The following is a 57671-nucleotide window of genomic DNA, read 5'->3' on the forward strand; positions in this document are numbered from 1 at the left end:
AAGCTTACCTCGTAAAATCTGAACTTCCTCTTCCATTGCTCCGATGATTGCTACCTTCATTACCATGTCACCGCTTTCTATAGTTTGACAGCTTCCATAACCCAGACAAAATCATTACATCGAGAGAATGTAACAGAGAATCCATTTTGCATAAATATTTTTTCCAATACTTCAATTGTCGTATAATATTCTCTCAGTAAATCTTCAGCTAAGTTATGAAAGCCTCGTTCTCTTGATTTGTCTACCATTTCTAGGTGTGCTTGTTTTGACTCAAAAACAGTATCTGCAAAGACTATTTTATCACCTTTTTGAAGATAATTTCCATACTTAGCAACAGCAGTCCCTTTTTCTTCATCTGTTAAGTGATGAAACGCATACGTACTCACAATTGTGTTGATTTTTTCTTTTGGCCAAGAAAAATCAAGGAAGTCCCCGTCCGTAATCGAAATAGTGGATGGAAGCTTTTCTATTGCTTGTTCTCTCATGGGTATCGAAGGCTCAATTCCGATAACAGTTATACCTTTTTCAACGAATGTATTTGTAAGATTTCCTGTTCCTACCCCAAATTCTAAAACAGTACCTACGGAAAGCTCCACGACCGTTTCTAAGATTTGATCATAGTATTTAAATACATCTCTATATTCTTCATCATGCCCACTCACGGAGTCATCATAATTATCTGCCCAGCTTTCAAATAATTCAAGAAATTCTCTTCCCATGTTAGTTCACTCTCCAATTTACTTAATTCCTATATGTATACTATGAATAAAAGAAATAAGTGTTATAAATTTATCATATTTTATAGCCTCTTTCAATGGATATCCATTAGAAAAGAGCGAGCACACCGTTTTGCTAAGACATAGCAAATGAACTCATGCAATAGTGGCGCTCCTAGATGCTAAAAAGTAGGATTCAATTATACATCTCAAATAACTTTTAAAACATAACAAAAGGCTGCCAAGATATTTCGGCAGCCTTTTGTTATTATTCTGAGCTATCTTCAGTTTCTGTTGTTTCATTCGTATCAGAATCTCCTGTATACTCAAGTGGAACTTCATTTAATTGCTCTAGTCTTGATGGCTTCCAGCCTTCATTTTGGACCCATTCAATATAAACACGGTATACGGTTTTTTTATCCTTTGTGGACACTACTCCTTTTGCACTTTGTGCACTTCCATCATTGCCAACTCGCCACAAAATCCAATCTTGTTCATTAAGACCTGTTGCATACTGGAAGGCTTCAATCATTTCTTTCCAGTCCGCTGACTCAGCATCATAAACTGCTACATGAGGCTCAAGCTGCTCCGTTCCGACAGGCTTCCAAGATTCATTAACAATGGTTTGTTTCACATTAGGATCATTACTATTGTTTTCTACTGTTTCATTATCCTCTTCTGATGTTTCCCCGTTTTCATCTTCAACAACTTCTTTTGTATCTTCGTTACTTTCTTCATCGGCTGCTTCTTCTTTGGCTATTTCATCATCAGCTGCTGTAGTTTCTTCACTACCACCCTCAGAAGTTTCTCCCGCTAATTCAGATGAGGCGGGTTCGCTCTTTCCACCGAAAAATAGATTGTATGTAAAAAATGAAATGAATATAAATAGTAGAACAATACTTATATTTATAAGTTTATTAAATCTACGATTTTTTGCCCGTTTTTCAAAACGTGGTCCTTCATATAGATCTTTAAAATCAACCTGCATAGAAAAGTCCTCCTAAAAAAAACGATTTGCTTCTATTCTAGCATTGTTCTGATTTTACATGAAGGACTAATTTTATGAAAAATTCAAAGAGGGACTTTTTATCTACTTATTCATTACATCAACCATTTGATAATAAATATCATTTGTCATTGATTCGCTACCTGGGACATCTAATTCTACAACAACGAGGGCGTATTTAGGCTTTTTGGCAGGAAAGTAGCCAGTAAACCATTTATTTACTAATGATTGCCCCAATTCATTCTCTCTTCCTGTTTCTGCAGTACCTGACTTACCAGCCACTTCAGTCTCAAGTGCTTGAAATCTTCGACCTGTTCCTTTTTCATCTGTTACCACTCTTTGAAGTAATTGCTGTAGCTTCATTGCCGTATAAGGCGCAATGGAGTCACCCTCAATTTTCTGATCATTAAAAGAAAATAAGGTAGATCCGTTTTTATATAGAATCTTTGAAACTGCTTTTACTTGCTGCTTGTCTCCACCTCTAGCGATGGTTGCCATCATATTTGCAACAGCTAACGGAGTAACTCTTACTTCTTTTTGACCAATTGCCGTTTGACTTATCGCCTTATCTACTGACTTATCATTAGGATCACCCCAAATTTGTCCACTATTGTTTAAGGGAAGTTGGTCGAGTTCTTGAAAATGAAAGACATTTCCCTTCCATCCTACTGGTTGTATCAATCCTAGTTTTTCAGCAAATAGCTCAATAGACTCTGGCTTCACTTCTGTTAGCTCATTTGCTAATGTTGCAAAGGTATAATTACAGCTCTGTGCAAAGCTACTTTCAAAGTTTAGCTTTCCAAGCTGATGCAATTCATCGGTATCTCCATAAAGATCTAAATCACAATCAAACTGCCGCTCTGGTTCTATCATATTGTTTTCAATTGCAGCTGCTGCGATAACTGTTTTAAAAACTGAACCTGGAATTTGGGATTCTAGCATATAATTATGACCCCCACCATCCGTTGAGAAGGGATTACTGTGATTTAGGTTCGGCATACTGACCATTGAGAGAATCTCATTCGTTTCAATATCTAGAAGAACGAGGCCTCCTTTTTTCATTCCTGATTTTTCTATGATCTGTTCAGCCGTCTCTTGAATGGATTTATCAAGTGTTGTTTGAATAGAAATCGGATAATAGGGATTAGCAGGTGCTGTATATTTTACATCAATTCCAAATAATGGACCGCCTCGGTTGTCCACATGATACAGTAGCTTAGATTCTCCTTCTGGCAGCAAGAACTCATCAAAAACTCTTTGTAGCCCGATAATCCCTATAGGAGTATGAACGGAAAGCTTCCCTTCCTCTACTTTGTTTGCATATCTTTCAATCACTTGATCCTTATCCTGTCGAATGATTCCGATGAGATGCTCAGCGACTAATTCCTCCACCTTTGATTGCCGATAAACAGCAAACACTCCTGGTATTTTTAGTTCATTTATTTTTTCCATTTGGTTTATTGTCAAGGCAAGTGGCTTAGGAATACCAAAAACCACTGGTTCCTCTATTTCCTCAATCGTGTTTCTTACATCGTTTGATGGCACACCCAAAATAGATGCTAGCTCTTCCATTGGCCAATCCATATGCTTCAAAAAAGGAAAGAGTATGAGACTTGGGAAGTAGTCATGTGTTAATGGAGCTCCATTTCGATCAACAAACCGTCCTCTTCCTTGATCCAATACCATAACTTGTGTTCGTTGCCTCACACTTTCTTCAATTAGATTAACTTTACTTGAAGAAAAAGATTCCGTATGAAGCAATTGAATATCTGCTAAACGATAAATGAGCGCAACTAAAATTAAAAATGTGACTATGGCAAATGTAACAGCTCTCTTTTTTATAATCATAAAAAACACCTCGTCAACATTGTCGACGAGGTGAAGGAATTTTATAAGTTTTACATTATTTTATTGAAACAATTTTAACCTGCATATCCCCACCTGGAGTTTGCACTGTCACTTTGTCCCCTACTTGCTTACCAATTAAGCTTCTAGCAATTGGTGAATCATTCGAAATTTTCCCTTCAAACGGGTCAGCTTCTGCACTTCCTACAATGGTGTATGTTTCTTCATCGCCATTAGGTAATTCGGCAAATGTTACTGTTTTACCTAATGTTACTGTATTTGTATTATCATAGACTTCTTCAATAATCACTGCTTTGCGGATCATATTTTCAAGCAATAGTATACGTCCTTCAACAAATGCCTGCTCATCCTTTGCCGCATCATACTCCGAGTTTTCAGATAAATCTCCAAATCCACGCGCAGTTTTGATTCGCTCAACGATTTCTTTACGTTTAACCATTTTTAAATGTTCTAGCTCTTGTTCAATTTTTTCTTTACCCGCTTTTGTCATTGGGTATGTTTTATCTACTGCCATTGTTTTCACTCCTTCAATTGTTCAAAGCATCCTTATTTCTCAAGGTTTACTATGTAGTCCTTCAAACTAAAAAATTAATAATTGCCTCTAACTTCTACTTGGCTTTCTATCATATGAATACAACAGTAAGAGAATTCTTCTATATACTTTTATTTCACAAATGATGGTAGTTAGAGTCAGGATAAAGCCCACTCTACACCATCTTTTGTGAAAAAAACTTCATTACTTCAGCTTACTTTTTATCCATCATCATCTATGCTATTACAAAATGGCTTTTTCTTCAAGAATTGTTTGAATTTTTGTCACCATTAAATCAATTGCAACATAATTTTGTCCGCCCTCTGGAACAATAAGATCAGCATATCGCTTGGTTGGCTCAATAAATTGGTTATGCATAGGCCTCACAACCGAAACATATTGCTCTACAACAGAATCTAATGAACGTCCTCTTTCCTTAATATCCCGTAACATACGTCTAATAATTCGTATGTCAGCATCTGTGTCCACAAACAACTTGATGTCCATTAAGTTTCTTAGTCGTTCATCCTCTAAGACTAAAATACCTTCTAATATCACAACATCCTTTGGTTCGACATGGATGGTATCATTTGAACGAGTATGAAGCTTATAGTCGTAAACAGGTTTCTCAATAGGATTATATTGGAGAAGCTGCTGTATATGATCTAATAGCAGGTCATTATCAAATGCTAGTGGATGGTCATAATTCGTTTGAAGACGCTGCTTCATTGGCAAATGAGTTTGATCTTTATAATAATAATCCTGCTCAAGTAATAAAATAGAATGTCCTCTAAATTGTTCATAAATCGCTTTTGTTACACTCGTTTTTCCCGAGCCTGAACCACCAGCGATACCAATGACAATGGGCTTTCTCCCCATTTTCATTTCCCCTTTCGCATCATATTGTTAGGGAAAACGGGGCGATCAAGCTTTAATTTAACCACTTGTAACGGATGTCTTGCTGCATCAATTTCAATTCCGTCTTCATCCCAGATTGTTCCAACGACTTGCTTGAAATTCTCGATTTCTGGTCCGAAAAATTCTATTTCGTCCCCTGGTTTGAAGTAATTTCGTTGTTGTAAAGTTACAACATTGGACTCGATGTCAAAGTCAATGACAAGTCCTGCGAAGTCATAGGTTGTTTTCTTGCTATGATTTCCATACATTTGCTCTTTATACCCTGGTTCACTTTCGAAGAAGGCTGTAGCTGTTTCACGATTCGCACATTTATCAAGTTCTTCAATCCAACTTTGCTTTAATTCAAAGTTATCTGGGTCCGCACAATAAGCATCAATTACTTTACGATAGACACTAACTACAGTCGCAACATAATGAATGGACTTCATTCGGCCTTCAATTTTTAAGCTATCAATACCTACTTCAATCATTTTAGGAATGGATAAAAGCAAGTTTAAATCCTTAGGACTCATCGCAAAAGGTGCATCTTGTTCTAGGAAAAGGGGACTTTCTTCGTTTGAGTCTGTCATTGAATATAAATCATAGTCCCAGCGACATGATTGACAGCATCCACCGCGGTTCGAATCTCGTGCTGTCATATGATTACTTAATGTACAACGCCCTGAATAAGCAATACACATGGCACCATGGATAAACGTTTCAATCTCAATATCCACTTTTTCTTTCATTTCTTTAATTTCTTCATAGCTTGTTTCACGAGCAAGAACAACACGTTCTAAGCCTTCTTCTTTCCAAAATTGTACGGCCTTCCAGTTCGATAGAGATTGCTGAGTACTTAAATGGATTTCAAGTTTCGGCGCAGCACTTTTACAAGTCTCGATAATTAAAGGATCTGCCACAATAATACCGTGAACCCCAGCTTCTTGGATGCCCTTTAAATATTCATCGAGTCCACCAATATTTTCATTATGTGCATATATATTTGTTGTTACATAAATTTTGGCTCCATACTCACTAGCAAAGCGAACTCCCTCTGCCATTTCTTCAAAGGAGAAGTTGTCTGCATTTGAGCGTAACCCATATTCTTGACCGCCAATAAAAACAGCATCTGCACCATAACGGACTGCAATTTTCAGCTTCTCCAAGTTCCCTGCAGGTGCAAGAAGTTCGGGCTTTTTTGTGATTACACGTTTTCCATTTATGATCTTTGATAGTTGTCCAATTGCCATACTCTCTCCTCCTTTTCATTTACCTTGTATTTACGGTATTTAAAATGAACTTTTGGTGACTTTCTACCAATCCTTTACTTAATAAACTGTTTCTTTAAAAAAGAAACCTGTGTCTAAAGGACGATTGGATGGCTGAATATTTTCTATCGCTTCAAGAAATGCACCCTTCTGATCCTCATATGCGTCTCTGTCTTTGGCACACAAATCAATAGCAAGTCGATACATCCTCGTAACCTCTATTAAATACTCAGAGCTTTTTAGAATTCCGTCTATTTTTAAAGATTCAATGCCTGCATCAATCATTTCTTCTAGTTCATCAATAATGCAAATATCATTCGGACTCATAATGTGTGTTCCGTTTTCATCTTCAAAAATAGGGTACTTATTTTCTCTTTCTTTGTCATGTATGAACAAGCTTTTGTCTAGTTTTCTTTCTTCAATTTCCAAAGTTTTACCTTGGTATTCTAAATAGTTACCCACTAGAGAACGTTTTGATTGAAACATACAGGTCATACCATGAACTTGAACCTCTAATTCAACTTTTGCATGTTCATTCATTTCTAGGATTGCATCCATATTTATTTCTCTAGCAAGTACAGCCCTTTTCGCACCTTTTTCACCCCAATAGTTACAAGTAAACCAGTTAGTCGCTGTTGTTTCTGTGTTCCAATGTAGACGCATATGTGGAGCAGTCTCCTTCACTGCCATCAATACGGCGGGGTCTCCAAAAACAATGGCATCAGCCTTTACTTCGGCTAAAAAAGATATATAGTTTGAAAGTTCTTCTATCTTCTCATTATGAAAAACAGCATTCATTGCCACGTAGACTTTTTTACCTCTATTGTGAGCAAGTTCAATTGTTTGGGCTACTTCAGTACGTGAGAACTCACCAGCTAATCGCAAACCAAACCGCTGACTTCCAATCATTAGGCTATCAGCTCCAGCATCTAATAATGGAACTACATCCCAAACCGATGTCGGAGTAACTAATAATTCAGGCTTATTCATTCTGTTTCACCTCTTTGCTTACTTATCGCAATTCCATCTCCTATTGGCAAAATCGTAGTATCATAGGAAGTATTTTGCATGAGCCAATCGTTATAGCCTTGTATCCTTTTCACAAGGTTTTTCGTCCGTTTATTGTCACTTGTGTTTACAGCAACAAGACCTTTAAATAAGACGTTATCTGAAATAACCACGCCGTTTTTTTGAAGCAATGGCTCAAATTTCTCAAAAAACTTAGTATACTGACCTTTTGCCGCATCAATAAAAATAACATCAAAGGATTGCTGAAGATTTACCTCTAATGCGTCTCCTAAGATGACTTCTACTTGATCTTTGATATTAGCTCTTTCAATATAATAAAGCGCTTTTTGATAGCGCTCTTCATCACGTTCTATCGTCACTACCTTAACATTAGGAATGGCTTTCACCATTCGAATGGAAGAGTAGCCTATGGCTGTACCAATTTCTAGTATACTTACCGGCTGAATCAGCCTTAATAGCTGCAATAATGCTTCTATTCCAATCAATTCCATAATGGGTACACTATGTTCTTTCGCATAATTCTCCATTTCCATAATCAACGGTTCACGTTCTGGTATTAAAGAGTGTAAATAATCTTGAATTTCAGATGGTACCATCGCTTTATGCCTCCACCTCTATACAACTCGATATATTTTACCACAAAGGTTAAGGGAATGCGAGTACAATCGCATTCCCTACTTTATGTGTAATTTAATTAATATGCTTTGCTTTTTCTCGATTATGCTGTTCCAACGTTTCTGTAAAGATTACTTCTCCGTCCTTTGCTGCTAAGAAATAGAGGAAATTCGTTTCAGCTGGCGCAAGAGCAGCTTTAATCGACATTTCACCAGCATTTGCGATTGGCCCGACAGGCAACCCTTGGATTACATACGTATTATAAGGCGATTCAATCTCTAAATCCTCATATAAAACTCGATCTTTATGCTCACCAAGTGCATATAGAACAGTTGGATCTGTTTGAAGTGGCATATTAGCCTTTATTCGATTATAGAAAACGCTTGATATCTTTTCACGGTCCGTTTTTTCAGTAGCCTCTTCTTCAATTAAGGATGCGAATGTTAACAGCTCGTGAGGTGTTTGAGGAGCAATTTCCGTTCCACCAATCCCTTCCTGATAAGAAAGGAGTACTTTGTCTGTTTTATCTAACATCGTTTCTATGATTTCTTCAATAGATGGCTTTTCAGTATAAAATGAATAGGTAGCTGGGAATAAATATCCCTCAAGTGGATAACGAATCTCACTGTTTAAGACCTCATCCGTAATCAATGAAGGGTACTTCATCATCAATTCTTCAATATATACCTTGTCATTTATTTTGTTTAAAAGTTCTTCTTCTGTATAGCCGGTTTTACCAGAAATAATCTTAACCATTTCTACCAATTGCTTCCCCTCTGGAATGGTCAAGGAAAAAATAGCATCTTGAAGAATTTTACCTGTTTTCAAGCTTGCGATAATTTCTTCAAATGTCATAGATTGGTTTAGTACGTAGTCACCCGCCATGAAACCGGATTCATTCTTGAATTTTACAAAATAACGAAATACTTTTCCATCTTTGATCACTTTATTCTCTTGAAGTATGGATGCTATCTTCGTTGTAGATGATCCGATAGGAACAGTAATCTCAATTGGTTTCTTATTAGTAAGATCAACTGGCTGTAAAGCAGACTTTATATAGGAATACCCAAAAGCAGCTCCAGCACCTAGTGAAATAAAAATAATAAGAGACGTAATAAGTACTATTCTTCGAACTAGTTTTGCTTCCTTATGCTTCTCAAGAAGCTTTTCTTTAAATTCATCTATATTTGATTCTGAACCGATGGAAGTCATCGGGTGTCCCCTCCCCTCAACGGAACTATTATACTACATTTTCCACCTTATTCGTCAAATAATAACAAAAATTATAAAGTGGAAGCGCCCGTTTAGCCATGGCATAGCTAATGTTCTCAAGTCATAAAGGCGCTTTTTTGGCTTGAGGTTATTTGACCTCAGGCGGGCCAGCGCTGGAACTGGTTTCAAAAACTAAATACAGCGAACTAATTATTTTAGTTAGTTGCAATAAAAAAAACGAGCAGATACGCTCGTTTATTACTTTTACTCTTCGCCTTCTTCTTCTTCTTCTTCATCAAGGAATGTATTTAGCATTTCTTCAATTAAATCCCATTCTTCTTCTGTTTCGATTGGAGATAAATCTCCTTCTTCTGTTTCACCTTGTTCGAAGCTTGATGCATGAATTTCAATTTCTTCCTCATCGTCTTCGTCTGCCCCGACTGGATAATATAGAACATAAGATTTTTTGAATTGGTCAGAATCGAAAGTAAAGAGAACCTCACATAATTGTTCATTTCCTTCTTCGTCAATCACTGTAATTTGCTTTTCATCGTGTGTCATTTACGTTCACCTCATAAGTTTATTAGTATTTACTATCTAAATAGCCTTGTAGAATAACGGATGCAGCCAGCTTATCGATGACTTTTTTCCGTTTCTTCCGGCTTACATCAGCTGAAATTAGGATACGCTCTGCAGCCATTGTTGATAAACGCTCATCCCATAATTGAACAGGCAGTTGAAAGGTTTCTGCTGCTAACTCTGCAAATTTTTGACAAGCAACAGCACGAGGTCCAATGGTTGCGTTCATATTTTTCGGTAGTCCGACAACAATGGTATCAACACCATATTCGTCAATTATTTCTTTAAGACGCTTAAAACCTAATTCATTTCTTTCTTCGTCTATCTTGATTGTCTCTAGCCCTTGGGCAGTCCAACCCATTTCGTCACTAATTGCAACGCCAACTGTCTTTGTACCAACATCTAACCCTAGAATTCTCATATGATACTCCATGTCGTCTTTTTTTTAGCTTTTGCAAAAAGAGAAAACTAACCTTTTCTATTAGCAAGATAAGACTTCACAAGTTCTTCAATTAACTCATCTCGTTCTAGCTTTCTAATAATGTTGCGGGCATCGTTGTGTCTTGGAATATAAGCAGGATCACCGGATAATAAATACCCAACAATTTGATTAATGGGATTATATCCTTTCTCTTGGAGAGCTTCGTACACTTTAAAGAGTACGTCATCCACTTTTATATCCAATTGCTCCTCTTGAAAATTAAATTTCATCGTTTTATCAAAAGAGCTCATGTTTACACCTCACTCTCACGCAAATGCTTGTCAACATTTACCTACATTGTACACTAAAGCATAGTGATAATAAAGTAATCCATAAAAAATATGTATAACTATGTCTTACAGTAAGAAACACCATGAGGAATGATAAGCATTCCTCATGGCTAAAAGAGTAGTATATCCTAAATTGAACGTACCCATTCATCAACATAGGATAGAGCTTCTTCTAACTGGTTCGGATTTTTCCCACCAGCCTGTGCCATATCAGGACGCCCTCCACCTGAACCACCACAACGAGTAGCCACTTCTTTAATCAGTTTGCCAGCATGGTATCCTTTTGAAAGTAAATCCTCAGTGACTCCAGCTAATATATTCACCTTATCTTCACCCGAAATGGAGCCAAGGATAATGACACCAGAACCGATTTTAGCCTTCAGCTCATCAACCATTGATCGTAAATTATTCATATCTGTTGCATTTACTTTACTTGCTAACACCTTTATCCCGTTAATCTCTTTTACCTGGTTCATTAAACTAGATGCCTCAATATTGCCTAGTTTAGCTGATAACGACTCATTTTCACGTTGAAGTTGTCTTAGCTCAAGTTGAATGGATTCTATTCGGTTTAAGATGTCTTTTGGATTGGCTTTAAGTTTTACTGAAGCAGCTTGCAAAAGATTGATTTGATCATACATCACTGTGTATGCCCCTTGACCCGTTACAGCTTCAATTCGTCTCGTTCCTGCTCCAATTCCTGATTCTGATAAGATCTTGAATAATCCAATTACTGCCGTATTTGGAACGTGGCAGCCTCCACATAGTTCTAAGCTGAAATCTCCTACCTTAACAACACGGACGATGTCTCCATATTTTTCTCCGAAAAGAGCCATTGCCCCCATTTTCTTAGCTTCATCAATGGACCGACTCATACTATCAACTTGAATACTCTCCCAAATCTTCCCGTTCACTATAGCCTCGATTTTCTCTAACTCTTCTTCTTTCACCTGTCCGAAGTGAGAAAAGTCGAAACGCAATCGATCTTGTGTAACTAAAGAGCCTGCTTGGTTCACATGACTTCCTAGTACGTCTTTTAGAGCCTGGTGTAAAAGATGTGTCGCTGTATGATTCTTGATAATTTGTGTTCTTAAATCATGATCAATAAGAGCATTTACTTCCATCCCTTTTTGGAGTATTCCCTCTTCAACATACACATGATGCAAATGCTGGCCATTAGGAGCCTTTTGGACATCCTTAACTAGTACCTTAACTCCGTTGCCTAGTAGATAGCCAGAGTCTGCAATTTGTCCGCCGCTCTCTGCGTAAAAAGGTGTGGAGCTTACTACAATCTGCCCTTCTTCACCAGCAGTTAGCTCGCTCACAAATTCATTCCCTTTTACTAAAACAAGAATTTCTGTCTTGTTTTCAGGCCGATTATATCCGATAAATTCACTCTCTACCTTAATATCTCCTAGCACACCACCTTGTACTTGCATAGAGCCTGTATCCTGTCTTGCTGCTCTTGCACGATCACGCTGGTTTTTCATTTCCGCTTCAAATCCATCATGATCCACTTTCATACCTTCATCCTCAGCATATTCCTCTGTTAGTTCAACTGGGAACCCGAATGTGTCATAAAGGCGGAATACATCTATTCCAGGAATGGTTGATGAATTTTGTTCCTTTTGAGACTTTATTACTGAAGAAAGTATAGCTAGACCATCATTTAATGTTTCATGAAAGCGTTCTTCTTCATTCTTCATGACCTTCTGAATAAAGTCTGTTTTTTCTTTTACTTGTGGGTAGAAATCGACCATAATGTCCGCAACAACTGGAACGAGTTCAACCATAAATGGACGATGAATATTTAGCTGTTTAGCATAACGGACAGCTCTTCTTAGTAACCGACGTAATACATATCCTCTTCCTTCATTTGAAGGGAGTGCGCCATCACCAACAGCAAACGTAACCGTCCGAACATGATCAGCAATGACCTTAAAAGCGATATCCTTTTCCGATGATTCTCCATACTCTTGACCCGAAATTCTTTCTGTCGCTTCAATGATGGGTATAAATAAATCGGTATCAAAATTAGTTGGAACATTCTGAATCACGGAACACATTCGCTCGAGTCCCATTCCTGTATCAATATTCTTCTTTGGCAGTGGTGTATAAGTTCCATCAGGATTATGATTAAATTCCGAAAACACGAGATTCCATACCTCTAGATAGCGCTCATTTTCTCCACCCGGATACAATTCAGTATCAGAGGGGTCTTTCCCGTATGATTCACCGCGATCATAGAAAATCTCAGTGTTTGGACCACTCGGCCCCTCTCCAATATCCCAATAGTTCCCCTCTAAACGTATAATACGTTCTTTAGGAACACCGATATCTTCTACCCAAATTTTATACGCCTCTTCATCTTCAGGATGAATCGTAACAGATAGCTTTTCTGGATCAAATCCAATCCAATCTTCGCTAGTGAGGAACTCCCAAGCCCAATGTATAGCTTCCTTTTTAAAATAATCACCTATGGAGAAGTTACCAAGCATTTCAAAAAATGTATGGTGACGTGCTGTTTTACCTACGTTTTCAATATCATTAGTTCTAATCGATTTCTGCGCATTACAAATTCGTGGATTTTCAGGGATTACCCGGCCATCAAAGTATTTCTTCAAGGTAGCCACTCCACTATTTATCCAAAGTAAGGATGGATCTTCATGTGGCACTAAAGGTCTACTAGGTTCTACTGCATGACCCTTTTCTTTAAAAAAGTCTAAAAATAATTGTCTTACTTGAGCTGACGTCAGGCTTTTCATCATTTTCTTCCTCCTACCATTCTCTTAAAAAACAAAAAACTCCCGTCACTGTATAAATACAGGGACGAGAGTAAACTCGCGGTACCACCCTAATTATGACCACGATAAACGTGAATCATCACCTCAGACTCCTGTAACGTAGAAGATACGGCAGGCTTTAACCTGCACTCTGGATTAGCGTTCAATTACTCTTCACCCTAGAATTCCTTTCAGCTAAGGGAATTCCTCTCTTATAGGTGGGCTGCAATTTACTCATTCCTTCATGGATTTTCCAATTATTTTATCATGCAACAATTATAGACAAGGAATTTCCTTTTGTCAATGCTTTGAGAAATGTGCCTTAGCATGTAGTAAGGTAACTTTTACAATGGCTAAGGTTGGAACAGCAAAAATTAATCCAACGATTCCACTTAATTCACCACCAGCAAGTAATGCAAACATAATAAAGACTGGATGCATATGTAAACTCCTACCCACAATAAGGGGAGAAAGCAAGTTTCCTTCAATAAACTGCAAGGTGAAAATCAAGACAACCACCCATAAAACCATTTTCCCTGGCATGGTTATGGCGATTAATACAGCAGGCACTGCCCCTATGACAGGTCCAAAATACGGGATAACATTAGTTATACCAATGATTGTGCCGAGAAGTAGAGGATAGTTCATCTTCATAAACCAAAAGCCGATGCTTGCAAGCAATCCAATAATTGAACAGACTAAGAGTTGTCCTCTTATATAACCCCCAAGTGATTGGTCGATATCCTTTAAGAATCGAATTCCTGATCGTCTAAACCGTCTCGGTGTCAAATACCATGCGGTCTTTTTTATCAATTCATAGTCTTTAAGCATATAAAACACAATAAACGGAATCAGAGCTATTATTAAAATATAATTAATAATTCCTTTTAGCGTATTGATTACACTAGCAAGAGAAGCGGCTATTCCCTCTTCTACTGAGATTAGTGACTGTTCAATTCTTTCGTGCAATCCATCTGGTAATTGTTGTGATTGCTCATGAATCATATGTGACCAGCCTCGGTATTTTTCAAATAAAAAAGGTACAGTATTACCGAACTCCTTAATTTGAATTAAGATTTGAGGAATCCCTTTATAAATAGCGAAGGCTAGTCCACCAAAAAACAAGGAATATATGATTAAAATAGCCACTAGCCTTGGAATTCTTTTCGAATGGATTTTTTCAACGAGAGGATGCAGTAAATAAGTGATAAAGGTTGCAATTAAGAAAGGTATTAGAATAGCTATGATCACGTGTAATATCGGACTCCAAAGTGGTTCTAACTTGCTAAATACGTATATGCACAATAGAGCAATTAATATAGCTAGTAATCGAAATAGCCAATTAGAATTGATTTTCTTCACAAATTTAGCCTCCCTTGCTTAATTTGGTACGTATTAGAAGGAATTATTCATTTTTTTGTTTTACTTAAAGGGAGGAGGATTTCAGTATGTTTCATTCGTACGAAGTGATTTACTTGTGCCGAACATTTTCGCACATTTATTTTGGTTTTCGATCATAAATCTTGATTTTCGATCATAAATCTTGGTTTTGCCAAAACCACTAAAATTGAGCAATGTAAAAGTGGAAAATTACTTATTTGACCCTAAAAAAAGAATCCCCCAAAGGAGGATTCTTGGACGATTACATCATTTTCGAAACTCTTTTTCGGAGCTTTTTCATGGTTCTACTCGACATCATGTCATTTTGCTGTGCCATGCGATAGGCATATGCACCCACACCTAAAGCGATAAGTGATGTCATTGCTTTATTCATGCTAAATCACTCCTAAGTTGTAGTTACATTCCAATAATTCGTTCTTCTTCACCGAATAAATCATCTAACGAACTTAACGTACCATCTTCTTCAACTTGATGAACATTCATCATCCCATTTGAGATGGAAAGTTCTATAAAGCAATTCCAGCAGTAGTATTGATTTACTCCGATTTTGCCAATATCTTTACTCTTACAATTTGGGCATTGCACGATTTAAGGGCCTCCTAAGTCACTAATCAAGATCGATTAGAATAATATCTTCGCCATATTGAAGGGGAGTGTTTGACTTGATCACTCGCTTTCCTTCTGATAGATCAGCAAAGAAACCAACTGATACTTCATACCCTAAAATCGTGCCCAAATTTTCGTCAAAATATACGTCTTCTACTATTCCTAATTTCTCACCTTCGGCTGTATAGATGAGCTGTCCTAACAAACCATGCTGATGACATAGGTAATGACTAGATTTATCAAATCCTGTATGTTGAACTTGAAAATCATTAATCATAACCCCATCTTGACCAAAGGAAAGCACATTTTGAACGGGTATGTGGCGATCTCGTCCGAAAAGGCCTTTTACATCTACAACAATTGCTTGTATCATTCCATCACTTGAGAGTTGTAAGTCATCAATAACCCCTAAAGCTTTTCCTGTTTTCGAGTTATACACTGGTAATCCCTTTAATAGAGTAAACGTCCGCAAAAGCACCCCACCTTTTTCGAACATTTATATGTTTTGTTTTAATCCATAAAGTCATACGGAGAAACGTTTTCCATTGCCATTCGTTCAGCATTTACAGACATTTCTCCGACTGACGCTTCTTGATGTTGATCAGAGGAGTTCCCCTGTGACCCTGTCATACGCTCTGTTAAAGTCGTTTGGCGTTTGTTATCTTCAGTCCTCTGAATTCCTTGTAACAAAGTATCTTCTTCTCCGCACAAAATGAGAAAATCCTTACTCCTTGTGATTGCCGTATAAATCAAATTTCGTCGTAGCATACGATAATAGCTTTTAACCACTGGGAAAATGACAATTGGAAATTCACTACCTTGTGACTTATGGACTGAACAACAGTATGCATGGGTAATTTGTGTTAAATCTTGTTTTTTATAGGTAACTTCTGTATTCTCAAAACGTAGAACGAGCTGGTCTTCCTTTTCGGTATTTTCCTTAGCGAAAAATATGGAAACAATCTCACCCATATCACCATTAAACACATTTTTCTCTGGCTGATTGACTAACTGCAGCACTTTATCTCCAACTCTGTAGACCTTGTCACCAAATGCCATCTCTCTTTTCTGATCAGACTTTGGATTAAACAAGGATTGGAGTTCTAAGTTAAGATTATCAATTCCAGCAGGACCACGGTACATTGGTGCTAGCACTTGAATATCTTTGGCTACGAAGCCCTTTTTCATAGCGTTCGCACAAACCTTTTTCACTACATCAATTACTTGGAATTGGTTACACTTTAGAAAAGAGCGGTCTGCTTTGGGAGAAATTAGGTCTTTGGGTAAGGTACCTTTTTTTATTTCATGTGCCAGTTCAATTATAGTCGAGTCCTCAGATTGCCTAAAAATATCAATTAAACGAACAGTTGGAATAGTATCGGAATCCAGTAGATCCTTCAGCACTTGCCCTGGTCCAACAGAAGGGAGCTGATCCTCGTCTCCAACAAAAATAACTTGAATACCCGATGGTAAAGATTTAAACAGTTGATTGGCTAACCAAATATCAACCATAGAAACCTCGTCCACAATGAGCAGCTTTCCTTCAACTGGATTATCTTCATCGTGTTCAAATCCATCGGATCCATTCCAACCGAGTAACCGGTGGATCGTAACAGCAGGTAGTCCTGTTGATTCATGCATTCTCTTTGCTGCTCTTCCAGTTGGAGCAACTAATAAAAATGGAAATGGTTCTTCTTTTTTATAATCACCCGGTTCTAGTGAGCAACCGTGAAGTTCAGCATATAGTTCAACAATCCCTTTGATGACAGTCGTTTTACCCGTACCAGGTCCACCTGTTAGCAGCAACATAGGTGAAGAAAGTGCTTTTTGTATTGCATCCTGTTGAGAAGGTGCATATTGCACTTTTAACCGTTCTTCGAGAGCTCCGAGTGCAAGTAGAAATTCTGATTCCGGAAACTGATCCGTGTATTCATCCTGATCTATAATCTTTTTTATACTCCTAACAAAACCCTTTTCAGCAAAGTAGAGGGATGGTAGGTAGTACCCATCGTTCTCCATAACTAATTTACTTTCCTCAACTAATTCTTTTAATCCATCTGTAATTTCCATTATGTCAATAATGGTAGATTGATGAGTTTCCAACAGTTGCTTCACTTGATCAACTAGCTGCTCGTCTTTGACATACACATGACCTTCTTGCATACAAAACTGTTCTATTATGTATAAACAACCTGCTTTTATTCGGTCAGGGTGACTTCCCGTGATTCCAATTACTTTTCCTAAATCATCTGCTTTTGAAAAACCGATCCCTTCAACCTCTGCGATAAGTTGGTACGGGTTTTTTTTAAGGATTTCTAATGTTTGATCACGGTATTTTTGGTAGATCTTCATTGAAAGTTGGGGACCAAATCCGTATTGATTTAGGTGGATCATTACTTGTTCTAATCCTTGATGCTGCAGTAGCGTTTGTGAAAGTTCTCGTGCTTTCTCAACAGATAGCTGAGGAATATTCTTTAGTACATCAGGATTATTCATGATTTTGGTTATGGCACCTTCTCCAAGTGCTTCAACAATTTTCTCAGCTGTCTTTTTTCCGATTCCTTTAAATAAATCGCTCGATAAATATTGAATAACACCCTGCTCTGTTTTAGGCATTTCCTTCCTAAAGTGATTCACATGATACTGAACACCAAACTTAGGATGGTCCTTAAACATTCCAAAAAACGTATACGTTTCATGCTCTTGAAGGGCAGGGAAGTAGCCTGTTACAATAGCCTCTTTATCTTCATAATTTTCATTTGTTTCTTCAATCTTTATCCTGATCACAGTATATAAATTAGTTACGTTATGAAAAATAGTCACAATTGGATAGCCTTTTAAATATTTTTCAGGCTCAGTTGTCAAGTTCTTCCCTCCCCTCATCACCTTTTTATTCTAATTATCTAACTCTTGCTCCAATAGTTGTTTTCCGTGGATCGCCATATCATGGTTGGGACTGAGCTCAAGTGTTTTAGTAAACATGTCTAAGGCGCTTTTTGCATCATCCTTGTAGACATAGGCAACACCTAAATTAAAGTAAACGTCTGCATTATCAACATTTCTCTCTGTTAATTCTTCAAATTGTTGAATGGCTTCATCAACTAATTCCAGCTGTGCTAAGCATAATCCATACTGAAACTTAGCCTCGTCGTCCTCACCATTAAGCTCCACAGACCTCTGTAGATAAGGCAAAGCATGCTTAAATAAGTCTTGCTCTAAATATGTAACTCCTAGCATAAAAAAGACATCTGCATTGTCTAAGCCTTTTTCTACCGCCTTAGAAAAATGGTCGGCTGCTGCTGGGAAATCCTGAAGCTCAAAATAAATATTGGCCGCACTGTAGTAGGCAGTTGCCAGGTCTTCGTCAAGTTCCATTGCTCTTTTATAAAACGCTAACGCTTTCTCCGTTTCACCAATAGCCGCCAATAAGTTACCAAAATTAACATTCACGATTGGATCCTTAGGGTTTTCCTCTAAAGCCTCTGTAAACACTTTCGCTGCCTCTTCTAGTTTTCCTTCTTGCATAAGTTGAATGCCTAGTTTATTTTGATCTGTCATCATATTCACCCTTTCTTCTTAAGTAAGAAGACCTCAAGCCAATACGGCTGAGGTTTCATTACACATACCAAATTAGTTCAGAATTCCTAAATACATCATCAATGGTGCCGCCACCTAAGCATTCATCCCCTTGATAAAAGACAACTGCTTGTCCAGGTGTCACTGCTCGAACAGGTTGATCAAAAACGATTCGAACTGTATTTTCATTTACATATTTCACAGTAACCCCATGATCTTCTTGGCGATATCTGAATTTTGCTGTGCATTTTAAATCTGCCATAGAGTGGGTATTCGAAACCCAGCTAATATTTGTTGCCGTAATTTCATCGGAATATAATAATTCATTGTGAAAGCCTTGCTCCACATAAAGAATATTTTTGTCTAAATCTTTACCAACAACAAACCATGGATCACCACTACCGCCAATTCCAAGGCCTTGACGCTGTCCAATTGTGTAATACATTAAGCCATCATGTTTCCCTTTCACTTCACCTGATAAAGATTGCATGACACCAGGTTGTGCAGGTAAATATTGACCTAAGAACTCCTTGAAGTTTCGTTCACCGATAAAACAAATACCTGTACTATCCTTTTTATGAGCTGTGGCTAATCCCGCCCTTTTGGCAATTTCTCGGACCTCTGGCTTTGGTAAATCACCTAACGGAAACATAACCTTAGATAATTGATCTTGTCCCAATTGATTTAAAAAATAGGTTTGGTCTTTATTTTGATCGAGTGCACGGAGCATCTTATACTCTCCATCTTGAAAACACACCTTGGCATAATGACCCGTCGCCAAATAATCAGCACCTAAATCTAGTGCATGCTCTAGAAATGCCTTAAATTTAATTTCCTTGTTACACATAACATCTGGATTTGGTGTGCGACCACCTTTGTATTCATCTAAAAAGTAAGTAAATACCTTTTCCCAGTATTGTTTTTCAAAGTTCACTGCATAGTAAGGAATACCAATTTGATTACATACCCGGATAACATCATCGTAATCTTCTGTAGCCGTACACACGCCGAAGTCATCCGTGTCATCCCAGTTTTTCATGAAAATACCGATTACATCATATCCTTGCTCTTTTAAAAGAAGAGCTGCAACACTCGAATCGACTCCACCTGACATACCGACGATTACTCTTGTTTCACTTGGTGTCTTAGCTGTCACGCTAGTCACCTCCTTGTTATTCGTTGGACAATTTTCACTGTCTCCATTGCCACTGTTTGTATTTGTTCGTGTGTATTCCCTAACCCAAAGCTATATCGAATGGATGATTTACTTCTGTCTGATTGGCTACCATACATCGCACAAAGTACGTGAGAAGGTTCAATCGATCCTGCTGTACATGCTGACCCGCTCGAAGCAGCAATTCCTGCTATATCTAGATTGGCAAGAAAGGATTCTACGTTAATTCCTGGGAAATGAATATTAAGGATGTGCGGAAGACACCTATTTGGATTTCCATTTACGGAATACTCAATGTCATTTTCGGAAAATGTTTTAAAGAAGATTTGTTTGTACTGATCATACTGGTTGCTTCGCGATTCCATCTCCAATTGTGAGATTTGACTGGCATGCATTAGACCAACAATCGCAGGAACATTCTCTGTTCCTGCACGCCTTTTTCGTTCTTGCTCTCCACCAAATGTAACAGAGGAGATCCTTGTGCCTTCTCTTACATATAAGAAACCAATACCCTTTGGTCCATTAATTTTATGACCAGAGATGGATAGCGAATCCACCTTTACTACATTAACGTCTATAGGAATAGCCCCAAAAGCCTGGACTGCATCCGTGTGAAGGTAAGCTTGATGGTTTTCTATCATTTCAGCAATCTCTATAAGGGGTTGTACGGATCCAACTTCATTATTGCCAAGCATAATCGTAGCCAAGATTGTATCCTCTTTAAGAGCATTTTGAAAATCTTGTGTATTGATGACACCATTTTCATTAACAGGCAAATAGGTTACCTCAAATCCAATCCTTTCAAGGTAACGGCATGTGTGCAATACAGCATGATGCTCAATTTCTGTTGTAATAATATGTTTTCCCTTGTCTTTATTGGTCATTGCAATACCTAAAATGGCTAGATTATCTGCCTCAGTTCCCCCGCTAGTAAAGATGATTTCGCTTTCCTTTGCTCCTATCGAGCCAGCAATGGTTGCTCTTGCTGCGTCAATTACTTGTCTACTTTTCCGCCCGAAGGAGTGAATACTAGATGGATTTCCAAAGATCGATGTCATGGTGACAATCATTTGCTCCGCAACGGCCGGATGAACAGGTGAGGTTGCAGCATGATCTACGTATATGGACTGTTTCATTGTTTCACTCCTTCCATTTTTATTACGATTCATTGTTACTTAAATATAAAACATGTAACCATCTTGATCATCATCCGTGTAGTTAGCTAGGTCCTCTAATGTCGTGTTATCCAACACTTCTTTTACAGCATCTCGAATTCGAATCCATAACGCCCGCTTTGCAGGTTCTTCATCATCCATCACTTCGACCACGCTAATTGGCCCCTCTAATACTCGGATGACATCACCAGAAGTGATAGCAGAAGGTTCTTTTGCGAGTAAATATCCCCCATATGCCCCCCTTATACTTTTGACAAGTCCCGCATTTCGTAAAGGTGAAATTAGCTGCTCTAAATAATGCTCCGATAAATCATGAGTCTGGGCAATTGATTTTAGGGAAATAGGCCCCTCCCCATTTTGTTTAGCCAACTCAATCATTATGGTTAAACCGTATCTTCCCTTAGTAGAAATTTTCAATTCATACACTCCTCCCTTCATGTAACTAAAAGACTACAAGATATTCAAAATTGGTGACTGAGCAAATCATTATTCTCCCATTTGAATTTCAGGTGTTATGGAAGTTTCAATATGTTTAGGTGTCATTAATTTGTTAGCTAATTTTTCGCATTGCGGCAAAGTAAACCCAACGATAGGGCCAATTGAGAAACAGAAAATAAAGGTTCCTATAAACACAGGTCCATCTAATAAAAATCCAATCGATAATACGACAACCTCCATCGCACCACGAATATGTTGCACTTTCCAACCTGTTTTTTTTGTTAGCACGAGCATCAATGTGTCCCGAGGTCCTGCTCCACATTTTGCTGAGATATATAACCCAATCCCATAGCCAATAATTATAATTCCGACGATAAGCATGACAATTTTCTCAAAGTTGCTTTGAGGAGTTTGGATGAAGGATAGCATCATAAATAAATCAATAAAGACTCCCACTAATACCATATTGAAAAAAGCACCGAGCTGAGGCCATTCTTTAGCCAGAATACTTGTTGCAAAAAGGACAAAGAAGCCAGCGATAATGGACCAGGTACCAATTGAGAGACCTAACTGTTTATAGAGACCAATATGAAGAACATCCCACGGGGCACTGCCAATATCTGCTTTGATCATTAACACAATACCAAACGCCATTACGACTAAACCCACTAAGAAAATGGACCATTTGGTGACTAAAAAGGGGACACGGTTTCTCAACTCATATTTCATCCTCTGAACCTTCTCTCATCTCGTCTTGGATGTTTTCTCTATTTGTTTCAATAAATGGATTGGTCATATAACATAAAGAATTATAGCATAATTCTTTAGTTGTTAACATTTTTACAGCTTGAAAAACAATGGTATGATGATGAATATTACGACTAGGAGAGATTTCATGAATTTGCAACCACTTGCATTTAGGATGCGCCCAACGACCATTGAAGAGGTTATAGGTCAAGAACATTTAGTAGGAGAAGGAAAAATCATTCAGAGGATGGTTAAAGCAGAGCATATCACCTCCATGATTCTTTATGGACCACCAGGTGTTGGTAAAACGTCAATAGCAAGAGCCATTGCAGGTAGCACAAAAACTCCCTTTAGAATGCTAAATGCTGTTGTCAATAATAAAAAAGATATGGAAATTGCTGTTGAAGAAGCAAAAATGTCTGGTAAGTTGATTTTAATATTAGACGAAGTTCATCGTTTAGATAAAGCAAAACAAGACTTCTTATTACCACACTTAGAGCGAGGACTCATTACTTTAATTGGTGCAACGACAAGCAATCCATTTCATAGCATAAACCCTGCGATTAGAAGTAGAAGCCAATTATTCGAACTAAAGCCACTTACTCCTGAACATATTTCTCAACTAATCCTTCGGGCATTGTCAAATCGGGAGAAAGGATTAGGTGCTCATCAAGTAACTCTCACAGATGAAGCCTTACAACATTTAGCTTTTTCCTCAAATGGTGATACAAGGGCTGCTTTAAATGCACTTGAATTAGCTGTCCTATCAACAGAAGTAATTGGAGAAAATCAGGTACATATTAATTTACCCATTATTGAAGAGTGCTTGCAATCGAAGAGATTCCAATATGATAAAGACGGTGACGGCCATTATGACGTTTTATCAGCTTTTCAAAAATCCATTCGAGGTAGTGATGTGAATGCTGATATCTTAAAGTTAAATTTGATAAAAAATATCTATTTCCCTAAAGAATAGGATTATCTTAATTTTTATCACTTTAAAATGATAAAAAATCCGTTCATTTATATAATAGAAGGAATTTACTACATCAATTATTACTTTTGTAGTAGAAGGATGTTGTTAATGTTGTTGTACCAAATTTTCCGAGTATTGTTACAAGTAAAATAAAAAACACGATAAACAAGTTAGGAAAACAGGTTCATCGTGTCTGCTATAGTGTTAAAATATTACTTTTGTTTTTTCTTTAAACTCTTTCTTAAAGCTCTTTCTTGTTCTCTACGATCCCTACGCCCAATCCTATTTCTCCCTGAAGTCGGTTCCCTTATTAATTCGTATTCACTTGGCCCTACTTGACTAAATCGGTTTGCAGGAACATTATCAGGTTCCATTTCTATCCCATGCAATATGACCTTCTTATCATCTGGAATAGATAAATCATAAGATGTATCTAAAAATTAATTACCACTTTTATGGCTCTTTTAATTATGTTGATGATTTTACCAAGCAATTCATTTGCATCCCATAATCATGAACATGAAGTCGAAAGCACTGACTAGTAGTGATAAAGATAAAGATAAAATTAAAGATAAAGATAAAGATAATATTGTCGAAGCTCTATACATACCTTGTCCTTGGGGCGGGAGACACACTATGTCTGGAAGAGGATCCTCTGGTAAAATAGTTCGAGATGGGCAAGTTGTGCTTAATTATGCACATATATTTCAATGTAGTAAATGTAAAGAACTCAACTTTCGCACCTTAATTATTCACTTCGAAGAAGTACCGCTAAAGCTTTATACCGTCTAAACTACATAGCTTGACAACTAGTTAAGACATGAAAAAACACCTCATTCTTTGGTATAATGGAATTTGCTGAAATACCAATACCACAAAGAAGAGGTGCTTTCTCTATGATAAAGGATTAAGTGGAAAAGAATCAACTACCAGAAGAAATTTCAACTGTATTTCGAGAACTTAAAATAACAAAACATCTTCGCAATGCAGGGATTCATAAGAATTTTGGTTTTTCATCTACCTATTTATTCACCCTTGTTTTTAGTTTGATTTTCTATCACAAAAATTGGTTTACTCTTGTTACATCGAAAAGAAGCGATTGTTTTCCTGGTAAAGATGCTGTCTACCGTTTCTTAAATCAATCTACTTTTGCTTGGAGACGTTTCCTCTTGTCTATCAGTTCAACTACCATTCAAAGAGTTAGTATGTTGACTACTCATGATCGACCAAAGGTGTTCATCATCGATGACTCTACCTATGATCGGAACCGTAGTAAAAAAGTAGAGTATTTGATTCTGGATATCTAACAAATCCGATTTGTAAAGGTCTATCTGATCGGAATATTTTTGGTGTCATAGCTCATAGAAGATTCCAGCCCACAAAGGGCTTATTTCCAAAATCGAAATTTACATACGATAAAGATCGCGATTTATATATTTGCCCAAACAATCAAGAGTTACCATACAGAACTACTTGCCGAGACGGATATAAAGAGTATAAGTCCGATTCAAAGATATGTGAGAGTTGTCCATTCCTTTCGGAATGTACTAGGTCCAAAAATAAAGTAAAGGTAGTAACAACAAGGCATGTCTGGGAGGAACACAAAGAAAAGGTAAGAGAAAACCGCCTCTCAAAATCAGGGAAGATGCTTTACAAACTAAGAAAAGAAAAAGTGGAGCGAAGCTTAGCAGACTCAAAAGAGCTGCATGGGCTTCGCTACTGCAGGTTAAGGGGATTGAATAACGCTAGTGAGCAGGTCCTCCTAACCGCTACTTGTCAGAACATGAAAAAGATTGCCACACACTTATCTAGGCTGGGATAAGTGTGCGGCAATCTTCTTAAAGCAATAAAATCTAATTTATTTGGGAGTAGATCATCAAATTAGAAAAAGCTTGCTGAGAAAAAGGACCCCTTTCTCAACAAGCTGAAGACAAGGATTCTCTTTTTTGTTTTTTATTGGAACTTTTTTTTGTAATTACTTTTTTATTTTTCATTAATGGGTTAGAAATATATCCTTATTTTCACAGCATTACAACTATGAATAAATATTACTATCCATAACATCAACGAAACCTAATAAAACAGTTTTCAAAATCGGTGAGGTTTTTTTAAAGAATTCAATTTTTGATAAATTTGACTCAAACGCTTTTCAGTACCCGCTTCTTTTGGCTCGTAGTATACCCTATCTTTTATTTCCACTGGTAGATATTCCTGGTTAACCCAACTATTTGGATAATCGTGAGGATACAGATATTCGACACCGTGACCCAATTTTTCTGCACCTCTGTAATGGGCATCTCTCAGGTGCGTTGGTATTTCTCCAGTTCTTCCATCTCTAACATCGGCAATGGCTTTGTCTAAGGCTTTATATGCTGTGTTACTTTTAGCTGAGAGGCATAATTCAATAGTAACTATTGAAAGTGGGATACGTCCCTCTGGTAGACCAAGACGCTCCACTGATTGTATAGATGGGAGTATTCTTGCACAGAGTTCGGGATTTGCTAATCCAATATCTTCGTATGCTATTACAAGGAGCCTCCTGCAAATGGAGATTAGATCTCCTCCTTCTAATAACCTTGCTAAATAATGCAGTGCCGCATTAGTATCGCTGCCTCTTATGCTTTTTTGCAAACTTGAAAGTAGGTTATAGAATATATCGCCCTTTTTGTCATGTATGAAACCTTTATTCTGAATACACTCTTTCACTGTGTCCTCAGTCACGAAAATATTTTCTTTTTCATCTTTCACAGAAGCCCACACAATGTTCTCTAAAAGAGTAAGTGCAGAACGACCATCGCCAGTTGCATTAGCAATTCGTGTCAATAATTCATCAGAAATGTTTATTCTTATCTTACCAAGTCCATCACTTTCATCCTTTAAAGCCCGTTTAAGGAGTTCTAATATTGATGAGGGTGATAGCTGCCTAAGCTGTTTGATTTGTCCTATTCTGGACAATATGGCCCCTCTGACACTGTGAAATGGGTTTTCAGTAGTTGCACCAATAAGTGTAAAGACTCCCTCCTCCAAAGACTTGAGAAGAAAATCTTGTTGAGTTTTGTTCAATAAATGTATCTCGTCAATGAAAAGAATTGCATTTCGTGTTAACCTTACTTCGTCAATAACTTTCTCTATGTCCTTTTTGCCAGCAGTAGTAGCATTTAGAGGATAAAACTCTTTCTTGGTAGAACCTGCTATTGCAAAAGCAAGCGATGTTTTCCCTGTCCCAGGAGGACCATATAAGAGTAAAGAAGGAACATGTCCATTTTGGATCATACGAAATAAAGCAGAACTCGGTCCGATTACATCTTCTTGTCCGATAACATCATCTATGGTTTTAGGTCGCATTCGATGCGACAAAGGTTCAGTCTGAAACATAGTAACTCCCCTTTCTAAAAACAAAAAGGTCCCTATTAAACCATTTGTTCGAGAGTAAAAAAGATAAGTGCTTTCATAGGCATTCCAGTTTAACTCGATTAATTAATGTCCTATCGGGATTAATATAATTATTTTAACACAATAGAATAAATAAAGATTTTAATAACTAATTTATTTGCTTTACTTCCAACAGAGAATAAGCAAATATATTTCAAACACCATCAATAATCTAGATGACAAAATTACTATAAAAATTCCAATTATCTTTTTCTGCTACATGCAACAACATTCCTGCCACATAGTAATTATGTTGTTGTGGTAACGGTGTTACAAGAGGTCTAATTATTAATATCAATCTTTATTTAAAGGATAAAAACTATAAACCAGTATTCATACGGTTTAAAAAGACCTTTTTTATCACCATCTGAGTTTTTATCCCACATTTTAAGATAAATGCTGCTCTTCATTATTTAGGTAGATTAATTATAGCAGGTGACATAGTAAGCATTAGCAGAAGGCTTCTAGTCATAGCTTATGAAGATATCGGACTAGCAAACCCTCAGGCTGGACCACGCACGCTTGCTGCGATCGAAACGGCCGAACGCATTGGATTCCCTGAAGCTAGAATCCCCTTAGCGGCTGTCATTATTGAGCTTTGTTTATCACCAAAATCGAATTCAGCCATAGCAGCCATAGATGGTGCACTGGCTGACATTTATAAAGGAAACATTGGGGACACTCCCCTTCATTTAAAAGATGCACACTATAGTGGTGCTAAGTCTCTTGGAAGAGGTATCAACTATAAATTTCCCCATTATTATGAAACAGGCTGGGTGGAACAACAGTATCTACCGAATCCTCTGTCACAAAAAGTATATTATCAACCAAAAAAGACAGGTAAATTTGAGCTTGCCTTATCGGCAATCTATGAAAAACTAACAATGAAAAAGTGATAGGGTTCATACCCTAAGTCTAGTATTGTTATAAGGCCACACCCACCTAGAAGAAGTGAAAACTATCAAAACGTATAAAAACCTATTTTTCGGTAAATGCTAGATAAAAAATGAGCAAGATAGCTACGATAATAGGAGTGATACGATGAAAGTACGTTCTGATGCTTGGACACATGAAGATGATTTATTGCTAGCGGAGACTGTCCTTCGCTATATTCGTGAAGGTGGAACTCAATTACAAGCTTTTGAAGAAGTCGGTGATCAGCTAAACCGTACATCTGCAGCATGTGGATTTAGATGGAATGCAGAGGTCAGAAGGCTTTATGAGCCAGCTATCTCGATTGCTAAAAAACAAAGAAAAGAACGAAAACGAGCAATTGCCAATTCGACACCTGCTGCAATTAGTAAGGAAGTGCCATTTAAAGTCTCACAAACTGTCGCCTCTCATCCTAGAGAAGCAGTTATACAGCAAGAGGCTCCAATATATAAGGAAGAAGTGGCACGAGAGTTTGTTCCACCTATTCCTGTACAGAGAGTAATCCCACCTAACAATCACAATCTATCAATCGAACAGGTAATATCCTTTTTAACCACTCTCAAGCACCAAGGTACACAAGGCAATCAGCTTAAAATGGAAAATGAAAGAATTAAATCCGAAAATATTGATTTAAAGAAAAAAAATGAAGAGTTACAACGAAAAGTCCAACAACTCTCAGAACAACATACAATGATTCAAGAGGATTACCAGGCTCTAGTTCAAATTATGGATCGTGCTCGAAGAATGGTAATGTTTGAGGAAACTGAAGAAAGACAATCTCCTGTCTTTAGAATGGATAAAAACGGGAATTTAGAGAAGGTAGCGAAATAAAATTGAAGCCAAGCTCAAATTGAGCTTGGCTTTTCTAATCTTGCACGCGTTGAATTTTAATATCTTTTGTAATCTCAGTAATTACATGCCCCGCCATGATGAGTCCAGCAACAGACGGAACAAAAGCATTGGAGGAAGGTGGCATTTTTGCCTTTCTTATTTTTGCTCCCTGTGGGGCAATTTCTGCTCGAATATCTTCCCTGATCACGATAGGGCTTTCATCAGAAAATACAACCTTAACTCCTTTGTTTATTCCTTCTTTACGTAATTTTTTTCTAATTACTTTCGCTAAAGGATCTGTGTGAGTTTTAGAAATATCAGCTACTTGAAATCGTGTTGGGTCTGTTTTATTGGCTGCACCCATGCTCGAAATAATTGGAATATTTCGCTCTAAACATTCCTTTATACAATGGATTTTATATGAAATCGTGTCTGATGCGTCAATAACCCAATCAAGTCCATAAGAGAAAAACTGCTCGTACGTTTCTTCTGTGTAAAACATTTTTAGGGCAATAACTTCGCAATCTGGATTAATATCTGCAATTCGATTTTTCATTAAATCAACCTTTTGTTGTCCAACAGTGGATAGTAAAGCATGAATCTGTCGATTGACATTCGTTATATCCACATCATCTTTATCCACCAATAATATTCTACCTACACCTGAGCGAGCTAGAGCCTCAGCTGAAAAGCTCCCCACTCCCCCAACTCCTAAAACAGCCACTGTACTGTTTTTTAATAATTGGAGCCCTTCTTTTCCTAAAGCCAGTTCATTTCTTGAAAATTGATGTAACATGTATCGCACCACTTTCTATTGTCTACTATTATGGTTGTTTTTCCCGAATTCAACGATATCATACTACACATTAATGTCTAGTATTTCAATAGGTTTTTCTGATTTTTGTCCAGGACATCCATAATACCAGCTATGCTTCAGAATTTTTTGTATGTAAAAACCCTATGCACATCGCATAGGGTGAAGTAATGAAGTTAGAAAGTCCCAATTGTGCCGCCTAGGCCTTCGTTTTGAACCCGCACTCTGCAGGTGGGTGCCCTGTTCCAAAGGTTGTAAGTCCTCATGAGTTAAGGCATGTACGCAGTTTGGAAACTTGGGCTCCCGGATAACTTATTGTTCGGTCAAAACAATAGGTTATGTGGCGAACACATCAGGACTTTATGTGAATTTATCTTATCATACTTAGAAACCGTTTTCAAGGTTACATGTTGGTCTAAAGTTTAGACAATTTGTCTTATTTTTCGACAGATACATTGCTCTTTTCTTTCAGACTAAGCAACAAATGAAGATCATCCAACTGAATGTTAGACACAGCACTTGGTGCATGTGTTAAGATGTCGCTCGCACTTGCTGTTTTTGGAAAGGCGATCGTGTCTCGTAGGTTTGTTTTACCTGCGAGTAGCATCACAACACGGTCTAAACCAAGAGCAATCCCACCGTGAGGAGGTGTACCGTATTCAAATGCTTCCAGTAAGAATCCAAATTGCTCTTTGGCCTCCTCTGGTGAGAAGCCTAAAACTTCAAACATTTTTTCTTGAATGTCTCTTTCATATATACGAAGCGATCCTCCACCTAGCTCATATCCATTTAATACTAGGTCATAGGCCTCGGCCCGAACGCTTGAAGGATCTGTTCCGAACTTTTCAATGTCTTCTCGTACTGGCATTGTAAATGGATGATGGGCAGCAAAATAGCGCTTTGCTTCTTCATCGTACTCAAGTAATGGCCAGTCTGTAACCCACAAGAAGTTATATTGCGACTGATTTATTAATTTGCGTTCTTTCGCTAGCTTTAATCTTAGAGCCCCAAGACTATCAGCTACAACATTGTTTTTGTCAGCAACAAACAAAAGGAGATCATTTTCTTCAACAGCTAGGGCACTTCTCAAGATAGCTTGCTCAGATTCATCAAAGAATTTAGAAATTGGACCTTTAAGGCCATCCGCTTCAGCCTTTAACCAAGCTAATCCTTTTGCACCGTAAATTTTGACAAACTCTGTTAATGCATCGATATCTTTTCTAGAATAATCAGTTGCACCAGCTTTTACATTGATTGCCTTTACTTGGCCGCCATTTGAAACAGCACTACTAAAAACTTGAAAGCCCGATTCCTTCATAAGCTCAGATAGGTCCATAAGCTCCATCCCAAACCTTGTGTCTGGTTTATCAGAGCCGTATCGACTCATAGCATCAGCATAGGTCATTTTAGGGAACGTCTCGGGGATCTCAACACTCTTTACATCTCTAAGAACCTTTTGCATCATTTTTTCTGTCATTGTCATAATCTCTACTTGGTTCATAAAGGATGTTTCAATGTCTATTTGTGTAAATTCAGGCTGACGGTCAGCACGCAAGTCTTCGTCACGGAAACAACGAGCTACTTGATAATACCGTTCAAATCCACCAACCATTAATAGCTGTTTGAAAATTTGCGGCGATTGTGGAAGGGCATAAAATTCACCAGGATGTACACGACTTGGTACTAAATAATCTCTTGCACCCTCAGGTGTGCTTTTGGTTAAAATGGGCGTTTCAACCTCAATGAAGTCCTCCGTGTCTAAAAAGTCACGCATCGCTTTTGTTACTTTATGTCTCATTTTGAAGGTCTCCAGCATTTCGGGTCTTCTTAGGTCTAAATAACGATAACGTAGCCTTACGTCTTCTGATACATCTATTTGATCAGCGATAGTGAATGGTGGAGTCTTTGCAGCATTTAAAACGACAATTGAATCGACTATAATTTCAATTTTTCCAGTTGATAGATTGGGGTTAATCGTTTGCTCTGATCGTGCAACAACGTTTCCTTCTATCTGTAAAACAAACTCACTTCGAACACTTTCAGCTATTTCCAAAGCCTCTTTGGAGGTTTCAGGCTTAAATACTATCTGTACTAAACCAGAGCGATCACGAAGATCAATAAAGATTAATCCCCCTAAGTCACGTCGTTTATTGACCCACCCTTTTAATTGGACCGTCTCTCCGATGTATTTCTCTGTTACTTCGCCACAATAGTGTGATCTTTCACTCATTGTTTTCTCCTCCTAAACTTTTGACAATTTGTCTATTAAGAACCTAGTAAGGCTATCTAACTCAACTTCTTCTTGATCTCCAGTTTGAAGATCTTTTACTTGGAAAGTGCCCTTTGACAATTCATCATCCCCAAACACGACCACAAACTTTGAACCTAATCTATCAGCTGCTTTAAATTGTGCTTTAATCTTTTTATCTAGATAATCCTTTTCAACAGTTAGTCCTGCTTTCCGTAAATCGTTTACGACCCTTACCGATGCATCCTTCGCCTGATCTCCTAAAGTAACTACATAGCAGTCAACACCAGTTTGTACAGGAAGTTCCACACCTTCAGCCTTTAAAGCAAGTAATAAGCGTTCGATACTCATAGCAAAGCCAATTCCTGGTGTTTCTGGACCTCCAATTTCTTCAGCCAGTCCGTTGTATCGCCCTCCACCCATTAATGTTGTGATGGCACCAAATCCATCAGCATCACTCATAATCTCAAAGGCTGTATGATTATAATAATCTAACCCTCGAACAAGACCTGAATCAACAACAAACGATATTTCCATGTCCGTTAAATAACGCTGTACTTTGTCAAAATATAGCTTTGATTCTTCATTCAGAAAATCTAATATAGATGGTGCCGTTCTCATTAGTGGATGTTCATGATCCTTTTTGCAATCCAAAATCCGGAGGGGATTCGTTTCCAAACGGTTTTGACAGTCTGAACAAAACTCAGAAATCTGTTGGTTGAAGTGTTCGACTAACGCCGTTTTATGTGCCGTACGACTCTCCCCATCACCTAGGCTGTTAATCACTAGCTTCAAACGCTTTAACCCAAGACCCGTATACATCTCCATGGCGAGGGAGATCACTTCTGCATCAATGGCTGGATCTGCACTTCCTAATGCCTCGATTCCGAACTGTACAAATTGACGGTAACGCCCAGATTGAGGACGTTCATACCGAAACATGGGCCCGATATAATAAAGCTTTGTTGGCTGGTCGGGAAGTCCGTACATTTTATTCTCTACGAAAGAACGGACAACAGCTGCTGTTCCTTCAGGACGGAGTGTTAAACTTCTTCCTCCTCGATCTTCAAATGAATACATTTCTTTTTGTACAATATCGGTCGTGTCTCCCACACTTCGCAAAAATAACTCAGTGTGTTCAAATATCGGTGTTCGAATTTCTTTATAATTAAATTTTTTACAAAGCTCTCTTGCAGCTTCCTCAACTAATTGCCAGCGTTCAACATCTCCAGGTAAAATATCTTGAGTTCCACGAGGAATTTGAATAGACATGTTTGTGCCTCCTTATAAATGAATGATTCAAAAAAATACAAAAAGCTCCCGTCTCTATCTCAAATTGAGATAGGGACGAGAGCTATATTACCCGTGGTGCCACCCTAATTGAAGTTATAAGTAAGTGTATTCTTTTGTTACGAATTACACGGTATGTATACTTCCACTTTGGACAGTTAACGCCTGTCACGTTCAACCCCTACACTTACCTGAGTTCGGGGAGAAACCTACGGAGTGTCATTCGTTAAGACAGCATGTAGAAATGTTTTCAGCCAAGACATCTCTTCTCTATACATGTGTTACTTAAGTACTTATCTCCATCATTGGATTATTTCTATTTTATTATTGTTTCTTATCATACGAGTGTTTGAAACCATTGTCAAGAGAATTTACGATCTACCTAATCTCTTTTTCAGATGCTTTACTTCTCTCAATGATAAACCAAATTCAGAAGCGAGCTCCATACTTGTTGTGGCATTTTCTCTTTCTATGAAATCATGGAAACTGACACCAAATACTTGCTGTGTCCCTTTTGCACAAAATTCACCTTTTTCACTATATCTCAATGTAATCATCACCCCCATTTTAATCCTACTTTTGAACTATATTTTTCTCGAAATGAACATTTTTTTTCATAAAACGACAAGGATTTTCATAACTTTTCACGAATGGTTAGAAGTGGTATACTAATCACTATTTCCAACATTTTTTGCCGTGATACAAAAGGAGGTTTATCATCATTGAAAAAGGCGGTTATCTTCATCCTAGTTTTATCTTTATTGAGTCTATCTATACCTCATTCATCCATATTTGCAGAAAATATAACAGTCGTAATTAAGGCTGATTCTTTAAATGTTCGCTCTGGTGCTGGCTTGTCGTATCGGGTTGTTGCAAGTGTGATGAAGGATCAATCTTTTGAGGTCTTGGAGAAAAACGGAGACTGGGTAAAAATTAAAGTCTCTTCTAGCCTAAGTGGCTGGGTTGCTAGCTGGCTAGTTTCCGAGAAATCACCTAGCAAGACACAAAAAACAGTTGCCATTGTACAAAAGCCTGGAAACATGGAAGCTACCACAAATGGACTTCGAATTCGGAAAGGGCCGGGCACAAGCTTTCAGGTAATAGGGTCTGTTAATATAGGTAATCTTCTACAATTCAATGAGAGAAGTGAAGATTGGATTAAAATTACCTTTAAACAACTCGAGGGCTGGGTACATAGTGATTATTTAACAGGTATTCCTTCAGAAGATAACGAGAACACTGACAAAAATAAAGTACAAAAGAGTGGTATTGTAACAACAAATTCCTTAAATGTTAGAGATTCAGCCTCTCTAAATGGGCCTATCATTGGAAAAGTCACAAAGGATGAAAAGGTGGATATACTTTCAGAGAAATCTGACTGGTATGAGGTTCGCCTAAAGCCAAGAAACGGTTGGGTTCATAAAGATTATATAAAAATTAGTTCGGCAATTGATACCGAAAAAAGGAACGATCCCGCTCCAAGTCAAGGAAGTCAGCCTAACCAAATGGCAACTGTAACAGCAACGATTTTAAATATACGTTCAGACTACTCTTTGAATGGTGCCATCGTTTTTACAGTGAAGAAGGGCGATCAGCTGACTATAGTTGCTGAGGAAAACAGCTGGTATAAAATAAAATTATCTAATGGAAAAGAAGGCTGGGTTGCAGGCTGGTACTTAGAGAAAACAACAAATCGAACTGCTCCAACAGATTCTAGTAACGCAAAAACATCGACTGTAACTATTCTCTACGATACGACAAATATCAGAAGCGGTCCTTCTACTAAAAACGATGTTGTGCAGCGAACAATGCAAGGCGATAGCTTCACGATTGTCGAAAAGATTGATGATTGGTATAAAATCGCTTTATCTACCAATACGTTTGGGTATGTTGCAGGCTGGCTTGTCTCGACAACAGGTGAAGTGCAAAAAGTAGAAAGACCAGGTATGAATCAATATTTATCTGGTAAAACAATTGTTATTGATCCAGGACACGGAGGAAGAGATAGTGGAGCAAAGGGTGTTAGAGGTACATTTGAGAAGACTCTTACTCTTCGAACAGCTAAATTACTAGACGAGAAGCTACGAGCAGCTGGTGCAAAATCTGTTTTAACTAGAAGTCAAGATGCTTACGTGAGCTTGAATAGCCGAGTAAGCTTTGCCCATTATTATCAAGCCGATGCATTTCTGAGTTTGCATTATGATAGCAGTATTTACCCTTCTGCCAATGGAACGACAACCTATTATTATAATAAAACCAAAGATTACTCGTTAGGACAATCCATCCAAAGCGAAATGATTAAGCAAACCTCTTTGTCCGACAGAGGCGTGAATTATAGTAATTTTCATGTTCTACGACAAAACAAAAGACCTTCAGTTCTTCTGGAGCTAGGATTTTTAAGTAATATTTCTGAGGAAGCACATGTTTCTACCTCGCAATATCAAGAGAAAGTAACCACAGCTATTTTTAATGGGTTAGCTCAAGAGTTCAAAAAATAAAGAAGCCCATTTGGGCTTCTTTATTTACTCTCAATAATTAAGGTAACCGGACCTTCGTTCACAAATTGAACATCCATCATTTCTCCAAACAAACCTGTTTCCACATGTATTCCGAGGTTTTTAAGCTCTTCGTTAAAGCCCATATAAATCTCGTTTGCCTGCTCTGGTTTAGCAGCATCCATAAAGTTAGGTCTTCGCCCTTTACGGCAATCCCCGTACAATGTAAATTGAGAGACTGATAAAATTTCTCCTTTTACATCTAGAAGTGAATGATTCATCTTTCCAGATTCATCCTCAAAAATTCTTAAATTGGCTACCTTTTCCGCCACATAACTAGCATCAGCCATCGTGTCTGTGTGGGTTATACCAACTAGTAGCATCAAGCCCTTTGAAATCTTGCCAACTATTTCATTATTAACTGAAACACTTGCTTCACGCGCTCTTTGGACAATAACTCTCATGGAAACCTCACTTTAATGTAAGACTCTTTTCTTACTATGCGAAAACTGGCCTAATGCATGATTCTTCGTACAGCATATATATCAGGAATTTGTTTAATACGATCGACAACCTTTTGAAGGTGATTCACGTTATGAATGGATATGGTCATTGAAATGGTCGCCATTTTATTTCGATCAGAACGACCAGTTACGGCTGTAATGTTTGTTTTCGTTTCATTAACCGCTTGGAGTACTTCGTTTAATAGTCCTCGACGATCATAACCAGAGATTTCTATTTCAACATTGTACTCTTTTCCTTCTTTGGCATTGCCTTCCCATTCAACCGTTAGAAGTCTTTCTTTGGCTTCTTCTACATGAACATTTGGACAGTCATCACGATGAATGGATACTCCTCTTCCTTTTGTAATGAAGCCAACAATATCATCACCAGGAACAGGATTACAACATTTTGAGAGTCGAATCAATAGGTTATCAATACCTTGAACTCGTACACCACTATCCCTCTTTTTTGTCACTGTGAATTTCTTCAAATCCAAAACAGCTTCAACTATAGAGGTTTCTTGTCCATTGTCACGTTTCTTTCTCCATTTTTCAGTCAGCCTTGTTGCAATTTGGGCTGCTGTTATTCCGTTATACCCTACTGCTGCATACATATCTTCTTCATTAGAGAAATTAAACTTGTCCGCAACACGTCTTAGGTTCTCACTGACAAGGACTTCTTTCGGATCTAAATCTAAGTTCTTGATTTCTTTTTCAACTAACTCTTTACCCTTACTGACATTTTCATCACGGCGTTGCTTTTTAAAGAATTGACGGATTTTATTTTTCGCCTGAGTGGTTTGAGCTAGCTTTAACCAATCCTGGCTCGGGCCATAGGAATGCTTTGAAGTAAGAATTTCTACAATATCACCAGTCTTTAACTTATAGTCAAGTGTGACCATCTTACCGTTTACCTTCGCTCCGATGGTCTTGTTTCCAATTTCAGAATGGATTCGATAAGAGAAATCAATAGGAACGGATCCAGATGGAAGCTCAAATACATCTCCTTTTGGAGTAAACACAAACACCATATCTGAAAACAAATCAATTTTTAACGATTCCATAAATTCTTCGGCATTGCTCGCATCGTTTTGCCATTCCAAAATCTCTTTAAACCACGTGATCTTTTTCTCAAAAGACTCTTGTTCCATCACTTGTTTATTTTCTTTATAGGCCCAATGTGCGGCAATTCCATACTCAGCAATGTGATGCATTTCACTTGTTCTAATTTGGACCTCTAAAGGCTCACCTTGAGGACCAATAACAGTTGTATGAAGCGATTGATACATATTTTGCTTGGGCATGGCAATATAATCTTTAAATCTACCGGGCATCGGCTTCCAGCATGTATGAATAATTCCTAATATGGCATAACAATCCTTAATACTATTAACAACAATTCTAACAGCAAGTAAATCATATATTTCGTTAAACTGTTTATTTTGGATTGCCATTTTTCGGTAAATGCTGTAGATATGCTTTGGACGACCAGAAATATCTGCACCAATCGATACTTCCTTTAGACGGACGCTCACTTCCTGCATGACTTCCTCTAAATATTGCTCTCGTTCTGCACGTTTCTTTTTCATTAAGTTAACAATCCGGTAATATTGCTGCGGATTTAAGTACCTAAGTGAAGTGTCTTCAAGCTCCCATTTAATTTTGGAAATACCAAGTCGGTGGGCTAATGGGGCGAAGATCTCTAATGTCTCGTTCGAGATGCGACGTTGCTTTTCTTGAGGCAAATGCTTAAGTGTCCGCATATTATGCAATCTGTCTGCTAGCTTAATTAAGATCACTCGAATATCCTGGGCCATGGCCACAAACATTTTTCGGTGGTTCTCAGCCTGTTGTTCTTCTTGTGATTTATATTTAATCTTCCCGAGCTTCGTAACACCATCTACAAGCATCGCTACTTCTTTATCAAACTCTTCTTCAAGCTGGGTAATCGACACATCGGTATCCTCAACGACATCATGAAGAAATCCAGCTGAAATGGTAACTGGATCCATCTCAAGGTCAACTAAAATTCCAGCCACTTGTATAGGATGTATTATATAAGGCTCGCCCGACTTACGGTACTGCTCCTGATGGGCAAGTTTAGCAAACTCATATGCATGTTGAATAAGCTCTATATTTTTATCGGATAAGTATTTAGCAGCTTTTTCAATAACCTGCTCAGCTGTTAGTACTTGTTCGTTTGCCATTAAATCACCTGATTTAGGAATAAATTTATTTTTTATGAAAAATAGTAGACTGAAATCATTATTGTTACTATTATCATGAAAATTTATGTAGATGTAAAGGATTAAGGGGAAAAATGTAATTTTAAATAATGGCAAATGCCTTATAACACAAAAAGAGTGTCGATCGACACTCTTTTTTACTCAATGTAGCTTTAGTATTTCATTAAAGTAAGAACTTCATAGCCATCCAGCTTATTGCGGCCATCTAGGTACGTCAACTCAATTAAGAAGGCAATTCCGGCAACCACTCCACCTAGCCGCTCAACCAATTCGATCGTTGCTCCTATTGTTCCTCCAGTTGCTAATAAATCATCTGTAATCAGGACTCTTTGACCTGGTTTGATGGCATCTTTATGCATGGTGAGAACATCTGAGCCGTATTCTAGACCGTAGTTTACCTTAACAACTTCTCGAGGTAGCTTTCCTTCTTTACGAACGGGTGCGAATCCAAGACCTAGGGCATAGGCAACAGGGCAGCCAATAATAAAGCCTCTGGCCTCTGGTCCTACGACAACATCAATTCTTTTCTCTTTTGCAAAAAGGACAATTTCATCTGTAGCACTTTTGTACGCTTCTCCATTGTCCATTAAAGTTGTAATATCCTTAAACTGAATTCCCTCTTTGGGCCAGTTTGGGACGACTGTGATAAATTTTTTGTAATCCATTTCTGAAATTGCCTCCTATATGGTTACCAAACCTTCATATACATGATCAAACCAGTCTTTTAATTGTGAATAGGAAGAGTAAACAAGTACTTTTTCTATTTCAATTTGATCTTGTTTTTTCATATATGACTCTGAGTCTGTTAAGTCACGCTTTTTCGGTTGATTAGTAATTGAAATAACACCATTGTTTATTGTAACAAAATCTAATTCAAAAAACACCTTTAACATAAATTGAATCGATTCTTTTGACCAACCTCGGTGCTTTGCTAGTTTTTCATACTGTGATTCGTAGTGAAATTCTTTATTTTTTGATAAGAATCCATAAAACCATTTAAAATGTTCACGAGTTGGAATCGTATTAAAAAAGTGAGTTTCCTGCTGGTGTAAAATGGCATAAACTCTATCTGGCTTTGCTTGATCTACTAGTTCATGTAGTAAAGAAAGTGAAGGTGGTAGATCAAGCAAGACGAGATGATCACGATTAAATGGAATCTTTACAATATCAGTTTGATCCTTAACGATATAAATCGTTTCCTGTTCACACGTAAGCTTCAATTCTTCCAACAACTCTTCGTTAAAGACAATGATTTTGCGGTTCGATACAGGAATGGATTCAATTTGCTTAATCGCTCCCTTATTTCCTCGCCAATCAAACAATTGCCACTCATTTATGCAAATATCACCAACCATGACCTGTGGTTTACGATGATTATTCCACTCATTAACCGAGAGCTCTCCGATGATTGAAACCATTGATAGGGGAGAAATTTGGTCATAGACATGCCCAAACCCAAAGGCAATGGCATCCATGGTTGTACCTGAGTCCTCTAACAAAAGTTTTAAATGACTTTGATCTTGGCCTATTTTCTTCATTTGAGAAAGAGAAGTAGAAGATATGACTACTTTTGGTTTAGGATTTCCCATTCCATAAGGTGCCAGCCTAGTTAACTGCTCAATCGATGCCAGCGTGATGTCCTTGAGCTTGCACTCAATATCGACAAAGGTGACGGGAATATAATCATCCTCTGTTAGCTTTTCTTTTGCAAGCTGAATAAGTCTAGAACGAAGCTCACTTACTTGTTCCAACTCTACCGTCATCCCAGCTGCCATTGTATGACCACCAAAGTGAGGCAATATATCTCGACAAGTTGATAAGTTTTCAAATAAGTCAAAGCCCTTTATGCTTCTGGCTGAACCCTTTGCTACTCCTTTTTCTTCATCCAAACTAAGTACGATGGTAGGTCGGTAGTATTTATCCACAAGTCTTGAGGCTACAATCCCAATTACCCCAGCATTCCACCCCGTTTTTCCAACAACAAGCACTTGGTTTTCTTCAAGTGGAAATTGTGATTCTACAAGTTCTATAGCCTCTTGTGTCATCACATTGACAATTTTTTGTCTTTCTTTATTTAATAAGTCAATTTCCTGTGCAATAAGTTCTGCTTCATCTAGGTTATCCGTTAAAAATAATTGAACAGCAGGATCCGCGTCTCCAAGTCTACCAGCTGCATTGATTCTTGGACCAATCGAAAATCCAATCGTTTCTTCTGTCAGTTCGCTTTGATTGATGCTACATATCTTTAGCAAGGCTTGTACACCTGGATTACGGGATACTCTAAGAGCCTTAATTCCTAATGTAGCTATTAATCGATTTTCATCATGAAGTGGTACTAAATCCGCAATGGTTCCGATTGATGCCATGGCTATATATTCTAAAGGACATTCACCTAGCAGTGCATGTGCGACCTTTAATGCAACTCCTGCCCCAGCAAGTTGATGAAATGGATAGGTCCCACCAGGTAGATTAGGATGAATAATAGAATAAGCATCTGGTAGCTCAGGGCCAGGCTCATGATGATCAGTTATGATTAAATCAACACCTAACTCTTTTGCAAATCTTGCTTCATTTAGTGCTGATATCCCGGTATCAACCGTAATAATGAGAGTAAATCCTTCGTCACTTGCCCATTGAAAGGCATCGACGTTCGGACCATATCCTTCATTGAAACGGTTAGGGATGTAAAAATCAGCATCTGCACCCAATTGAAGTAATGCACGAAGCATAACGGTCGTACTACTCACACCGTCTGCATCATAATCACCATATACTAGTATTTTTTCTGCCTGCAAAATAGCTTGCTTAATCCGTTCCACTGTCTTTTGCATCCCACTAAGTAGGAATGGATCATGAAACATTTCGTCCTCTATATAAATAAACTTTTTAGCCTCTTGTGCGGTGGTTATCCCTCTAGTCACTAGAAGGTTTGCCACCATTGCAGAAATCGACAATTCTGAGGCTATTTGGTTTGCAATCTCGTCATTTTTTCCCTTGTGAACCCAACGTGTTTTGGCTAAAAGCACATAATCACCCCTTGACCCACTTATTATACATGAAGTGAGTAAGGGGTGACAATGGAAACAACAGATAGGCTAGAAATGAGTATTTTCTTGTTCTTGATCTTTCTTATTACTTTCTTCTACAATGTTTTGGTTTCTTAACGACTCATTCTCTTTTTGCAGATGCTTTAGCTGTTTTTGTACATGCATGAATCTAAAGATACCTGCAGCAAAAGCAGCAATCGCTCCCATTATAGCAGAACTAAGAATAACAAGAATAAGCGGCCATGAGGCTGTACCAAACATATAATGTACTTCAACTGTATTCACGTTAATCACCGCGAAGACAGCTACGATTAAGGCGAATACTAGAGCTAAAATGAGTGTCCATTGTCCTTTCATTAGTCTTTCCCTCCTTATTCCTCGTTGTTAAAAGGGTTCACATGAACAAATACATCTTGAACGTGTGCATGCTTTACAAGTTTCTCTTTTACCGTCTTCCCAATCTTATGCCCTTCTTCAACCGTTATATATGGATCTACTGATATTTTTAAGTCGACAATTACATAATGGCCGTGTTCTCGTGCATGAAGAGTGTCAATTTTCTTCACCCCATCAACCTTTAAGACAACCTCTCGCATCTCATTCGTATCTTCATCATGTAGGACATGATCAAGAGTATTATGTATAGATTCTGAACCTAGTTTCCAAGCCATGATGATGACCATCACTGAAACAAATACTCCCGCTACAGGATCTGCATACACTAGCCAGTCAAGCCCAATTCGTTCACCAGTTATTGCGGCTCCTATTCCAATCAAGGCAGCTAAAGAAGAGAAAACATCAGAACGATCCTCATATGCATTTACAGTAATGGCGTCACTATTTATTCTTTTACCCAGTTTAATCTTATAACGAAACATCAATTCTTTAGCGATGATTGAAATGAGAAGTGCGTAAATAGCAGCTATCCCGGGTGCTTCAATTGTATGAAAAAAGGATTCAATCGATGATCGACCAATCTCTAAGCCAACTACAAATAAAAGGACAGCGACTATTATTGCCGCAATGGATTCTGCCTTTCCATGCCCATATGGATGATCTTCATCTGGTGGTTGCTTGGCTGCCCTTACTCCAATATATACAGCTATTGAACCGGCCACATCAGAAGCCGAATTTACAGCGTCTGCTAGTAAAGCCTTACTGTTACTTATTGTCCCTATAACTCCTTTTAAAATAGCCAAGAGTATATTCATCACAATACTTAGTATCGCAGCGAACTCAGCTTCTTTAAAACGATCCTTTTGTTTCTTCACAGATTCACTTCCTTTATTAAAGTCTATTCGCTTATTATAGCCTAAATTCTTTAAAAGTTGAGTAAGAAAAAAGACCCGTGAAAAGGTACATTCACGAGTCTTTTACGACTGATCAAGGCTCTAGGTCCACTTCCACAGGCTTTAATTTCGGCTTTTTCCCTATACTTTTCCCTTTCCATACTAGCCATAGCTGAGATGCGATGAATATAGAAGAATAGGTTCCAGCAATTAATCCGATTAATAAGGCAAGTGAGAAGTTCCAAATAGATTCACTACCTAGAAGTAGCAATCCAATGGTAACAATAACTACTGTCAAAACTGTGCTTACTGAACGTCCAAGTGTTTGACGTAAGCTATCGTTAACCACCTCTGCTAGGTCGTCAACTGTCTTAATCTTCTTCCCACGTGCTTTCATGATTTCACGAATTCGGTCAAAGGTTACAATGGTATCGTTTATGGAGTAACCGACGATCGTTAATATAGCTGCTATAAAGGTTAAATCCACCTCTAATTGTAGTAAACTAAAGAATACAATAATGAAAAATGCATCATGTATTAATGCAACAACAGCGGCAATCGCCATATAGATTTCAAATCGTATTGTCACGTAAATGATAATACCAATAGAAGCAATCACGACTGCAATAAAGGCATTCTTAGCAAGCTCTTTCCCAACAGTTGGGGAAACAGTGCTTACATTTGGTTCTGAACCATATTTATCGGTGAAATAATCCTTAATCGCTGCTATTTCACTCTCTTCTAAGACCCCAACGAAACGAGCAACTCCAATTTCGTTATCAGTACCAGATAATCGTACATCCCGGGTTTCTTTACTTAAGTTTAACGAGTTAAACTCACTTTCAACTTCTTCTGTTGTAAACGAATCGTTAGAAAGTATTTCCACACGGGTCCCACTCGCAAAATCAATACCAAGATTTAATTTTTGTGTTGATAGAAGGATAATCCCTATTAGAGCTAGTACCCCTGTGAAAATGAATATTTTTTTACGGTGCTTCACAAAGTCAATTTTGTCAAATCTTGTCGGAATGGTAAAATCTGTATCCCCCGTGTCTATGTTTTGAATCTCAGTCTCTTTTACACCAAAATAGGATGGCTTTTTATTTAAAAAGCGGCTGTTTACCCAAAGTCCCAGAAATAATCTTGTTCCAAAGACCGCAGTTAGGAAGCTTAATAAAATACTTAATATGAGCATAGTTGCAAACCCTTTTACAGAGCTTGTCCCATAAAAGAACAATACTCCTGCGGCTAGCAGAGTCGTAATGTTCGCATCAAAAATGGTGGAAAGAGATCGACGGTTACCTGCTTTAAAGGCAGAAATGACTGACTTTCCTGTTTTTAATTCTTCCTTAATTCGTTCGTACGTAATAATATTGGCGTCTACTGCCATACCTACACCAAGTACTATGGCTGCAATTCCAGGTAGTGTTAATACACCATTCATCCAGTCAAATACTAAGAGTACTAAATAAATATAGATACTTAGTGTTACGACTGCAATTATTCCAGGGAATCGGTAGAAAACAAGCATAAATACAAAGACAAATAAAATACCGATCATCCCAGCAAAAACTGTCTTCTGTAACGCTTGTTCACCGAATTGAGCTCCTACAGATGTAGAATACATCTCTTTTAGTTCAACAGGTAGTGAACCCGCATTTAATAGATCCGCTAATTCTTTTGCTTCTGGAATTGTGAAACTTCCAGTAATTAATACAGACGTTTGATTGAATACTTCACGTACTCCTGCAGCCGAAATGAATTTCGGAGTGGCTTTACTAGCTTCTGCTTGGTAGGAGTCACCTTCTTCATAATCCAACCAGATGACCATTAAGTTAGTTGGTACAGGCATGCTAGATACTTGTCTAGTCACTTCGGCAAATTTCTCTGCACTTTTTAAGGTCAATGAAACACTCGGTGAATTATTTTCGTCAAATGACTGAGAAGCTCCGCCTTCAGCAAGATCCGCCCCACTCATCAGCTCCACATCATTGACATCTCGAAATGTCAGCTTCGCTTCTGTCGAAAGGATTTCTCTTGCCTTATTCTGGTCATCGACTCCAGCTAACTGAACACGAATTCGATCTTCACCTTCGATTTGGATATTGGGTTCACTGACACCTAGAACATTGACCCGTTTTTCTAGAGCTTTTACTGTACTTAAAAGGACTTCATGAGTGATCTCATCACCTTTATTAGCAGATTTTACCTCATAGAGAATTTCAAAACCACCTTGTAAATCTAATCCAAGTTTAATATTTTTCGTGACATCACTTGTAGTGGCTCCAACTAGCCCACCTGCTAGTAAAACGAGTAGAAAGAATATGATAATACGGCCTTTTTTAACCATTGTGCAAAAAATCCTCCTTAAAGTCATCCGAGTAGTAGGCTTATGATTGTGATAATGGCAGTTCAATTATTTATTTCTTTATGTACAAAAGCATTAGTTTTATTATGGTAGAATCATCATTAACTGTCAATTCATGCTTTTCGAGGACGGGAATTGAAATGGCTCTTTGAAAGCATTCATAGTAATAAAACTCATATAATCACTAATGGACAAGCGTAAAACATCATTCACTAGCTCCCGAATCGGTTTTGGCTCGACTTCTTTTTTCCATTTCTTCTTTAGTAGACATTGCCAAATTTCCTCTTCATCCGCCCGATCAAAACCATAAATTTGAAATTCTTCAACCTTACTTTGAATCGCAGGCTGAACATGTTTGCGCATTTCTTCCCAATTCATAATGACCCTCCTGGTCCAACAATTGATCTCTTTTTAACTCTCTGGAGTCTTCATTTTTTTTGTGAAAGCTCCCTATTTCTGCTCCAAATAATCATTGCTGATTTATATCGTAATATGTTGTCCTACTTTCTGTCATGCTTGGCCTATATACAAGCATATAGATATTGTATATGATAACACTTCTTTTGAGAAGGTAGGGTAGATATGTCGAAACAAACCTTTTTACAAGGAACTTTTATATTAATACTTGCTGGATTCATCACTAGGGTACTCGGATTTGTCAATCGAATAGTCGTTGCTCGAATAATGGGTGAAGAAGGCGTTGGACTCTATATGATGGCTGTTCCAACACTACTTTTGACCATTACCCTTACTCAGCTTGGTTTGCCCATTGCCATCTCTAAGCTAGTAGCTGAAGCAGAGGCAATAGGGGATCATAAAAGGATCAAAAAAATTCTTGTGGTCTCACTAGTAACCACTGGTATTTTAAGTATCATTTTTACTACTGGAATGATTGCTCTTGCACCCTTTTTATCGACTACATTACTCACTGATGATAGAACCTTTTATCCATTAATCGCCATTTCACCTATCGTTCCTATTGTTGCACTCTCATCTGTATTGAGGGGATATTTCCAAGGAAAACAGAATATGAGACCTGCAGCCTATTCCCAAGTTATTGAACAAGTCGTTCGGATTACGTTAGTTGCCGTTTTTACAAAAGCCTGTTTACCTTACGGAGTAGAATTTGCTGCCGCTGGTGCCATGATATCTGTTGTCTTTGGGGAACTCGTTTCTCTTCTTTATATGATGATGATATTCAAAATGAAAAAACGAATGAAGGTAAGAAAAAATTTCTTTTCTTCTCTTAAATCAGGAAAAGAAACATTTCACCATCTAATGGCGATTGCTTTACCTACAACAGGAAGTCGGTTAATTGGATCTGTTGCCTATTTTTTTGAACCAATTGTTGTTGTATGGAGCTTGGCGATTGCAGGCGTAACAACTGTAATGGCTACAAGGCAGTATGGTGAATTAACAGGATATGCCCTACCGCTATTGTTTCTTCCTTCTTTTATTACGTATTCGCTATCTGTGTCTCTAGTTCCTGCTATAAGTGAAGCAGCAGCTCAAAAGAAAACGCTACTTATTGAACATCGTCTACAGCAAGCTTTGCGTCTATCTTTCGTAACTGGAGGACTTGCAGTTGTCATTCTGTATGTATTTGCTGATCCGGTTATGCAGATTATGTACGGATCATCAGCAGCTGCTATCTACGTGAAAGTGATGGCACCATTTTTCTTATTTTATTATTTTCAAGGTCCCTTACAAGCAGTCCTTCAAGCAATGGATTTAGCCAAAGCAGCTATGATTAACAGTCTAATTGGAGCTGTCATTAAAATAGCTGTGGTTTTTGCTTTAGCAACTAGACCAGAACTTGGAATTATGGGAGCGGCACTTGCAATTGTTGTTGGTATTGTTTTAGTAACTTTGTTGCATTTCTCAACAGTAATCAAAGTCATTTCCTACACAATCCATGTGAGAGAATATGTAAAAAGCTTTATTACCATGATATTAGCCGGAGTGGGTGGACATTATTTCTTCCTCGCCCTAACAAGTGGTTCCCTAGGCATGCGAACTCTACTCGCTGTTATGGTCACGACAAGTATCTACCTTATCCTTCTGGTTATCTTTAGATTAGTAAAGAAAGAAGAAGTGAAGAGAATACCTTATCTCGGAAAATACTTAGCTCCATACGTTTATTAGTTAATTTCTCAATTTATTTGTGGATAAATCCAAAAGTTGACGCTAAACGAGAATAAGTAACCTTCCTGCGATAACAAAGGAGCGGTTACTTATTTTTTGTCAATTAAATCAACATAGAAAACCCCATTATCATAACTACAATAAGAGATTTGCTTGATTTTTGTGTAACCTAGATCACGTAGTTGCTGACGAAGCCACAGATTGGTTTGACCTAGAATTTTTAAATGTCGCTCTTGAATGGCACCATCAATAATGAGCGGCAGGTGAAGGGTGCTTTTTCTTTTATGGTCTTTTTCAAATACGGAGAGCTTACCTGATGGTTCTAGAATGGCAAATTCTACATCTGCTACATTACTAACATTTTTATCACGTAATTGGGTGAGTAAATCATCAAAATTATAGCGTTGTTTTCTCATTTCCAATTCTTTTATTCTCCCATTTTCAATTAATATTGAAGGTTTTCCTTCAAGAAGCTCTCTCACTTTTTTACTTTTTAAAGAAATTGTCGCTAATGTAATTTGAATGACCATTAGTAAAACCATGGGAATACTTGTATATAATAGTGGGTTTTCTATATTCTCTATACCAACTACAGCTGTCTCTGCAATCATGATAAACACAACAAGGTCAAGTATACTCAACTCACCAATTTCCCTTTTTCCCATTATACGAAATATGATGACGATTAAAAAATATAAAAATAGAGTACGACCGATGATTAAAACATACTCCATTACAGATGTCCCCCTTTTGGTCAGTACAAGCCATGCTTTCTAACCATTAGTCTACACAGTCATTTGAATTTCATGAGACGAAGGATTTTCCAACTTATTGTTTTAAGCAAATCTTTTCATTCTAATTTCGATGGATCACGAATATGCTTGTTCTAAAGAAAGGCTTGGCTAGTGTAATCTCTAGCTATTTTGTTAGATAAAAGGAGAGAACATGGATGAACGCAAGGAGTATGATTTCCGCTATTTTGTATGGGGTTTTAACAATTTCACTTATTATTCTTACCTGTAGTATCGTTTTTTCACTTCTCCTCCGGTTTACAAATCTACAGGAATCCTCTCTTCATTGGTTTATTATGGCGCTTTCATTTTTTGCTTTGTTTGCTGGTGGCTTTATTTCTGGGGGAAAAGGCAAAGAGAAGGGTTGGCTTATGGGCGGAGTTACTGCCATTTTGTTTACCAGCATTGTCCTCCTATACCAATTTCTTGGTCAGGAATCTGCTTTTTCAACTCAACAAACCTTTTATCATCTAGGGTATATTGCTACGGCCATGTTTGGTGGGGTAATCGGTGTAAACATTGCAGGCGGAAAAATAGCCAAGTAAAAAAAGAGCGAATTCCCGCTCTTTTTTTTTGATTAGTTTGATACTACATCACGTATTGCTGCACGATCAAATGTAAGTCTAGCACCGTCACCAGCTTTAATTACGATTGTTCCTTCATCAATAGCATCAACAATTCCGTGGAAACCACCGATTGTGACAACCTTATCACCCTTTTTCAAATCAGACTGCATTTGTTGCGTTTTCTTCTGTCTTTTTTGTTGAGGTCTAATAAGTAGGAAATAGAAAATTGCAAACATCGCTACTAGTGGTCCTACTGTAGTTAATAATTCCATGTATATTCACCCCTTTCTAATTCATAAAGTTTACTCACGTTAGCCAAGCTTATGACTAGAAATTTCTTGCATTCGGTTTATTAAATCCGTATGCTTCAAAAAACTCTTCTCGAAAATCACCTAAACGGTCTTCTCGTATAGCTTGTCTAACCTGTTCCATTAAGTTTAACAGAAAATATAAGTTATGGTAAGTCGTTAATCTCATTCCAAGTGTTTCATTGCATTTTATTAAATGGCGAACATAGGCGCGAGAATAATTTTTACAAGTATGACAATCACAATTAGGATCGAGTGGACCAAAATCTCTCTCATATTTTGCATTACGAATCACTAACCGACCTTCACTCGTCATACACGTTCCATTTCGAGCAATCCTCGTTGGTAAGACACAGTCGAACATATCAACACCACGAATAGAACCGTCAATCAAAGAGTCAGGTGAACCAACCCCCATTAAATATCGAGGTTTTGTAGAAGGTAATAATGGAACAGTAAAATCAAGAACACGATTCATAACATCCTTTGGTTCACCCACAGATAAACCACCAATTGCATAGCCCGGGAAATCAAGAGATACTAAGTCTTTTGCGCTAAGTTTACGAAGTTCCTCATATTCTCCACCTTGGATGATACCAAACAATCCTTGATCCTGTGGACGCTGATGAGCTTGTAAGCATCTCTCTGCCCATCTACTTGTACGTTCAACTGATTTTTTCATATAGTCAAACTCTGCTGGGAATGGAGGACATTCATCAAAGGCCATCATAATATCTGAACCTAGTGCATTCTGAATGTCCATTGCGCCTTCAGGAGATAAAAAGAGCTTTGCACCATTTAAATGGTTTCTAAAATGAACACCTTCTTCTTCTATTTTTCGAAGGTCACTTAAGCTGAAAACTTGAAAACCTCCAGAATCGGTTAAGATGGGACGATTCCAGTTCATGAATTTGTGAAGACCACCAGCCTCCCTCACGATTTCGTGTCCCGGTCTTAGCCAAAGGTGGTACGTATTACTTAATATAATCCCTGCTCCCATTTGAACTAAGTCTTCAGGTGACATTGTTTTTACTGTTGCGAGCGTCCCTACCGGCATGAATGTTGGAGTATCAAAAGAACCATGTGGTGTATGAACACGTCCAAGTCTCGCACCTGTTTGTTTACACGTTTTAATAAATTCGTACCTTATTGCTGTCATTCCGAGTTGCTCCCTTCATCGCTGTTACTCATTATTGCTCGAACCTTCAATGATTAACATGGCATCTCCAAAGCTAAAGAATCGGTACTTTTCGTTTACAGCTTCACGATAAGCATGTAAGACATTTTCCCTTCCAGCTAATGCACTGATAAGCATAATTAAAGTAGACATGGGTAAATGAAAATTTGTTAGCATTCCATCGATTCCTTTAAATTCATAGCCTGGGTAAATAAAGATATTCGTCCAGCCAGAGTCTTCAACAAACCTTCCTTCATTTTTCAAGGCAATGGTCTCTATAGTTCGAGTTGAAGTAGTACCAACTGTTATAATTTTTCCACCCTTTTGGCGAACTTCATTTAATAACTTGGCAGTCCCCTCTGTCATTTGGTAAAATTCAGCATGCATGTCATGCTCTTCAATAGTTTCAGCTTTGACGGGTCTAAATGTCCCTAAACCAACATGTAAAGTAATAAAGGCAATATGAACACCTTTTTTCTTAATGTCATCCAGTAGCTGTTTCGTGAAGTGAAGTCCAGCTGTCGGGGCAGCTGCTGAACCTACTTCTCTTGAAAAAACTGTCTGATACCGTTCTCTGTCATCTAATTGCTCCATAATATATGGAGGGAGTGGCATTTCACCTAAAGATTCTAATACTTCATAAAAAATGCCTTCGTATGTAAATTCAAACACCCGTCCACCATATTCACTTCTCCCAACACAGGTGGCCCTTAGGCTTCCATCTCCAAATGATACTGATGCTCCGATAGGTACTCGTTTAGCCGGCTTGACTAACGTTTCCCATTTGTCTTGCTCTACTTGCTTTAATAGCAATACCTCAACCTTTGCACCTGTTTCGTCCTTTGTTCCAAACAATCTTGCTGGTAGAACACGGGTATCGTTTAAAACCAAACAGTCGCCTTTATTCAAATAAGTTAGGACCGACCGAACTGAATCCTCGTGGCGAATTTCACCAGTGTGCTTATCTAACACCATTAACCTTGAAGCTTCTCGATCTACTAGAGGTGTTTGGGCAATAAGTTCCTCTGGGAGATTAAAATTAAATAACTCAACCTTCATTCTATTCACCTAACCCTTTGTTATCCGTAAAAATTTAATTAATTATCGAAAGCGACCCAGAAAGTAAAAGACAATAGATAGCAGGACGCTTATGACTATAGACGTTACAATCGGGAAATAAAAGGTTATATTCCCCTTTTTGAATACAAAATCACCTGGGATTCTTCCAATAAACTGCCAGATGATACCGACAAGAAATAGAAGCGCACCAAGAATCATTAACATCTTTGGTAACTCCATTATTTGGGAACCTCCATCTGAAAGTGACGGTAAGCAAGTTCAGTCACAATTCTACCTCTAGGTGTTCTTTGTAGAAAGCCTATCTGAAGAAGGTATGGCTCATATACATCCTCAATTGTATCTGCTTCCTCACCAATGGATGCAGCTATTGTATCAAGCCCAACTGGCCCGCCACGGAATCTTTCAATAATCCCTATGATTAATTTATGGTCAATATGATCCAGTCCTAATCTATCTACCTGTAACATTTCCAGGGCGTCTGAAGCAATTTGTTGATCAATGATTCCAGTTCCTTTTACCTGAGCAAAATCTCGAACTCTTCGAAGTAATCGATTCGCAATCCTTGGCGTTCCTCTTGATCTTCTTGCCATTTCAACGGTTGCTTCCTCGACAATTTCCACATCAAGGATATTTGCAGTTCGACTCACTATATGTGACAGTTGTTCCTCATTATAATACTCTAGCCGACTTAGCACACCAAATCTGTCTCGAAGTGGTGCTGATAAAGCACCTGCTCTAGTCGTAGCTCCAACTAAGGTAAAAGGAGGAAGATCTAACCGAACAGATCGAGCAGTAGGACCTTTCCCAATGACAATATCAAGACAAAAGTCTTCCAAGGCAGGATATAATACCTCTTCAACAGACCGCTGCAAGCGATGAATTTCATCAATAAACAAAACATCTCCTGGCTCGAGCGTTGTTAAAATAGCTGCTAAATCGCCAGGACGTTCAATAGCAGGTCCAGAAGTCGTTCGGATATTGACACCCATTTCATTGGCAATAATCGTTGCTAAGGTTGTCTTTCCAAGGCCAGGAGGACCATACAAAAGAACGTGGTCTAGTGTTTCATTTCTCATTTTGGCTGCCTTGATGAAAATTTGTAGATTCTCTTTTACTTTTGTTTGTCCGATATAATGCTGAAGCAATTGAGGACGGAGTGTTTGATCGATTGACTCCTCTTCACTTTCAGCCTCTACTGAAACAATTCGATCATCCAAGGCAATCCACCCTTCCTATTTACCTTGTACTAATTGCTGTAAAGCAACTTTAATATATTCATTAGTTGTCATCGTTTCTCTTTCAAGAAAGGGAACAATTTTCCGTATTTCACGTTCAGCATAGCCAAGTACCTGAAGGGCTTCTAAAGCCTCATCTAATGCGACATTTGAGCCTGTTTTCACCTCATGTGATGGATTTATTTCGTTATTTAGGATAAATCCACTATCCACTAATCCAGCTACTTTTCCTTTTAAATCCAGGATAATCTGTCTTGCTGTCTTTTTCCCTACACCTGGGAATTTAATAAGAAAGGCCTCATTTTCCTCTTCTATGGCATTAACAACCTGTTCTGGTCGACCAAATGCTAAAATAGCAAGTGCACCCTTTGGACCGATCCCCGTTACATTTAAAAGCTTCATAAACAATGCTCTGTCTTTTCTAGTTGGAAAACCATATAAGGCCAAAATATCTTCCCGAACGTGCTGGTATGTATACACTGTTGTCACTTCTTTATTTTTATCATAAATATATGGATTCGGTGTATAAATTAAATATCCCATTCCACCATGATCTATAACAATATACTCCGGATTTACATCTACTATATGTCCTTTAATAAACTCTATCAAGTGTATTCTCTCCCCTAATCACGCACAATTTATTCCCTAGCTACATTTTGCACTGTATTCCATTTTAACATAATAACAAGACGATTGCTTCCCACGAAAAAAGACGAACCATAGTGGCTCGTCTTTTGTATTATGGTGAAGTGGAGAAGGGTTTAAATACCTCTAATACTTCCACATACTTATCTTTGGATTCGATAGGGATCCCCATTTTCAGTTCTTCGTGCTGTCGACTTTCAAGTTTGTCTATATCAATTTGAAAAAAGGATTGAATAACTTGATCGGATTCAGGCTTGCCATTAAAAATGGTGAGGATATGATCTTTATTTATACCAAAATAGCCATTTGATTTCAGCAAAGGTGAGATATCATCAATATTTTTTTGAAAAACAATTTGCTCTTCGTCTTGATCTATTAGTTGCCAATTTGCGTATTCTGACCAAAAGTCCTCCATAGACCATATCGTCTCTTCCTTGATTTCTTCACTTACTTCCCCGTCCAAAAACACCCGTTCTAATATTACCTTAACAGTTAAAGGACCTGTCACCTCATAAGATGCATTATTTAAAGGTAAGGCAGTTCGAGTCTCTAGTGGTTTCCCCTTCTCTACAGCAAAGGCTTGAATGACGCCAATAAGACCATAGAGAAGAATAATGATACAAAAAATTCTGGCATATTGATTGAAACGCTTCATTCTATCCACCTCTTTTTGTAAGTTTGATTCATTTCTTTCAACTTATGTATAACAGTAATTTAGTCTATCCTATTCTAAGAATTTTTATCCAAAAAATTAGTCGAACGACCTTTTAGAGTCTGTTCAAAAAGGAGGACAAAAAGAGCAAAGAAGTTCGAGGAAGCGAAGTCTTGAGCACCGGAGCGTATGTTTTGTATACGTGAGGAGCGGAGAGACGAGCTGACGAAGAAATTTGAAGCTATTTTTGCCGGACTTTTTGAACACCCTCTTTTAAAATAAATTTTTTAGGAAATCCCCCTTTTACTAAGAAATCTGTATTTTATTTGTTTCTTGATTTGCTGTATTCGATCTGCTGCTAATTTAGATGCATTGTAAACAAGTCACTAAATAAAAGTGCAGTTTTGCTTTTTTCCCTTTTCGGTGCCGAAAATTTTTTAGTTGGAAAAACTCTTATAAATGGACAATTACTCGTTCAACGGCTGTTCTCTCGGCATTATCAAACCGCACGCGTCCTATTAAGTCATACGGCTTACCAACGTGCTAAATTGAATACTTCACTATCCTTTGGGCACAGTTCATTTTGCAAACGGCATCTCCCGCGTCGCACACAAAAAGAAGGGGAACCAGTCCCCTCCTCTAAACTTAATAATTAGTTTGTATTTCTTAGCGGAGTTCGGACTCATCATCAATTTCTTGACCGATCTCTTTGAACATATCACGAACGTCAGCATCTAGATTATCCGTAGGGCCGCCATTACGTAATTCGTTATCAATGTTTCTTGCTCTAGTGAAAGTACTCTCATCCGTTACTACTCGTACTTCTTTTCCGGATGTCATGGAGCGAATTGCACTGCGTACTTTTTGTTCAACATCACGATCGTTTTGATTTTTTGTATCAACAGCAACTAAAATTTCATTTCCATTTACAATGGTACGTGCATCATCAACATTATTCATGTCTTTTACACGATTAGAGATTTTTTCTGCTAATCCGCCGTTATAATTATTTTTGTACGAAGCTTTTGCATTGTTGTTTTGACCCATCATTTGACCATGATAGTTGTAATCACTTCTTGAATAACGATTGTCACGAGCCATTCCACGATCCTCAGTAGCTTTAGGTCTAGTTGGATTGTTAACGCCAATATTATTACCATAATCCCCTACAGAATTACGATTAGAGTTTTGACCATTTCCCCCAAGAGTTGTTGGTCCATTGTTACCAGAATGACCGTTACTTCCACGGCTTGCATATTGACCATAACTGTAGGTTCCGGAACGACCATACAAATCTTGTTGACCTTTATGGTCTCCTCGATTTGTTTTGTTCGCTTCATTTACATGTTTTCGGTTTGTTCGTACATTTTGGACTCCCATCCGGTCATGATCTTCCCCAACGATACCATCATCTCTAGTGCCTATATTCCCAGCATGTCTTCCATTTGTTGAATTGTTATTAGATGTTCGGTCCAACATTTCTGTAACAGGACCATCATTGTCACGTTCAGGTAACCTTGCATTTCCGTTCCTCTCGCTATTGCCATTAGAGGGGTTTACATTTTCATTTGAGTAATAGCCTATAGGTCTAGCTGCATTCGTGTTGTTAGTACCCATTGCGCCTTCGTCATCATTTCCACCACAGGCAGTTAGACTACTCAGTAGAAAAGCAGTTGAAAGTGTATATAATACTTTCTTATTCAATGCAAATACCCCCATTTCATGATGGTTAGTATGAGTGAAAATCACTCCTTACTATCTTGGCATTAGAGGGGGAATTCTAGTCTGTCATATATAGGTAGCTAATTTCTTTATTAAAGTTTTGGAGGTGAGGCTGCGAGCTGACGTTTATGGTGAGACTGATTATGTAGTTTTTCAATAATTAGTCGATCTTGCTCTGGTATTGCTTCACCTTTTAGTAACTTGTCAATCATAGCATAGGTTGTACCCATTTCATTTTCGTCTGTTTGACCTTCCCAAAGTCCTGCACTTGGTGCTTTAGTAATTACATCATCTGGTACACCAAGGGCTATAGCTAACTCTCTTACTTCACCTTTTGTATAGTGAACAAGTGGCACTAAATCGACTCCGCCATCTCCATATTTTGTAAAATATCCAGTGTGCCATTCTGCAGCGTTGTCTGTTCCGACAACTAAATACCCAAAGTTATTGGCGACAGCATAAAGAGTCGTCATTCGTAAACGAGCTCTTGTATTAGCATCTCCCAACTTAGCAGCTTGTTCATTCCATGTTTGAAATCCTTTAAGCTGTTGCTCAATTTCTGAAAACATCATTTGATGAGTATTTGTCAAATCAATAACATAATGATCAATTCCGCTACTATTCACAACCTTCAGCGCATCCTCTTGATCATGAGGATTACTTTTACATGGAAGAATTAAGCCTAAAGAGTTATTTGGAAATGCACGTTTAATCAAGTAGGTAACAACAGCTGAATCTATTCCACCGCTAATTCCTACGATTGCACCCTTTAAACCTGCCTCTCTCACCTTTTCTTGAAGCCATACAACTAGTTTTTCAATCGTGTTCTCCATTAATTGATCATCTCCTACTTCATTTCACTTGTTTTTTATTTTATCATAGCTATGATGATACTTTAAACTCATTAGAAAAATGGTTCAATCGATAAAAATCTGATTTTCAAAAAAAAAGCTCCTTCCATTGTCTTCACTCCGATGATTTGGAACATATACAAAATTGCTATACACGGAGTATCCATTATTTTTTCTCATAATGTTCTAATTCCAAGTATGAAGTGTTAGAAAACCCAAAATCGTTTCTAGCTTTGAGTTTTTATATAGGTTTGAAAGTAACCAGAGGGAACATATAAGCGGAAACCTACATATATTGTCCGAAATCAGGATTTGTAAGCGATTTTTCATTTTTATCGTCCGAAATTCAAATTTATGAGCCGAAACAACACTTCTATTGGAATTAGTACAAATTTTTACATTTTTAAACTCTTTCCAAATAAATGCGGCACAAAACAGTGTTCAATACAAATTATGGAAATAAAAAAAGACGACTCATAAACGAATCGCCTTCAGAAGTTACTTATAAATTAAAATCATCATCATTGTCATTAAAATTAGGCATTCCCATAGGTCCCTGCATCATCGGAAATCCTGGTGCACCGAAGCCTTGTTGACCTTGAAGTGGATATCCTGGTTGGCTTCCTGTTGGATAGCCTGTTGGTGCTCCGTATCCCGGTTGGCCACCGGTTGGGTAGCCTAATGGTGCTCCATACCCCGGTTGGCCTACTGTCGAATAGCCTGTTGGTGCTCCGTATCCCGGTTGGCCTCCGGTTGGGTAGCCTGTTGGTGCTCCGTATCCCGGTTGGCCTCCGGTTGGGTAGCCTGTTGGTGCTCCATACCCCGGTTGGCCTCCGGTTGGGTAGTCTGTTGGTGCTCCATACCCCGGTTGGCCTCCTGTTGGATAGCCTGTTGGTGCTCCGTATCCTGGTTGCACTCCGGTTGGATAGCCTGTTGGTGCTCCGTATCCCAGTTGGCCTCCGGTTGGGTAGCCTGGTACGTCATAATCTGATTCATCATCTACTTGATAATACTGTGGTCCGTATCCTGGTTGACCTCCCATTGCAATGTTTGGTCCTCCAAATCCTGGTTGACCTCCACTCGCAAAGTTTGGTCCTCCAAATCCTGGTTGACCTCCACCTGCAAAGTTTGGTCCTCCGTATCCTGGTTGACCTCCAGCTGCAATGTTTGGTCCTCCGTATCCTGGTTGACCTCCACCTGCAAAGTTTGGCCCTACAAATCCTGGTTGACCTCCACTCGCAAAGTTTGGTCCTCCAAATCCTGGTTGACCTCCACCTGCAAAGTTTGGTCCTCCGTATCCTGGTTGACCTCCACCCGCAAAATTTGGTCCTCCGTATCCTGGTTGACCACCAGCCCCTATTCCGAATGGTGACATTCCGTGATGTCCACCATCATGACAGCCACAATCGTCATCCCCCGCACCAGCAATTTGCTGAGGGTAAGGATATCCTCCAGGCTGCATTCCTGGATAAAGATTTGGTTGCATCATGCCTTGCATATCAGTTAAATCATCCGCGTCCCCAACTGCGAAAGGACTAACCATTGATGGGTATACAGGTTGTGGAAATCCTTGTTGTGGATACCCTTGGTTTGGAAATCCTGGTTGTGCAAATCCTTGTTGCGGATACCCTTG

Annotated in this window: 53 protein-coding genes, 1 other RNA gene, 5 pseudogenes and 2 other annotated features (2 of these 61 cut by a window edge); of the genes and pseudogenes, 8 read left to right on the forward strand and 51 right to left on the reverse strand. The window is 38.1% G+C overall.

Translation table 11 applies throughout. The features are described 5' to 3' along the window. From mtnN to ACOI1C_RS03145, 25 genes are all read right to left on the reverse strand, one after another. On the reverse strand, nt 1–60 hold the 5' portion of the coding sequence (mtnN, locus tag ACOI1C_RS03025) for a 5'-methylthioadenosine/S-adenosylhomocysteine nucleosidase (RefSeq protein WP_422507879.1). 660 nt of this gene lie to the left of the window's left edge; only the first 60 of its 720 coding nucleotides appear in the window; it begins with the start codon at nt 58–60; its stop codon lies off the left edge, out of view. Nucleotides 61–77: 17 nt separating this feature from the next. Then, on the reverse strand, nt 78–719 hold the full coding sequence (locus ACOI1C_RS03030; RefSeq protein ID WP_422507881.1) for a class I SAM-dependent DNA methyltransferase: 642 nt from the start codon (nt 717–719) through the stop codon (nt 78–80). Nucleotides 720–984: 265 nt separating this feature from the next. After that, on the reverse strand, nt 985–1704 hold the full coding sequence (locus ACOI1C_RS03035) for a YrrS family protein (RefSeq protein ID WP_422507883.1): 720 nt from the start codon (nt 1702–1704) through the stop codon (nt 985–987). 102 nt (nt 1705–1806) lie between these two features. Beyond that, complete coding sequence (locus ACOI1C_RS03040) at nt 1807–3570, reverse strand: peptidoglycan D,D-transpeptidase FtsI family protein (protein ID WP_422507885.1); 1764 nt, start codon at nt 3568–3570, stop codon at nt 1807–1809. A 55-nt stretch (nt 3571–3625) separates the two neighbouring features. Continuing rightward, nucleotides 3626–4102, reverse strand: coding sequence for a transcription elongation factor GreA (gene greA, locus ACOI1C_RS03045; protein ID WP_422507887.1), 477 nt, complete (start codon nt 4100–4102; stop codon nt 3626–3628). Nucleotides 4103–4363: 261 nt separating this feature from the next. Beyond that, nucleotides 4364–4999 (reverse strand): uridine kinase, encoded by a 636-nt coding sequence (gene udk, locus ACOI1C_RS03050; protein ID WP_422507889.1) that lies wholly within the window; start codon nt 4997–4999, stop codon nt 4364–4366. A 2-nt stretch (nt 5000–5001) separates the two neighbouring features. Continuing rightward, complete coding sequence (locus ACOI1C_RS03055) at nt 5002–6267, reverse strand: peptidase U32 family protein (RefSeq protein WP_422507891.1); 1266 nt, start codon at nt 6265–6267, stop codon at nt 5002–5004. 78 nt (nt 6268–6345) lie between these two features. After that, the gene (locus ACOI1C_RS03060; protein ID WP_422507893.1) at nt 6346–7275 is read right to left on the reverse strand and encodes a peptidase U32 family protein; all 930 of its coding nucleotides are present in this window, start codon (nt 7273–7275) and stop codon (nt 6346–6348) included. Further along, entirely contained in the window at nt 7272–7910 is a 639-nt protein-coding gene (locus tag ACOI1C_RS03065; RefSeq protein ID WP_422507895.1) for an O-methyltransferase, read from the reverse strand. The genes ACOI1C_RS03060 and ACOI1C_RS03065 overlap by 4 nt, the downstream gene beginning before the upstream one ends. Before the next feature lie 94 nt (nt 7911–8004). Further along, nucleotides 8005–9141, reverse strand: a complete 1137-nt coding sequence (gene mltG / locus ACOI1C_RS03070) for an endolytic transglycosylase MltG (RefSeq protein ID WP_422507897.1) — start codon at nt 9139–9141, stop codon at nt 8005–8007. A 264-nt stretch (nt 9142–9405) separates the two neighbouring features. After that, nucleotides 9406–9702, reverse strand: a complete 297-nt coding sequence (locus tag ACOI1C_RS03075; protein ID WP_422507899.1) for a DUF1292 domain-containing protein — start codon at nt 9700–9702, stop codon at nt 9406–9408. A gap of 22 nt (nt 9703–9724) precedes the next feature. Continuing rightward, complete coding sequence (gene ruvX, locus ACOI1C_RS03080) at nt 9725–10141, reverse strand: Holliday junction resolvase RuvX (protein ID WP_422507901.1); 417 nt, start codon at nt 10139–10141, stop codon at nt 9725–9727. A 47-nt stretch (nt 10142–10188) separates the two neighbouring features. After that, a complete protein-coding gene (locus ACOI1C_RS03085) occupies nt 10189–10452 on the reverse strand; it encodes an IreB family regulatory phosphoprotein (RefSeq protein ID WP_422507903.1) in 264 nt (87 codons plus the stop codon). Between the two features lie 167 nt (nt 10453–10619). Beyond that, nucleotides 10620–13256 (reverse strand): alanine--tRNA ligase, encoded by a 2637-nt coding sequence (gene alaS / locus ACOI1C_RS03090; protein WP_422508165.1) that lies wholly within the window; start codon nt 13254–13256, stop codon nt 10620–10622. 57 nt (nt 13257–13313) lie between these two features. After that, nucleotides 13314–13529: a binding site (T-box leader), on the reverse strand. A 45-nt stretch (nt 13530–13574) separates the two neighbouring features. Then, nucleotides 13575–14636 (reverse strand): AI-2E family transporter, encoded by a 1062-nt coding sequence (locus ACOI1C_RS03095; RefSeq protein WP_422507905.1) that lies wholly within the window; start codon nt 14634–14636, stop codon nt 13575–13577. Nucleotides 14637–14916: 280 nt separating this feature from the next. Further along, nucleotides 14917–15048, reverse strand: coding sequence for a YrzQ family protein (locus ACOI1C_RS03100; protein WP_422507907.1), 132 nt, complete (start codon nt 15046–15048; stop codon nt 14917–14919). Nucleotides 15049–15071: 23 nt separating this feature from the next. After that, complete coding sequence (locus ACOI1C_RS03105; RefSeq protein ID WP_422508167.1) at nt 15072–15263, reverse strand: hypothetical protein; 192 nt, start codon at nt 15261–15263, stop codon at nt 15072–15074. Nucleotides 15264–15282: 19 nt separating this feature from the next. Continuing rightward, on the reverse strand, nt 15283–15753 hold the full coding sequence (locus ACOI1C_RS03110; protein WP_422507909.1) for a PRC-barrel domain-containing protein: 471 nt from the start codon (nt 15751–15753) through the stop codon (nt 15283–15285). A 38-nt stretch (nt 15754–15791) separates the two neighbouring features. Further along, on the reverse strand, nt 15792–18164 hold the full coding sequence (locus ACOI1C_RS03115; protein WP_422507911.1) for an ATP-dependent RecD-like DNA helicase: 2373 nt from the start codon (nt 18162–18164) through the stop codon (nt 15792–15794). Nucleotides 18165–18176: 12 nt separating this feature from the next. Next, a complete protein-coding gene (locus ACOI1C_RS03120) occupies nt 18177–18839 on the reverse strand; it encodes a tetratricopeptide repeat protein (RefSeq protein ID WP_422507913.1) in 663 nt (220 codons plus the stop codon). A gap of 58 nt (nt 18840–18897) precedes the next feature. Further along, nucleotides 18898–20013 carry a tRNA 2-thiouridine(34) synthase MnmA gene (gene mnmA / locus ACOI1C_RS03125; RefSeq protein ID WP_422507915.1) on the reverse strand — a complete coding sequence of 372 codons (1116 nt, stop codon included), beginning with the start codon at nt 20011–20013 and terminating at the stop codon, nt 18898–18900. 5 nt (nt 20014–20018) lie between these two features. Further along, nucleotides 20019–21167, reverse strand: a complete 1149-nt coding sequence (locus ACOI1C_RS03130) for a cysteine desulfurase family protein (RefSeq protein ID WP_422507917.1) — start codon at nt 21165–21167, stop codon at nt 20019–20021. A 39-nt stretch (nt 21168–21206) separates the two neighbouring features. Continuing rightward, nucleotides 21207–21623: a cysteine metabolism transcriptional regulator CymR gene (gene cymR / locus ACOI1C_RS03135; protein ID WP_422507919.1), complete on the reverse strand. Its 417-nt coding sequence runs from the start codon at nt 21621–21623 to the stop codon at nt 21207–21209. Between the two features lie 69 nt (nt 21624–21692). Beyond that, entirely contained in the window at nt 21693–22373 is a 681-nt protein-coding gene (locus ACOI1C_RS03140; protein ID WP_422507921.1) for a YczE/YyaS/YitT family protein, read from the reverse strand. Then, nucleotides 22363–22551 (reverse strand): hypothetical protein, encoded by a 189-nt coding sequence (locus ACOI1C_RS03145; RefSeq protein ID WP_422507923.1) that lies wholly within the window; start codon nt 22549–22551, stop codon nt 22363–22365. The genes ACOI1C_RS03140 and ACOI1C_RS03145 overlap by 11 nt, the downstream gene beginning before the upstream one ends. On the opposite strand from ACOI1C_RS03145, the pseudogene ACOI1C_RS03150 reads away from it, so the two are divergent. The 3 pseudogenes from ACOI1C_RS03150 to ACOI1C_RS03160 all read left to right on the forward strand — a co-directional run. Further along, nucleotides 22540–23316, forward strand: a pseudogene (locus ACOI1C_RS03150) (AAA family ATPase); the annotation flags it as partial. The gene ACOI1C_RS03145 and the pseudogene ACOI1C_RS03150 overlap by 12 nt on opposite strands. A gap of 962 nt (nt 23317–24278) precedes the next feature. After that, nucleotides 24279–24659: pseudogene (locus tag ACOI1C_RS03155) on the forward strand (IS4 family transposase); the annotation flags it as partial. Beyond that, a pseudogene (locus tag ACOI1C_RS03160) lies at nt 24659–25189 on the forward strand (transposase); the annotation flags it as partial. The pseudogenes ACOI1C_RS03155 and ACOI1C_RS03160, both read left to right, overlap by 1 nt. 266 nt (nt 25190–25455) lie before the next feature. Here ACOI1C_RS03160 and ACOI1C_RS03165 read toward each other — a convergent pair. Then, nucleotides 25456–26742, reverse strand: coding sequence for a replication-associated recombination protein A (locus ACOI1C_RS03165; RefSeq protein ID WP_422507925.1), 1287 nt, complete (start codon nt 26740–26742; stop codon nt 25456–25458). 452 nt (nt 26743–27194) lie between these two features. On the opposite strand from ACOI1C_RS03165, the pseudogene ACOI1C_RS03170 reads away from it, so the two are divergent. Next, nucleotides 27195–27695: pseudogene (locus tag ACOI1C_RS03170) on the forward strand (recombinase RarA); the annotation flags it as partial. 145 nt (nt 27696–27840) lie between these two features. Beyond that, complete coding sequence (locus ACOI1C_RS03175) at nt 27841–28563, forward strand: RsfA family transcriptional regulator (RefSeq protein WP_422507927.1); 723 nt, start codon at nt 27841–27843, stop codon at nt 28561–28563. A gap of 34 nt (nt 28564–28597) precedes the next feature. On the opposite strand, the gene ACOI1C_RS03180 is transcribed toward ACOI1C_RS03175, so the two are convergent. The 5 genes from ACOI1C_RS03180 to ACOI1C_RS03200 form a co-directional block, all read right to left on the reverse strand. Further along, on the reverse strand, nt 28598–29359 hold the full coding sequence (locus ACOI1C_RS03180; RefSeq protein WP_422507929.1) for a tRNA threonylcarbamoyladenosine dehydratase: 762 nt from the start codon (nt 29357–29359) through the stop codon (nt 28598–28600). 197 nt (nt 29360–29556) lie between these two features. Next, nucleotides 29557–29739, reverse strand: a non-coding RNA gene (gene ssrS, locus ACOI1C_RS03185) — 6S RNA. A 74-nt stretch (nt 29740–29813) separates the two neighbouring features. Then, a complete protein-coding gene (aspS, locus tag ACOI1C_RS03190) occupies nt 29814–31607 on the reverse strand; it encodes an aspartate--tRNA ligase (protein WP_422507931.1) in 1794 nt (597 codons plus the stop codon). Nucleotides 31608–31619: 12 nt separating this feature from the next. Beyond that, nucleotides 31620–32897 (reverse strand): histidine--tRNA ligase, encoded by a 1278-nt coding sequence (gene hisS / locus ACOI1C_RS03195; protein ID WP_422507933.1) that lies wholly within the window; start codon nt 32895–32897, stop codon nt 31620–31622. A 68-nt stretch (nt 32898–32965) separates the two neighbouring features. Then, nucleotides 32966–33230: a binding site (T-box leader), on the reverse strand. Nucleotides 33231–33286: 56 nt separating this feature from the next. After that, on the reverse strand, nt 33287–33472 hold the full coding sequence (locus ACOI1C_RS03200) for a hypothetical protein (protein ID WP_422508185.1): 186 nt from the start codon (nt 33470–33472) through the stop codon (nt 33287–33289). Between the two features lie 165 nt (nt 33473–33637). Between ACOI1C_RS03200 and ACOI1C_RS03205 the strand changes: the two genes are divergently transcribed. Beyond that, nucleotides 33638–35413, forward strand: coding sequence for an SH3 domain-containing protein (locus ACOI1C_RS03205; protein WP_422507935.1), 1776 nt, complete (start codon nt 33638–33640; stop codon nt 35411–35413). Between the two features lie 20 nt (nt 35414–35433). Here ACOI1C_RS03205 and dtd read toward each other — a convergent pair whose 3' ends face one another. From dtd to ACOI1C_RS03245, 8 genes are all read right to left on the reverse strand, one after another. Continuing rightward, nucleotides 35434–35874: a D-aminoacyl-tRNA deacylase gene (gene dtd / locus ACOI1C_RS03210; protein WP_422507937.1), complete on the reverse strand. Its 441-nt coding sequence runs from the start codon at nt 35872–35874 to the stop codon at nt 35434–35436. A gap of 50 nt (nt 35875–35924) precedes the next feature. Next, nucleotides 35925–38120 (reverse strand): RelA/SpoT family protein, encoded by a 2196-nt coding sequence (locus ACOI1C_RS03215; RefSeq protein WP_422507939.1) that lies wholly within the window; start codon nt 38118–38120, stop codon nt 35925–35927. 191 nt (nt 38121–38311) lie between these two features. After that, complete coding sequence (locus ACOI1C_RS03220) at nt 38312–38824, reverse strand: adenine phosphoribosyltransferase (RefSeq protein WP_422507941.1); 513 nt, start codon at nt 38822–38824, stop codon at nt 38312–38314. A gap of 15 nt (nt 38825–38839) precedes the next feature. Continuing rightward, nucleotides 38840–41185: a single-stranded-DNA-specific exonuclease RecJ gene (gene recJ, locus ACOI1C_RS03225; protein ID WP_422507943.1), complete on the reverse strand. Its 2346-nt coding sequence runs from the start codon at nt 41183–41185 to the stop codon at nt 38840–38842. A 69-nt stretch (nt 41186–41254) separates the two neighbouring features. Next, nucleotides 41255–41563, reverse strand: coding sequence for a LapA family protein (locus ACOI1C_RS03230; RefSeq protein ID WP_422507945.1), 309 nt, complete (start codon nt 41561–41563; stop codon nt 41255–41257). A gap of 14 nt (nt 41564–41577) precedes the next feature. Further along, nucleotides 41578–42417: a cation diffusion facilitator family transporter gene (locus tag ACOI1C_RS03235; RefSeq protein WP_422508169.1), complete on the reverse strand. Its 840-nt coding sequence runs from the start codon at nt 42415–42417 to the stop codon at nt 41578–41580. 172 nt (nt 42418–42589) lie between these two features. Continuing rightward, entirely contained in the window at nt 42590–44845 is a 2256-nt protein-coding gene (gene secDF / locus ACOI1C_RS03240; protein ID WP_422507946.1) for a protein translocase subunit SecDF, read from the reverse strand. A 126-nt stretch (nt 44846–44971) separates the two neighbouring features. Next, nucleotides 44972–45241: a post-transcriptional regulator gene (locus tag ACOI1C_RS03245; RefSeq protein WP_422507948.1), complete on the reverse strand. Its 270-nt coding sequence runs from the start codon at nt 45239–45241 to the stop codon at nt 44972–44974. A 204-nt stretch (nt 45242–45445) separates the two neighbouring features. On the opposite strand from ACOI1C_RS03245, the gene spoVB reads away from it, so the two are divergent. Beyond that, nucleotides 45446–47008, forward strand: coding sequence for a stage V sporulation protein B (gene spoVB / locus ACOI1C_RS03250; RefSeq protein WP_422507950.1), 1563 nt, complete (start codon nt 45446–45448; stop codon nt 47006–47008). A gap of 89 nt (nt 47009–47097) precedes the next feature. Here spoVB and ACOI1C_RS03255 read toward each other — a convergent pair whose 3' ends face one another. After that, nucleotides 47098–47742 (reverse strand): DUF421 domain-containing protein, encoded by a 645-nt coding sequence (locus tag ACOI1C_RS03255; RefSeq protein ID WP_422507952.1) that lies wholly within the window; start codon nt 47740–47742, stop codon nt 47098–47100. A 215-nt stretch (nt 47743–47957) separates the two neighbouring features. Here ACOI1C_RS03255 and ACOI1C_RS03260 point away from each other — a divergent pair, with 215 nt between their 5' ends. After that, entirely contained in the window at nt 47958–48344 is a 387-nt protein-coding gene (locus tag ACOI1C_RS03260; protein WP_422507954.1) for a TIGR04086 family membrane protein, read from the forward strand. 32 nt (nt 48345–48376) lie between these two features. Here ACOI1C_RS03260 and yajC read toward each other — a convergent pair whose 3' ends face one another. From yajC to safA, 11 genes and pseudogenes are all read right to left on the reverse strand, one after another. After that, nucleotides 48377–48637, reverse strand: coding sequence for a preprotein translocase subunit YajC (gene yajC, locus ACOI1C_RS03265; protein WP_422507956.1), 261 nt, complete (start codon nt 48635–48637; stop codon nt 48377–48379). A gap of 55 nt (nt 48638–48692) precedes the next feature. Further along, nucleotides 48693–49832, reverse strand: a complete 1140-nt coding sequence (gene tgt, locus ACOI1C_RS03270; RefSeq protein ID WP_422507958.1) for a tRNA guanosine(34) transglycosylase Tgt — start codon at nt 49830–49832, stop codon at nt 48693–48695. 24 nt (nt 49833–49856) lie between these two features. Next, entirely contained in the window at nt 49857–50909 is a 1053-nt protein-coding gene (gene queA / locus ACOI1C_RS03275; protein WP_422507960.1) for a tRNA preQ1(34) S-adenosylmethionine ribosyltransferase-isomerase QueA, read from the reverse strand. Nucleotides 50910–50951: 42 nt separating this feature from the next. After that, nucleotides 50952–51149, reverse strand: coding sequence for a DUF2905 domain-containing protein (locus tag ACOI1C_RS03280; RefSeq protein WP_422507962.1), 198 nt, complete (start codon nt 51147–51149; stop codon nt 50952–50954). Next, complete coding sequence (gene ruvB, locus ACOI1C_RS03285) at nt 51149–52147, reverse strand: Holliday junction branch migration DNA helicase RuvB (protein ID WP_422507963.1); 999 nt, start codon at nt 52145–52147, stop codon at nt 51149–51151. Before ruvB ends, ACOI1C_RS03280 begins: the two co-directional genes overlap by 1 nt. 15 nt (nt 52148–52162) lie before the next feature. Then, on the reverse strand, nt 52163–52777 hold the full coding sequence (gene ruvA, locus ACOI1C_RS03290) for a Holliday junction branch migration protein RuvA (protein WP_422507964.1): 615 nt from the start codon (nt 52775–52777) through the stop codon (nt 52163–52165). A gap of 130 nt (nt 52778–52907) precedes the next feature. Continuing rightward, the gene (locus tag ACOI1C_RS03295) at nt 52908–53468 is read right to left on the reverse strand and encodes a BofC C-terminal domain-containing protein (protein WP_422507965.1); all 561 of its coding nucleotides are present in this window, start codon (nt 53466–53468) and stop codon (nt 52908–52910) included. 284 nt (nt 53469–53752) lie between these two features. After that, nucleotides 53753–53954 (reverse strand): annotated as a pseudogene (locus tag ACOI1C_RS03300) (hypothetical protein); the annotation flags it as partial. 177 nt (nt 53955–54131) lie between these two features. Then, complete coding sequence (locus ACOI1C_RS03305; protein ID WP_422507966.1) at nt 54132–55169, reverse strand: YhcN/YlaJ family sporulation lipoprotein; 1038 nt, start codon at nt 55167–55169, stop codon at nt 54132–54134. Between the two features lie 110 nt (nt 55170–55279). After that, a complete protein-coding gene (gene nadE / locus ACOI1C_RS03310) occupies nt 55280–56020 on the reverse strand; it encodes an NAD(+) synthase (protein ID WP_422507967.1) in 741 nt (246 codons plus the stop codon). Nucleotides 56021–56540: 520 nt separating this feature from the next. Further along, nucleotides 56541–57671 carry the 3' portion of a SafA/ExsA family spore coat assembly protein gene (gene safA / locus ACOI1C_RS03315; RefSeq protein ID WP_422507968.1) on the reverse strand. Its footprint extends 630 nt past the window's final position, so 1131 of the gene's 1761 nt are visible here — the last part of the coding sequence; the start codon falls outside the window, past its right edge; it ends in the stop codon at nt 56541–56543.

Source organism: Bacillus sp. DJP31 (genome assembly GCF_049310945.1).
GTDB lineage: Bacteria > Bacillota > Bacilli > Bacillales > SA4 > Bacillus_BS.

What these genes read in the sequence shown, in the direction of transcription:
- ACOI1C_RS03215 (WP_422507939.1), bottom strand. Translation starts at nt 38,120, where the DNA reads ATGGCAAACGAACAAGTACTAACAGCTGAGCAGGTTATTGAAAAAGCT.
- ACOI1C_RS03115 (WP_422507911.1), bottom strand. Translation starts at nt 18,164, where the DNA reads ATGAGGGGAGGGAAGAACTTGACAACTGAGCCTGAAAAATATTTAAAA.
- ACOI1C_RS03140 (WP_422507921.1), bottom strand. Translation starts at nt 22,373, where the DNA reads ATGAAATATGAGTTGAGAAACCGTGTCCCCTTTTTAGTCACCAAATGG.
- secDF (WP_422507946.1), bottom strand. Translation starts at nt 44,845, where the DNA reads ATGGTTAAAAAAGGCCGTATTATCATATTCTTTCTACTCGTTTTACTA.
- ACOI1C_RS03220 (WP_422507941.1), bottom strand. Translation starts at nt 38,824, where the DNA reads ATGGATTACAAAAAATTTATCACAGTCGTCCCAAACTGGCCCAAAGAG.
- ACOI1C_RS03260 (WP_422507954.1), top strand. Translation starts at nt 47,958, where the DNA reads ATGAACGCAAGGAGTATGATTTCCGCTATTTTGTATGGGGTTTTAACA.
- ACOI1C_RS03065 (WP_422507895.1), bottom strand. Translation starts at nt 7,910, where the DNA reads ATGGTACCATCTGAAATTCAAGATTATTTACACTCTTTAATACCAGAA.
- ACOI1C_RS03255 (WP_422507952.1), bottom strand. Translation starts at nt 47,742, where the DNA reads ATGGAGTATGTTTTAATCATCGGTCGTACTCTATTTTTATATTTTTTA.
- ACOI1C_RS03055 (WP_422507891.1), bottom strand. Translation starts at nt 6,267, where the DNA reads ATGGCAATTGGACAACTATCAAAGATCATAAATGGAAAACGTGTAATC.
- yajC (WP_422507956.1), bottom strand. Translation starts at nt 48,637, where the DNA reads ATGGAATTATTAACTACAGTAGGACCACTAGTAGCGATGTTTGCAATT.
- alaS (WP_422508165.1), bottom strand. Translation starts at nt 13,256, where the DNA reads ATGAAAAGCCTGACGTCAGCTCAAGTAAGACAATTATTTTTAGACTTT.
- ACOI1C_RS03035 (WP_422507883.1), bottom strand. Translation starts at nt 1,704, where the DNA reads ATGCAGGTTGATTTTAAAGATCTATATGAAGGACCACGTTTTGAAAAA.
- tgt (WP_422507958.1), bottom strand. Translation starts at nt 49,832, where the DNA reads ATGACAGCAATAAGGTACGAATTTATTAAAACGTGTAAACAAACAGGT.
- ACOI1C_RS03245 (WP_422507948.1), bottom strand. Translation starts at nt 45,241, where the DNA reads ATGAATTGGGAAGAAATGCGCAAACATGTTCAGCCTGCGATTCAAAGT.
- queA (WP_422507960.1), bottom strand. Translation starts at nt 50,909, where the DNA reads ATGAAGGTTGAGTTATTTAATTTTAATCTCCCAGAGGAACTTATTGCC.
- ACOI1C_RS03100 (WP_422507907.1), bottom strand. Translation starts at nt 15,048, where the DNA reads ATGAATAAAGCAATGACATCACTTATCGCTTTAGGTGTGGGTGCATAT.
- ACOI1C_RS03085 (WP_422507903.1), bottom strand. Translation starts at nt 10,452, where the DNA reads ATGAGCTCTTTTGATAAAACGATGAAATTTAATTTTCAAGAGGAGCAA.
- ACOI1C_RS03075 (WP_422507899.1), bottom strand. Translation starts at nt 9,702, where the DNA reads ATGACACACGATGAAAAGCAAATTACAGTGATTGACGAAGAAGGAAAT.
- hisS (WP_422507933.1), bottom strand. Translation starts at nt 32,897, where the DNA reads ATGTCTATTCAAATTCCTCGTGGAACTCAAGATATTTTACCTGGAGAT.
- ACOI1C_RS03230 (WP_422507945.1), bottom strand. Translation starts at nt 41,563, where the DNA reads ATGAAAGGACAATGGACACTCATTTTAGCTCTAGTATTCGCCTTAATC.
- mltG (WP_422507897.1), bottom strand. Translation starts at nt 9,141, where the DNA reads ATGACTTCCATCGGTTCAGAATCAAATATAGATGAATTTAAAGAAAAG.
- nadE (WP_422507967.1), bottom strand. Translation starts at nt 56,020, where the DNA reads ATGGAGAACACGATTGAAAAACTAGTTGTATGGCTTCAAGAAAAGGTG.
- udk (WP_422507889.1), bottom strand. Translation starts at nt 4,999, where the DNA reads ATGGGGAGAAAGCCCATTGTCATTGGTATCGCTGGTGGTTCAGGCTCG.
- ACOI1C_RS03295 (WP_422507965.1), bottom strand. Translation starts at nt 53,468, where the DNA reads ATGAAGCGTTTCAATCAATATGCCAGAATTTTTTGTATCATTATTCTT.
- ruvX (WP_422507901.1), bottom strand. Translation starts at nt 10,141, where the DNA reads ATGAGAATTCTAGGGTTAGATGTTGGTACAAAGACAGTTGGCGTTGCA.
- ACOI1C_RS03200 (WP_422508185.1), bottom strand. Translation starts at nt 33,472, where the DNA reads ATGATTACATTGAGATATAGTGAAAAAGGTGAATTTTGTGCAAAAGGG.
- dtd (WP_422507937.1), bottom strand. Translation starts at nt 35,874, where the DNA reads ATGAGAGTTATTGTCCAAAGAGCGCGTGAAGCAAGTGTTTCAGTTAAT.
- ACOI1C_RS03235 (WP_422508169.1), bottom strand. Translation starts at nt 42,417, where the DNA reads ATGAATATACTCTTGGCTATTTTAAAAGGAGTTATAGGGACAATAAGT.
- ACOI1C_RS03180 (WP_422507929.1), bottom strand. Translation starts at nt 29,359, where the DNA reads ATGTTACATCAATTTTCAAGAAATGAACTGGCTTTAGGAAAAGAAGGG.
- ACOI1C_RS03120 (WP_422507913.1), bottom strand. Translation starts at nt 18,839, where the DNA reads ATGACAGATCAAAATAAACTAGGCATTCAACTTATGCAAGAAGGAAAA.
- ACOI1C_RS03280 (WP_422507962.1), bottom strand. Translation starts at nt 51,149, where the DNA reads ATGGAGTTACCAAAGATGTTAATGATTCTTGGTGCGCTTCTATTTCTT.
- ACOI1C_RS03060 (WP_422507893.1), bottom strand. Translation starts at nt 7,275, where the DNA reads ATGAATAAGCCTGAATTATTAGTTACTCCGACATCGGTTTGGGATGTA.
- ACOI1C_RS03040 (WP_422507885.1), bottom strand. Translation starts at nt 3,570, where the DNA reads ATGATTATAAAAAAGAGAGCTGTTACATTTGCCATAGTCACATTTTTA.
- spoVB (WP_422507950.1), top strand. Translation starts at nt 45,446, where the DNA reads ATGTCGAAACAAACCTTTTTACAAGGAACTTTTATATTAATACTTGCT.
- ACOI1C_RS03130 (WP_422507917.1), bottom strand. Translation starts at nt 21,167, where the DNA reads ATGAAACAGTCCATATACGTAGATCATGCTGCAACCTCACCTGTTCAT.
- aspS (WP_422507931.1), bottom strand. Translation starts at nt 31,607, where the DNA reads ATGAGTGAAAGATCACACTATTGTGGCGAAGTAACAGAGAAATACATC.
- ACOI1C_RS03030 (WP_422507881.1), bottom strand. Translation starts at nt 719, where the DNA reads ATGGGAAGAGAATTTCTTGAATTATTTGAAAGCTGGGCAGATAATTAT.
- greA (WP_422507887.1), bottom strand. Translation starts at nt 4,102, where the DNA reads ATGGCAGTAGATAAAACATACCCAATGACAAAAGCGGGTAAAGAAAAA.
- ACOI1C_RS03175 (WP_422507927.1), top strand. Translation starts at nt 27,841, where the DNA reads ATGAAAGTACGTTCTGATGCTTGGACACATGAAGATGATTTATTGCTA.
- ACOI1C_RS03165 (WP_422507925.1), bottom strand. Translation starts at nt 26,742, where the DNA reads ATGTTTCAGACTGAACCTTTGTCGCATCGAATGCGACCTAAAACCATA.